Consider the following 57,671-nt stretch of genomic DNA (forward strand, 5'->3'; position numbering starts at 1 on the left):
CAATAATAAACCGGGCAGTGGTATTGGCTTATATATTGTTAAGGAAGCGCTAAGCAAAATAGGCGGAACAATTAATGTAGAGTCTAAATATGGCGAAGGCACCCAATTTGAAATTACCATCCCCAACAGAAATGAATTCGATACCTGACCTGCGTGTCATATTGATAGATGACAACGAGATTGATTTATTACTGCATGAGAAGTTGATCGGATTTCAACAAATCAGCAGAACGGTGCTTTCATTTGTAAATGCCAACAAGGCGCTTGAATTCTTATCTTCCAATATTACCTTACCTAAAATTCCGCCTACTGTCATCCTGCTGGATATACAAATGCCGGAGATGGATGGATTTGAATTCCTGCAGGCGTTTGACGCCTATCCGCATAAAATTAAGTCCCAATGCCATATCGTAATGGTGTCATCTTCCCTGGATTATAGCGATATTACCCGCACCAACGCCAATCCAATGGTAATTAAATTGCTCCGAAAACCCTTGCTGCTGAAAGATCTAAAGGATACAGTAGAAGGAATTTTCAAAGATTTCCTATAAAATGTTGGTGTTATCAGGAAAAAATATATTTTTGCACTCCCGAAAGGGGAAATTTGAAATACGGGGGATTAGCTCATCTGGTAGAGCGCAAGCATGGCATGTTTGAGGTGATCGGTTCGAGTCCGATATCCTCCACGGTATAAAGCCTGTAGATCGTAAGATTTACAGGCTTTTTTGTTTTTAGTTATTCTTCCCTTGTCTCAGCGGCAATACAATCACAAATGCTGCCCCCTCTCCTTCTTTACTGCTGGCCGTAATAATGCCGCCATGTTTATCAACTACTTTTTTGGCAATGGCTAAGCCTATACCGGTACCCTCATAGAGTTCTGAGGTATGTAAGCGCTGGAAAATGGTAAATATTTTGGAGAGATATTTCTCATTAAATCCTATTCCATTGTCACGGATCACAATACGACAATACTGCCCCCCTGTAAAGGCGGCACTTTCCGGGTTTAAATCAGTGACCACATCGGCGGTAATATGGATAACAGGGGAAATGTCTTTGCGGGAAAATTTCAGTGCATTACTGATAATATTCTGAAATACCTGCCTTACCTGCCCCGGGACCGCTTCAATCTGGGGCATTTTTTCCACAGATATCACCGCATCCCGTTCTGAAATCATCAATTCGAGGTCGCTGAGAATCTCTTTGACCATTTCATTAAAGTCGGTTATTTCGTATATGCTTGTTACTGATAAACGGGAATAGTTCAATAAGTCATTAATCAGCTTTGCCATGCGTTCTGAAGACCCTACAATACGTTCCATATACGACAGGGCGTTAGGATCCGTATGTAAAAACTTATCTCTTAAAATAGCTCCGAACAACTGTATTTTCCGTAAGGGTTCTTTCAGGTCATGGGAGGCCACAGAGGCAAACTGCTGCAGATCATGATTGCTGGCTTCCAGTGACTTATTGATTTCTCTCAGTTCTTCTGTTCTTTCCCTTACCTTTTGTTCCAGCATTTCATTTACCTGTTGCTGATGTGCAATCAGTGCTTCCTGCGCCAGTTTCCGCACTTCTACTTCTTCTTTGAGTGACTGATGCATCTGTTTCAGCTCCAGGGATTGCTGATAAAGCCGGGAGAAAGTTTTTACTTTCATCAGCAGGATATCCGGATCTACCGGCTTGGTGATATAGTCAATACCACCGGAATCATATCCTTTTACAATAAACCTTTTGTCTTTATTAACTGCTGATAAGAATATAATGGGAATATCTTTCGCTTTACTGTGGCCAGACAACGCTTCTGCTACTTCAAAACCATCCATGCTGGGCATTTGCACATCCAGGATGATAAGTGTATAACTATGTTTCAATATTTTCCTGAGCGCTTCTTCTCCGGATAAAGCAGCATCTACTTCAAACTGATACAGTTCCAGCGTCTTCCTGATAGACAGTATGTTCTCCGGCTTATCATCTACAATTAAAATCATACGTCAAGCTTGTTTATGGCGGTAGGTACAGGGGAAAATGCTGCCTGGGCTTTTCCTTAAAAAATCCTAATGGAACAATAATCATACCCCGGCTATTCCGTTAATAAATGCAGCCATCTCCGAAGGCTGCAGGATAACATCTACCGGGGCCATTTCAATGGCTTGCCGGGGCATATAATCCACATCTGCTGTAGCTGGGTCCTGCACGGCGGTGGTACCTCCCGCTTCATGTACGTCTATTAATCCTTCTGTGCCGTCTGTGTTGGCGCCTGAAAGCAGTAACGCAGTCATATTGCTCCCATAAGCCAATGCGGCGGAACTGAAAGTAACATCTATACTTGGCCGGCTGAAATTCACTTTCTCCGAATCATCGAGCGATAAGGTATGATCTGTTTCAATCAGCAGGTGATAGTCTGCCGGTACAATGTAGATGACCCCTTCCTGCAGTGGTTCTTTTTCTGCCGCTTCTTTCACCGGCAGCGGTGATTTGGCAGATAATAATTCTGTTAGCACAGATTCGTAATGGCTTTGCCGGTGTAAAACAATAATAATAGCGGCATGGAGAGAAGCTGCCAATCCGGGCAATAGTGTTAAAATGGGTTGTAGCCCACCGGCTGAACCACCTATTACAATTAAATACGGCGCTGTTGTCATAAGGGCTGTTGTTTCATCATTACAGTTGCACCTTCCGCCAGATTTTCTCTTTGCTTTCCAGTTGTCTGAACTTCCCGGTCACACTGGTAAAGTTAAGCGTCTCCTTGCTTCCCAATGCCAGAAACCCAAGCTGCTCAAGACTCTCACTAAATAGGGTCAGTACTCTGTCCTGTAATTTTTTATTAAAATAGATCAATACATTTCTGCAAATGATCAGTTGAAATTCATTGAAAGATCCATCTGTTACCAGGTTATGCGGTGAAAAAATGATCTTCTCTCCCAAGTCTTCACGGAATTTGGCATATTCATAATTGGCGGTATAATAAGAAGAAAAATCTTCCCTTCCGCCAGATTCCATGTAATTACGGGAATACTGCTGCATCTGCGATAAGCGGAACATTCCTTTCCTGCCCTTCTCCAATACACTGGCATTAATATCTGTGGCATATATCACGGCTTTATGCAGCAGCCTGGCTTCTTTCAGCAGAATGGCAAAAGAATATACTTCTTCCCCGGTGGAACACCCTGCATGCCAGATACGGATAAACGGATAGGTAGCCAGTATGGGCAACACCTGTGTACGTAAAGCCTGATAGAAAGAGGGGTCCCGGAACATTTCCGTTACATTAACGGTGATCTCTTCCACAAAACGCAACGCATAATCCGGATCAGAAATGATACGGTAACGGTATTCGGCAAAACTCGGGAAGCGGTCGGCATGATACAGATGATTCACCCGCCGGTGAATAGAAGCGGGGGCATATTCCGTAAAATCGTAGCCATACCTTTCCAGTACATCATTCAGCAACAAACTTACTTCGGGCTCACTTATCGGGTTCCTGCTCACTTTTACATGGATAAATATTGTTGTAGCTGTACGAGTAATTCATCTACATCAATTGGTTTGGAAATATAGTTATCGGCGCCTGCTTCCAGACACTTTTCACGATCACCAACCATGGCCTTTGCAGTAACTGCAATCACCGGCAGCTGACTGTTCCAGGGCATGGCCCGTAATGCGGAAATGGCTTCGTAACCATCCATATCCGGCATCATAATATCCATCAGTACCACCCCTACATGATGGTCTGCGGATAACAACTTCAGCGCTTCTGCACTCGTGGCAGCTGATAAACAGGGAATAGACCTGGATTTCAATACTGCTTTCAGCGCAAAAATGTTGCGCATATCATCATCAACTATTAATACCTGTTTCTGTTCCATAAAATTATTTCATGGCTTTATCGTATAACCATACCCGTAGGAGGGATAATAACTGGTCAACATCTACTGGTTTGGAAATATAATCAGAAGCACCTGCCTGCAAACACTTCTCCCGGTCTCCCATCATGGCTTTTGCTGTAACAGCAATGATCGGCAGGTTTCTCAGTTCCGGTTGTTTCCGTATAGCCGCAATGGCATCATAACCATCCATTTCCGGCATCATCATATCCATGAGCACTACATCTGCCCGATGTTCCTTCAGCTGCTGCAATGCTTCCTTTCCATCAACGGCAGACAATACCTTCATCTGGTGCATTTCCAGCGCTTTGGTTAAGGAAAAGATATTACGCACATCATCATCAGCTATCAACACCGTCTTATCTTTCAGCACTTCATTCAGCATGCCCATTTTGCCATTGCCTCCGGCTACTGCCGGTGCATTTTCAGATACCAGGTGCAGGAAAAGAGATACCTCATCCAGCATACGCTGATAAGAATGAGCTGTTTTCACGACAATAGAATCTGCATATTGCCGGATGCGCTGCTCTTCTGCCTTCGACAAACTTTTGCCCGTGAAGATGATAATAGGCAGATTTTCCAGCCCTTTTATTTCTTTCACCATCTCCAATGCTTCATAGGCCTTTTCATCCGGGATACCCATATCGAGGATTACACAGTCTACATCCTTTTGCTGTAGTAAGGAAACACCATCTGCCACGCTGTTACTTATTTCAGAACTCACCTGGTAGTTGCTGAGGAAGTAGGCCAGAGCTTTGGCATGTTTTGCATTTTCTTCCAGTATCAATACTTTTTTGGCGGAACGTTGCAATACAAACTCCATCTTCTCGAAAATGAGCTGCATACTTTCCATGTCTACCGGCTTGCTGATAAAATCTACGGCACCTTTCAGGAGGCTTTCTTTTTTAGCTTCCATGGAAGACATGATATGCACCGGTATAGGTCTTGTTTGCGGATCATTTTTCAATTCTTCCATCACCTGCCAGCCATCTTTTATGGGCAACTGAATGTCCAGCAAAATACCGATAGGCTTATAGATTCGCGCCATTTCCGCCGCTTGATCTCCACGTACAGTAACAATCCCCTTGTAGCCTCTGGCATGCGTGAAATCCAGCAACGCTTTGGCAAAATGCGTATCATCTTCCACTATCAATATGACGGGATCACCTTTGCTAATTAACCCACGATCATCATTTATGTCTTCCGGAATAGTAGCCGACAGGAAGCGGCGCTTATCTGAAATAATTGCTGGCTCTTCTTCTACTACCGGTGACGGCGGTACGAAAGAATCTTTGGCAAATGTGGTTGCTTTGCGTGTAACGGGAACAGTAATGAAAAATTCACTCCCTTGATTGGCGGCACTGTTCACACTTAGTTGTCCTCCCAGCAATTTGGCCAGCTCCCTGCTGATAGATAGTCCCAGACCGGTACCGCCATATTTTCTACGGGTAGATCCATCTGCCTGTTGGAAAGCTTCAAAGATCACCTGTTGTTTATCTTCCGGTATACCGATACCCGTATCTTTTACTGCAAAGCGGATCGCTTGCGGAGTCTCTGCTGTTTGCACCTCCAGCCTTACGCTGCCACGGGCGGTAAATTTCAGCGCATTGGACAACAGATTTTTCAGAATCTGTTCCAGTCTCACCTGATCTGTTTCAATCGTATCAGGCACACCATCGGCGGTATGCAATATCAGTTGTAATCCTTTTTCTTTTGCAATAGGCTCAAATAGTGCCTGCATATTGGAACAGATATCAGCTACTGATACGTTTCCAAATTCCAGTTCCATTTTCCCGGATTCTATCTTCGACAGATCCAGTATTTCATCTATCAGTGTTAGTAAGCCTTTACCGGAGCTATTAATTACCTGTGCATATTCTATCTGGTCGCCGTTTAGGTTCAGGTCATGATTTTCTGACAGGAGTCTTGATAACAACAGGATAGAGTTCAGTGGGGTACGCAGTTCATGCGACATATTAGCCAGGAACTCCGATTTATACCGGGTGCTGAGTGCCAGCTCTTCTGCCTTCTTATGTATATCCAGGTTACGTTCTACGATGATCTGGTTCTTTTCTTCCAGCAGGCGGCTTCGTTCTTCCAGCTCTGAGTTGGATTGCATCAGTTCTTCCTGTTRCACTTTCAGTTCTTCTTCCGATACCTGCAGCTTCTGTGTTTGTGCCTCCAGTTCTACGTTCATGCTTTCCAGTTCGCTGTGTTGCGTTTGCAGCTCTTCCGCCTGCGCCTGGGTTTCTTCCAGCAGTTCCTGCAGTTTTGTACGACTCCTCGTGCTTTGCAGGGCAATGGCAATGTTTACTGCGGCCTGTTTCGCAAAGTCAATCACATTTTCTTTAAACGGAAAAAGAGAAGCTATTTCTATCACCCCTTCTGTAATACCGGCATGAATCAACGGAATGATGAGTACATACCCGGGTTGTGCCGCCCCTGCAGCACCGGCTATGTGCAGAAAATCATTAGGCGCTTCCTGCAGGTATAATGGTGTTCTTTGCAGCACGCTTTGTCCCAGCAATGTTTTACCTACCTCGATCACAGCGGGTGCCGGATAGGCCGGCGACAAAGCATATTCTGCTGACAAATGGAGTTCAGCTGCATATTTGATATACAGCACGCCTGTTTGTGCGCCCGTATATTGTACGATATCCGTCAATGCATCCCTGCTGAGCGTGGTCAGATCCTTTTCGCCCAGTAAGGTTTCACTGATGTTATTAAGCCCCGTTTGAATCCATATTTTCTGGTCGTTCTGATAACGCAATGTTTTCAGATCTGCCGCCATCTGTACAACGGCATGTCCCAGCAAATCGCCGCTGCTGCGGGGCTTTACATCTATATTAAAATCTCCTTTACCAATACTGTCTGCTGCAACAGCCAATTCCTGACTGGTTTGATCGATGGCTACAAATGAGCGGGCCAGGCTGCCAATGGAATCCTGGCTATGCATTTCAGGTGCTGAGCCGGGAACGCCTTTGGCAATATTTACGGCAGCAATCCGTAATAACTCCAGGCTATCAGTAATACTTTTAATGGTGACAATTACAAAAACAATGACCAATACCACGATCAGCACCATGGCAATAAGGTAGCGGGTTTTGAGGTCATTCTCTTTTTTGGAGATGGCTCTGGCATCTCTCCCCACTTTATCAATAATAGTGCGTTGTAATTGTTTGATCTGGTCTACTGCGAGCGAAGAATTATCCCACCACGAATCTGCATTAAACAGTGTATCTATTTTACGGGCCGCGATGGTGCTGTTAGTAAAGTCTTTCGTGATGGTATATTCACTGGACGTTTCCAGCTTCTGAAAATCTTTTACGACGGTGAGAGTAGCCTTATCCAGCAGCTCTGCGCGCAGGGAATTATACATATCCGTATTGTTCTCAATGCGGGCAAAGTCTTCCGGCCATACTTCCTTTTTCAGCATGAAATAGTAAATATCCATACGAATCATGCCCTGGTAGGCCGTCATTTGTGCCAGCAGGTACTGCGCATTCATATCCTGCTGCAACCCTTTCAATACAGGAATATCCGGTGTATTGGTATTGGCCAGGTCATTCAGGCGGAAAATCAGATTAGAGTAATAATCAAGTACTTCCCGCTGGGGCATACTTTTATTGTCTATATCTTTTCGTTTTTTGGGGAGTGTATTTAACAGGGAATATTGAAAGAAACGGCTATCACTGGYCAGCAGCCGACCTTTGACCGCATCTATTGCAAGATCTGTTTTGGCCCGCTGGGTAAGCAGATCATTGAGTGTTCCTGTTTGTAATACATAGTTTACGCTGTTTCTGCGCTCCATATGTATTTCGTCTGCCACCTTCATGATAGTGGTAGCAGCGGTTACTTTCTGAACCAGGTTGTCGATGGTATCAATATCCGCACTCTGTTTATTGAATACTTCTATCCCAAAATAAATAAGACAGACGAGTGGTATTACCGCTATTAACATCAACTTCCGGGGCAAGGGAAGCTGCATAAAGAATTTCTTCATCTGCCTGAGCTTGTTTAATTTTAAAAGCCAATATCATTCATAAACAGCATCCTTGCCGGGTTCATGCACATTTCATTCCAAAACGGCTGGCTAAACTGAATTATAATGATAATAAAATAACAACAAAATCATAGATTTGTCCCTATTCAAAAATGATATGCCTGATAGCTGTAAATATACCTCAGTACTTTTAATTGATGATGATATAGACGATAGAATGATATTTGGTGAAGTATTAAAAGAATTGGCGCCAGATATTATTTACCATGAAGCTATAAACGGGGAAGATGCATTAATCAAGTTAAACAATCACCTGATACCTGATTTAATATTCCTGGACCTCAATATGCCAAGGGTAGACGGGAAGCAGTTTTTGGCTGAAATACAACAGCTGGGTCACTTAAAGCATATTCCTGTAATCATCTATACCACTTCTTCTCACGAGTTGGATAAAAAAGAGACCCGTGAATTGGGTGCATCTTATTTTCTGACCAAGCCAAACAGTTTACACGAACTTACTCATATACTGACAGATATACTGCAGCAGAAGATGTTTTAAAAGAAAAAAGCCTCACAAAGAATTGTGAGGCAGTTTTTCTACCATTGTTACTATTTTTAAACCCTCATATATGCGTGAGCATATGCTTTGTTGAGGTAAAGATGACTAATAATGTACTCTCAAGTGTTAACCCGTTCTTAACGACTATTGCATTATAATTTTTTCACGATTTCTTCCAGCCATCCGGGACTGCGAAAATCCAGTTTCACTTCCGGCTGAACACCTTTGTTATCAATGCCTTGCCCCATAGCCACCCTGCGGGACCGGGTTACGGGGTAGTCAATCGAGAAGTCCGGCATAGTATATTTCACCACATTTACGTTCGCATAATCCAATGCTCCGGCAGAAGAGGTACCAAACATCTTCACTTTTTTACTCTGCACTGCCTCCAGTAAAAATTGCTCTGCGGTATTACTGCACTTGCCGTTAATAATCACCGCTACTTTAGCGGGAACGGGCAATGGAGAAGGCAGGATCATGTTTTCATCCGGTCCCATACTTACCAGGCGGCCCTGCAAACCATCGCCCTGATGGATCATATTCCGCAACTGTTCCAGGTATTCATCGGGCAGCTTTCCTGCCTGTTCATCCAGCAGGTGGCTCCAGGATTTAATATTATCCGGGGTCGCATAAAAATCTGACCCGATAATTCTTACCGGCTGTGTGTACAGCAAAGGGCGGAGCCGTTCTGTCAGTTTATCTGTACCTGCCCCGTTATCACGGACATCAATTACCAGGTTAGTATTTTTCCGCAGGTACTCATCATTGGCGTTGAGTACGGAATCCACCTGGTAATAATCAGTCGCGTCAAAACTACCGATGCGCAGATAGCCCGTGCTATCATTCATCTGCCTGAAAAAGAAAGCGGCAGTGGGCATATCACCAAATGCAGGTGTTTCCCGGACAACAGGCGGGCGGGTGCTGCCAGGTCGTTGCCAGCCAAGCGCAGACAACCCATCGCGTTGTTTATTGATAGTCACCGTATCAAAGTCAACCCGATGTTGCTGATAGCTGATAACATCAAACTTATCTGTTCCACTGGCAGCCAATTCGAAGATCACTTCTCCGGGTTTCCAGTCAGGTACAGAGGATTCGAGGATCACTGCTGCATAACTGCGTAATCCACGGGGATTTTTTACCAGGGCTATCTTATAAAGATGGTCGGCCTCGTAAATGCCGGCAACGGTTGTAATGGGTTGCTTTTGCAGCTGGTCCAGCTGTAGCTGACTGAGTGTTATTTTTTCGACTATCGGCGTATAGCCGATATGCAGTGTAAGATGCTGATCTTTAAAAAAACGCAGGTACCTGTTGACCAGCAGCAGGCAATGTGTGGCCCCCCTGATCGTAGCCGCCTGTAACTGTAGTTTTGCCACCATTGCGGCATAAGTTTGCTGGGTAACAGGGGTTACCTTGTCAATAAATCCTACATAATTTTTCCTGAGATAGACCTGTACGCTGTCAAATTTCTTCCTGCAATCACATTCCTGTGCATATACGACTGTATTACACAGGAGTAATAACAATACTGCTATTGCTTTCATGGCAAAGGATTTGGATGTTTCTGGCTGATAATAAATGGTCTTTAAATATAAATCTTCGGACGGAACTATTCAGAATTTATTTATCATCGTGGCCCATAATTAATAAATTACACGTCCTAATTAACAGCATATGCATTTAGACGAACTGGAAAGGCTGTACAATGAGCAGGCATATACCGAAGCAATAACGAAGCTGGAAATATACTTACAAGACAACCCCGGAGAGGTCCGGGGCTGGCAGCTGCTGGGCTTATCCCAGCTGGAAAATGCCAAGGCCACCGACAACCGTGACCTTGCCACCGCTATGTACGAAGCCGCTTACGAGGCGTTCAGCCAGGTGCTGGACCTGGAACCTGCCCATACACAGGCAAGGGTACACCGGGCTTATATGGGCGCCAACGTAATGGCCGATAAGGGAGACGAAGCCATCAACGATTGTGATATCCTGATTGCCGGTGGCGATGAGGAACTGACCACCAAAGCATTACTCTACCGGTTCCAGGTATGGGTGTTGAAAAATGAAACAGAAAAGGCACTGGCCGATATGCACCGGAATCTGCAGGTATATGAGTCGCTCTATGCCGACGATTTGCCACAGCTCAATGTAGCCAGGTTCCAGTGCTATACCCGCATTGGAGACGTATACTATCATACGGAAAACAGGCCCGCAGCACTCGAGTACTATAAGCTGGCATTTGACTGCACCGTATATAACAACCGGTTGCTGTCTACCACCTGGTTTGCACTCGATATGGCTGATTACGACTTTGCAGCGGCCATGCTGCAAATAATGATCAGCTCGGGAGAAAACACCAAAGAAGAAATGCTGCGCCTGCTCAAACATGTACAGCAACTGCTGACAGACGGCGTGCGTCATGCCGCACTGGCCAGGGAGTTTTGTAAGGGCACCACTGAGTTCTGGCAGCAGTTTTTTGGAGAGGATGATGATGAAGGTACACTGGAACAGATTTCTACCGGCAAACGATATATCGCTCAGTATCCGGAAGAAGCTTACTTCTACCATTACACTGCAACGGCCTTTTTTAATATTGGCAGCTACCAGGAAGCGCTTCCCTGGTATGAAAAATCACTGGCCATCCACCCTTATCCATTCAGCATTGTAAGATGGTATTACACCAGCTATAAAGTAACAGGACAATTCCCGGAGCAATGGCCGGATATTGAGCATAACGTACCCTACGACTGGTATGCAGCCGGTGTTATTTTCAGTGAAATTATACAACTGGAAAAAGATAGCAGCGCCAAACAGTTTGCGATTCCATTGAAAAGATTTATTTATAAGAAAGCCTTTGATATTTATCATGCCTACTGGTATGAAAATACCGGTAGCTCCTACGCCGGCCACCCACATCATTTTGCGATGTGCTGTAACAACTACGGCATTGCATTATATGAAGGAGGCATTTTTGTAGAAGCCGTACATGTACATACCATCGGTTACAATATGTCGCCCTTTTGGGAACAGCTCGAATCCAGGGCCGACGCGTATCACAGCATGGGTAAACTGGCAGAAGCAATTGACGACCGCAGTACCATACTCGAAAATTTCACAACCGTATTGCCCCTGATGTACTATGTATCTATTCACGAACGCATAATAGATGACCTTTGTACACTGGAGCGGCATACAGAAGCACTGGACCTGTACGAAAAAATACTGTCGGAATACAATAGCTGGATTGCCCGCGACATGGAAGAGTTGGAAACGTACGATCGCAATACCATTACGTATAATATTGACCGTATTAAAACCGGTCGCGCCTTTATCAGAACCAATAGCGAAGACGATCTGTCAGAGCGTATACTGGCGTTGGAAAGCCACCTGGTAGAGAAACCGGATGACAGTGACGCTTACTTCAACCTGATGTACCTCTACTTTGATAATGCGCAATATGAACATTGTATTGGCGCTATCAACAATCGTATTTCCATTGGCGGAGTACCTCAACTGCCGGTCATCTCACAAATGAAAATTTACTACTTCAGGGGAAAGGCTGCATTAAAGCTGGGCCGGTATAAAGCGGCTATTGCCGATATGCAGCAAACACTGGAAATCATGGCTGCCGGCGATGCGGCAGACAACTCACCAAACTACCGGTTTGGGGTATACGCTTTTATGGCAGAAGCCTGGCTGGGTGAAAAGGAGTATGACGAATGTATCACCTATGGTACGCAATGTGTGAACATATACGCCGGTAATAACTGGGCCTGGGACACAGAAGCATCCTCGATCAGGTACATTATGGCATTGGCTTACGAAGCAAAAGGAGATATTGGCGCCTGTAAAAAACTGATTGATCTGATTGTGGCTAGTGATCCCGGATTTCAGCCGGCAGCAGCCAAAAAAAATCAACTGAGAGGAGGAGGATTATTCTCCTTTTTCAGAAAGAAGAAATAGAGAAATCGCTTTTAGCCTTTAGCTTTTAGCTTTTAGCAAAATGCAGCGGAGATAAACATATATACTATGTTCTCCGCTGCATTTTGCTAAAAGCTAACAGCTACATCGGCATCGGCTTGTTGTAACTCACCATCCAGTGAATCCCAAACTTATCTGCCAGCTGACCATAGCGGTGTGCCCAGAATGTTTCCTGGATAGGCATTTGAATTGTTCCACCTTCAGACAGTTTACTAAACAGACGATCTGCGTCTTCAACAGAAGTTACGCCCAGCGCTAATTGCACAGAATCACCATTTACAGGAGGTACTCCCACCATTCCATCAGAAGCCATCAGATCAAAACCGGGAGTTTGTAAATAAGCGTGCATGACAAGATCTTTCGCATCAGGGGGCATTTGATCTTTCATGGGAGAGTCGCCCATGGTCATGATCTTAAGATCTCCACCCAATATTTCATGATAATAATTCATTGCTTCCCGACAGTTGTTGTTAAAAACGAGGTAGGCCGTTAATGTAGTAGACATAACAAATCTTTTTAGGGTAAGAAATTGGAATTCAGGTGAAGAATAAAGTTAACCAAAACCCGGCCTTATTCAAATTAACTTATTAATACTTTGTTTCTTACCAGCAGGCAGGCCCCGATGATACCGGCGCGTTCTCCCAGACTTGACATCTTCAGCTTGGAGTCGTTGCTAACCAGGCTGAGGGAGTATTTCTTCATTGCGCTTTTGATGGGCAGGCGGATATGATCCTGCGTAGCCGCCAGGGCTCCGCCGAGAATCACCAGTTCGGGGTTGAAAATATTCATCAGCAAAGCCACGCCTCTGCCCAGGTTCTCTCCCACTTTAGCAATCAGCTCTATCGCCAGCATATCGTCATGGTTGGCCGCTTCAATAATATCGTGCAGGTGAATATCCTCTGCCGACTGATGGGTACGGGAAAGCATGGAAGAGGATCCTGTTGCCAGCTTCTGACGGAACATGTTTACCAGTGCCCAGCCGGAGGCTTCTGTTTCCAGGCAGCCTTTTTTACCACAGTGACAAATAATTTCATTGTCAAACATAGGAATATGCCCAACTTCCCCGCTATAGCCGGATTTACCGTAATAGAGTTCTCCGTTTATCAGCACGCCCATACCGATACCGTAGTCCAGGTTCAGGAACAGTACGTTACGTTCACCATTGACGAGGTCGGAGCAAAACTCGCCATAGGCCATGGCGCGGGAGTCATTCTCCAGAAAAACCCGGATACCTACTTTTGCGGCAATGACTTCGCTGAGCGGCTTTTCATCAAAATAAAACAAGCTATAGTTGTAGCCGGTAGCGTAGTTGATACGCCCGGCGATATTGATACCGATGCCGAGAATTTTTTCCCTGGGTACAGTGAGGCCTTCAATAAAGTTATTGATGAGCAGACATAGCTGTTCCAGCGAAGCGGCTGTATTATCCAGTTCATAGGGCAGGCCCTCTACCGTGGTGACCAGGTTTTTATGCAGATCCGACAAGCCCAGGTTGAGGTGGTCCTGTTTTACGTCTACCCCGATAAAGAAGGCCGAATCCGGCACCAGGCCATACAGATTGGGTTTGCGGCCGCCGGTAGACTCTATTTTGCCGTAATCCATTACCAACCCGTCTACAATCAGGTCATTAACCAGGTTGGTGACCTTAGGGGTGCTCAGGTTCAGTTCTTTACACAGATCCGCAATAGTGGCGTTGCCGGTATTAGCGAAATAGGCCAGAGCAGCCTTTTTCAGGTTGATATTTTTATAGGCTACACCGGTAGCACTTGCACTGTTTAGTTCTTCGAAAAAGGTTTTAGCCATAGCATCAGATAGACTTTTACAATAATTGCTCTCCAATTTAAGCAGCTTAATTCTAATTTTTTTTAAAATCAGCACAGAAAGATTGGTAAAGTTCTCTTATAAATGATTTTGTTAATTCGCAAAAAACAATACCTTTGCAATCCTTTTTGAGCTAAATAACCAGGTATTTTCGCAGCCTCCGGGCACGGATCCTGTTTAAAAAAGGAAGTTCTTAAATTTTTTGCGGATGTGATGAAATTGGTAGACATGCCAGACTTAGGATCTGGTGCCGCGAGGCATGGGGGTTCGAGTCCCTTCATCCGCACATTTTGATTTTCACCTGCTCCCGAAAATCATGATTAGTACCCTTCCTCCTTCAAAAGGCATGTGCATGCCTGTTTTACTCTGACATTCTTTTATTCGTCAACGCTCAGACGCCAAAAATATAGTAATAACGATGCGATCAATTTATCATGTTAAATGATTGGGGACCGGGTTGAAAACGGTTATACATCCAGACATCAAGTCCGCATCAAGTCCACCTCAAGTCCACATCAAGTCCACATCAAGTCCACATCAAGTCCACATCAAGTCCACCTCTGATGCACTGCTTCTATAGGTACTAAGCCGGTGTTAAGCATAGCATCGATATCCGTGATGCAGCCTTCCGGCAGCTTCCAGGCTTAAATCTGTAGCATTCTTCCTTATAGATTGATTAAACTTTATACTTAAAACTTACACTATCCCCAGGTTTTCAACCTGATCCATGATTGGTTGAAGCGTGGCAAAGGTAGCGTAAACACGAGGTAAACGGTCATCGTTCTCTCGTGCTCATTTACAGCAGAATTAGCCTGAAAACAGAATAAAATTAGCTATCTTCGCGCGATCATAAAGTTGAACGATATCTACAACTAACTGATAACTAGTTGTTTATATTTGAAAAAGGTTAGATTAGGATACGGTACGAAAACGCGCGGATGTGGAGAAAGCGGTCAACAGGCCAGCGATAGGATCTACTGCTTCACGGCATGCGTTCCATCCACCCGCACATATAATATTATGTGGCAATGCGTCAATATGGCAACGTGATAATGCTATGCTCTCCCTCACTTTCATTGTCACTTCTGTCTTGTTCAGACACAGTTTCACCTGATTTTATTCAAATAAAGTTTCCTGCCATTCCTACTTGCCGTTGTGACTTCATGGCAGAAAAATAAACAAGGAATCATTATTGCTTCTTAAAGAACACTTTTATACAATTCAATTATGGCAACCGTTACGAGAGAAAACATTGGTTTATTGAACGATAAGATCACTGTGAAAGTGAGCCAGGAAGATTACCTTCCTAATTTTGACAAAGCAGTAAAGCAATTCAGCAAAAATGCGAACATACCAGGCTTCCGTAAAGGAATGGTACCTGCAGGCATGGTTAAGAAGATGCACGGTCAGGCTATCTTTGGTGATGAAATCCTGAAAACTGTTGAGAAAGAGTTGATGGGTTATGTACAGACTGAGAAGCTGGAAATCTTCGGCCAGCCACTGTCTCTGGACAAAACAGCAAAAGATCTGGATTTCAGCAAACCTGCTGATTACGCCTTCGAATTTGAAGTTGGTCTGAAACCTTCCTTCGCTATTACTCCGCTTGAAACCAACAAAACCACCCTTACCAAATATAAAGTAGCCGTTACCGAAGAAATGGTAAACGACGAAATTCAGCGCTTACAGCTGAAAGGTGGTAAAACAACAGAACCTGAAACAATTACTTCAGAAGATAACGTGATTAACGTTAAATTCGAAGAAGCAGATGCACAAGGCAATGTAGTAGAAGGCGGTATTGTAAAAGAAAATGCTTTACTGGTAAAATACTTTTCACCTGCTATCCAGGCAGAACTGCAGGGTAAAAAGAACGATGACAGCATCGTATTCCAATTAGCTACCTCTTTTGATGAGCAGCGTCTGGGCTGGATCCTGAAAGATCTGGGCTTTGAAGCTACTGATAAAGAAGCAGCCAATAAATATTTCAAACTGACCATTACCAAAGTTGGTTTGATTGAGAAAAGAGAACTGAATGAAGAGTTCTTCAAAGAAGTTTATCCGGGAGATGAAATCACTACTGAAGAAGCTTTCCGCGCTAAACTGAAAGAAGAAATCGGAAAATACTGGGATTCTGAAAGCCGTAATCACCTTCACAACGACTTGTTTGAGGTACTGGTGCATGAAACGCCAATAGATTTACCAAAGGATTTCCTCAAACGCTGGCTGCAGGTAGGCGGTGAAAAACCAAAAACTGCGGAAGAAGCTGAAAAAGAATTCCCGAGTTTCGACCACCAATTACGTTGGACACTGATCAGCGATAAACTGGTTAAAGAAAATAAACTGGAAGTTTCTTTCGAAGAACTGAAAGAAAATGCCAAACAGAAAGTATTAGGCTACTATGGCGGCGCCGCTGCTGATGGAGCAGAATGGTTAGACAGCTACCTGGATCGCCTGTTACAGGATGAAAAATTTGTAGACCAGACTTACCGTGAAATGATCACTGCCAAGTTATTTGACTGGGCTGAAGCAAAGGTGAACGTGAAAGAAGAGGAAATCAAAGCAGAAGATTTTGTTAATTTACCTCATAAACATCACCATCATGAACATTAATAATGAATTTAGAAAATATGCCATCCAGCATCGGGGAATCAGCAGCCTGGTAGTAGATAGTTACGCTAAAAGCCACCAGTTAAACAGCCTGACTCCTTACATTCTTGAAGAGCGTCAGTTGAATATGCAACAGATGGACGTTTTCTCCAGGTTGATGGCTGATCGTATTATTTTCCTCGGAGATCCCGTGAACGACTACGTAGCAAATGTTATTACTGCGCAGTTGCTGTTCCTGGAATCTTCTGACCGTACCCGCGATATCCAGATGTACATCAACAGCCCCGGTGGTAGTGTGTATGCTGGTTTAGGTATCTACGATACCATGCAGGTAGTTTCTCCTGAAATCGCTACTATCTGTACCGGTATGGCGGCCTCTTTCGGCGCTGTATTGCTGGTAGCTGGTGCTAAAGGAAAACGTACCGCACTGAAACATGCCCGTGTAATGATTCACCAGCCTCATGGCGGTGCAGAAGGCCAGACTTCAGATATCGAAATCACTGCACGTGAGTTCGTTAAACTGAAAAAGGAACTGAACGAAATCATTGCTGGTCACTGCGGACAGCCGGTGAAAAAAGTAGAAAAAGACTCTGACCGTGACTACTGGATGACTGCGGATGAAGCGAAAGAATACGGCATCATCGATGACGTACTCCAGAAAAATCCAAAGAAAAATCTGGATACACCACAGTAAAAGCTTAAAGCTCAAGGCATAAAGCTCAAAGCTATCGTAGCGAATGATATAGCGGATTTTTAATACATATCGCTACGATCATTCGCTACGATAGCTTTGAGCTTTATGCTTTAAGCTTTACGCTAATAAGACTTATGCTTTCGGCTATTTAGTGTAAATTTGTAACCCTGCATTACCATTGCAGGCAATGACAGTTTCGTAGAAAAATAATCTATTCCGAAATGAAAGAATCAAAAATTCGTTGCTCCTTTTGCAGCCGCTCTAAAGAAGAAGTGCAGATATTGATAGCTGGCGCAGAAGGACACATTTGTGAAAACTGTGTAGCCAATGCGCAGGAAATAATTGACCAGGAGCTATTTCCTCCGGGCAAGAAAGCTGCTGCTGCCGTAGCGCCGAACTTCGCACCTAAAGTGTCCAAACCTATTGACATGAAAAAATTCCTGGACGAATACGTAATCGGACAGGATGATGCAAAGAAAATACTGGCTGTAGCGGTATATAACCACTACAAAAGACTCAATCAGCAAATAGGTGATGATGAAGTGGAAATTGAAAAATCCAACATCATCATGGTAGGTGAAACCGGTACCGGTAAAACCCTCCTGGCTAAATCTATCGCCAAACAATTAAACGTTCCTTTCGCGATTGTAGATGCCACCGTATTTACTGAAGCAGGTTATGTGGGCGAAGACGTGGAAAGTATCCTCAGCCGTTTGTTACAGGTATGTAACTACGATGTGGAAGCTGCTGAACGCGGTATCGTTTACATCGATGAAATTGATAAAATTGCCCGTAAAAGCGACAACCCTTCCATCACCCGTGATGTAAGCGGAGAAGGCGTACAACAGGGCCTCCTCAAATTACTGGAAGGAACAGAAGTACTGGTACCTCCTCAGGGCGGTCGTAAACACCCGGAGCAGAAACTGATCAAACTGAACACACAAAACATTCTCTTCATCTGCGGCGGCGCATTTGATGGTGTGGAAAGAATTATCAGCAGAAGAATACAGACGCATTCAATCGGCTTCACCGTTAACAAGGAAAAAGAAGAAGAAAACAGAAAACAGATCCTGCGTTACATTAACTCAACTGATCTGAAATCCTTCGGTCTGATTCCTGAATTACTGGGACGTTTGCCAGTGGTAACGTATCTGAATTCACTGGACAGAGATACCTTGAAACTGATTTTAACAGAGCCTAAAAACGCACTGGTAAAACAATACAAGAAACTGTTCAAGGTAGAAAATATTGACTTGCAGGTAGAAGAAGAAGCGATCGACTACATTGTAGATAAAGCAATGGAATACAAACTGGGTGCACGCGGATTACGCTCCATCTGTGAAGTAGTGCTGAGTGAAGCCATGTATGAATTGCCCTCTGCCAATGAAACCACGTTTCATCTTACCAGGGAATATGCACAGTCAAGGCTGGAACAGTCTACCCTTGTGAAATTGAAAGTAGCATAACCATTACCGGCATTCCGGTATGGCTACACTATCTCTAATCATAAAACCTCTATTTATGCAGGAACTCATTCAGCAATTACAGGAAAAAGCCGGACTCACACCCGAACAGGCAGTACAGTCCATTGATGTGATCAAAGAATATGTGAAAGGCAAATTACCTCCGTTTATTGCAGGTACAGTTGATAACTGGTTTGCAGGAATGTCAGATAAAGCCGAAGGTAAAAAGGCTGGTCTGATGGATCAGGCAGGTGATTTTCTGGATAATGTAAAAGATAAGGCAGAAGATTGGGCGGAAGAAGCAAAGGATAAAGTGTCCGACTTCTTTAACAAAGATAAAAAGTAGTCATTCCAACGCTACAAGATAAAGGGATTTTCAGTTGAGTTGATTTACAAAATCAATCCTTCCGAAAATCCCTTTTTTTTCAGAGGGTTCGCAAATAAAGATACAAGGCTATCAACTCGTCATCCGTGTACTGAGCAGTCATTGTCCACGGCATATCTTTCACCAGCAATTGCTTTCCTTCCGGTGTTTTACCACTCCGCAATGCTGTAATAAATTCTTCTTGAGACCATTTCCCCACGTGCCCTGTAGCGGTGATATTGGCCACCGGTGGTCCACCTGGAACAGGATTATTGCCACCTGTTAATGCGGCCTTATGACAACCCGTGCAGGAAGCAGATAAATACTTCCCGTAGGCAACTGTAGGCGCCTTTGCCACCTGGGCAGGCTGCTGATAATGATGATTAATATTTTCCGCAGGAAATAAGGGGATTTTGCCTAATACAGATAATACTTTTCCCATAGGTCCCATTTTTACGGGCAAGGTAGGGGCATCTATTTTAGGCTGTGCTTTACAAAAGGCAATTATAGCCGCTATATCGTGATCATCCATGAGGGTGAAGTCTTCGGAGGGCATGAGCAATAAAGTCCTGTTTTCGGCATTTAAACCATGCCGCATCGCCCTTAACCAGGCTTTGTTATCAAAACTCTCCGGCAAGCCTCCTTTTCCGTAGGTAATATTCCTACCCGCAATCCTGCCAATGGCCGGATCATCTACAAAAATTTTCCCCCGCAGATCAACGCCGTGGCATACTCCACAGCCTTTAATTTCATACAGATGTTTTCCTGCAGCAATAGTAGCAGTATCCCCAGGTATTGGGATTTCCCTTACCTCTACGGTATACTGCTGATTTACATGTTGGCGAAAAAGAAAGGAGAAAACAGCAAAAGCAATCAAAGCGATAACAACTACACCAAGCAGTATCCTGCCGGTCCATTTCAATATTCTGGAGAACATAACAATTGAGATAATTTCCAGGCAAAAGTAATAGGGATAAATATTACAGGAGTCAGTAGTTCTACTGAATTATGGAAGAATCATAACGTGGATTACAGGCTTTACATTTTACTAAGCGTCTTTATACGGGATAAACCAGTCAGACCCGGTATAGAAAAGCACCCGTATTACAGGGTGCTTCTCATTGCGTAAAAGTGTTTCAAATCTTTCTTGATTTTGTGTGTTAAGGTTGATAAACGGTAAAGAGTGATGAATTAACCCAAATTTAACGTTCCTTTTGCAATATTCAATAACACTAAAGGGGTAATATTATTTTATTTTGAAAAAATGATGAACGGCTTATAAAGCGTCTTTTCTTAAATTATAAAAATACATCTACTTCAATCTTGTCAGAATCAATTGCAAAATCGTTATTCTATCTTAGTGCTTCCCGGGCAATAACGATCTTTTGAATCTCTGAAGTTCCTTCCCCGATGGTGCATAATTTTGCATCTCGATAAAATTTTTCCACCGGAAAGTCCTTGGTATAGCCATAACCCCCAAAAATCTGTACGGCGTCATTAGCGACCCTAACAGCTACTTCAGAAGCATAGTATTTGGCCATGGCAGCTTGTTGCGTCATCTTTACCTTACGGTTTTTCATGTCAGCAGCCTGCATTGTCAATAGCTCCGCAGCCTCAATTTCAGTGGCCATATCCGCCAGCTTAAAAGAAATACCCTGGAAGTTAGCAATGGGCTGGTCAAACTGATGGCGTTCTTTGGCGTATTTCAGCGCCGCATCCATCGCTCCTTTGGCTATACCCAACGACAGGGCTGCAATAGAAATACGGCCACCATCGAGTACTTTCATGGATTGTATAAAGCCGTCTCCTTCTGCTCCCAGCATATTTTCTGCAGGTACCCGGCAGTTGTCAAATATCATTTCCGCTGTTTCGGATGCACGCATCCCCAGCTTATTCTCTTTTTTGCCACCGCTGAAACCCGGTGTTCCCTTTTCTACGACGAAGGCACTCATCCCATGGCTATCACGCACATCGCCTGTACGGGCAATAACAACGGCTACATCGCAGCTTTTACCATGCGTGATCCAGCATTTGGTGCCGTTAATCACCCAGTCATTGCCATCCTTTTTAGCCACACACTTCATATTCATCGCATCTGAACCGGTATTGGGTTCTGTTAAGCCCCAGGCACCTATCCATTCGCCGGTAGCCAGTTTGGGCAGATACCGCTGCTTCTGTGCTTCATTACCAAATTGCAGAGTATGACCGGTACACAACGAGTTATGTGCGGCCACACTTAATCCGATAGCGCCACATATACGGGATATTTCACTGATCACGGTTACATATTCCAGGTAGCCCAGTCCGCTGCCACCGTACTCTTGCGGCACCAGCACCCCCATGAGTCCCAGCTCACCCAGTTTTTTAAACACCTGCACGGGAAATTCCTGTTGCTCATCCCATTCCAACACGTAAGGCAAAATATTTGTCTTTCCGAAATCCCGGATCATTTGTGCAATCTGTTGTTGCATTTCCGTTGGCTCAAAATTCATAAACGTGGGCTTTAATGTTTGATCTCAATGTAATGTTCAATTTTACGATAAATAATCTCATCCACCAACGGCAGGGCGCGAAGCGCTGCAATGGCCTTAAAACCCGCGTGGGTACTGCGATACTGCACAATTAAGTGGGCTAGTTTATAGCGTATGTATGGGTGAGCTGCCAAAGATTTTTCATCTGTGAGGTTGAGGTCTAGTTTTATTAGAGAACTATTACCGATCCGTAAGAAAGGTTGAATTTTTTGAAATACGGAATCCGCCAACCCATAGCATTCCCCTACCTGCTCCACCGCATAAAAGCCGCCTAACCGGTCTCGGAAGCCCACAATGCGCCTTGCAAAGCCCGGTCCGATACCCGGTAATGTTTGCCACGCGAGTGTGTCTGCAGTGTTAATATCAATAACAGCCGGCGCAGCTTTCTTACGATAACGGGTAAACGAAGAATCGCTATTGCGCGGTGCGAAATTGTGGTAGCCGGAGTCTTTATGGTATGGTCCGTAATGTCGGTCACCACCGGCTTTTTCATATCTCCCGGAATACCGCTCCTCCCTCCTCCCTGTTATCCGCACATATGGCATTAGCCGGGCGCATAAGGCAGGAGGCAGGCTATATATCTTCGCCAGATCAGTGGCGGCGCGGAAATGCCCACCATTAGCCAGGTACTTCGTAATGGTAACGGCGGTGCGTTCACTGACACCTAGTTGCTGCCAGCCCCCCACCGATAAGGCGTTGGGATCAAAATAAAATAGCGCTGCTGCCGGCTCTGCAGAAGCGACATTATTTGCTTTCGGAATACCCGCTTCATAAGCCAGTACCGCTGCTTTTAAGTCACTACTATCGGCAACGGGCATACGCCGCTGAAAGAAAAAAAACAGGTCTGGACTATAACAGGTCCCGATCATGAGTACCACCAATATTAATATGCCGTAGCGCTCTTTTCTTGAAAAACGCAGGTATTCGCGGACAAAAGACTTCCACATGGGTCAACAAAAATTTGCCGCTAAACTAAGCAGCGGGCGATCGTCTTTTGTTAATAGAAATAAAACGGGCTTTAAATTTCCAGGCGCAGGCCGTCATAAGCCAGGGCGGTTCCGGGAGGCAGTTCTTTAGATACTTCTTCATGCAATCCCAGCTGATGACTGATATGTGTGAAATATACTTCCGGCACTTCCAGTTCTTTACCCAGTGCGATGGCCTCTTCCAGGGTAAAATGTGAGATATGTGTTTCTTTACGCAGGGCGTTTAACACCAGTATTTTGGAGCCGCGGATCTTTTCTTTTTCTTCCGGCGCTACGTAGTTGGCATCTGTGATGTAAGTAAAATCATGGATCCGGAAACCTAATACCGGCATTTTATGATGCATCACATGTATTGGCGTGATGGTAAGTCCATTTACATCGAAAGGTTCATCTGCAATGGTTTTCAGGTTTATTTCCGGAATGCCGGGGTATTTAAATTCTGAGAAAGCATAAGGAAATTCACGTTTGATCACGCCCTGTGAAAATTCTGTGGCATATATATTAATAGCGGTTTTCTGAAAATAGTTGAATGCACGGATATCGTCCATGCCAGCAATATGATCTTTATGGGAATGGGTGATGAGCACAGCTTCCAGGTGGCCCACTTTTTCGCGAAGCATCTGGTAACGGAAATCAGGGGTAGTATCTATCACAATATTACCTGCTGGTCCGGTAATCATGATACTACTTCTTAAACGTTTGTCTTTTTTATCTGATGAGGAGCAAACTTCGCAACCACAAGCTATTACGGGGACTCCCTGTGATGTACCTGTTCCTAAGAATGTAACTTTCATCCAAAATCATTTGTCTGTTTAACCTATTCTGCTGTTTGTTCGGCTTCTGGCTCATCATTATCTGTCCCTGCTTCGGGGATAGGTTTGCTGGCCTGTATTTGTTTGTACAATTTATGCGATTCCGCTGTCAGCGCTTCTTCATCGAGCGGCAGGGTTGTTAAAATATCGATGAGGGTATTAATACGCCCTTCCAGGTTCAGAAATTTATTGATCACTACCACCTTCTTATGTTCCAGGATGCAGTAACCGGAGAGGAAACTACCTTTTTCGAAGCGCAGCACATATTTAGCCTCTTCAAAGATTTTTTCCAGCTTCGTCAGGTTATTAGGTGTGATTTTGATATTCATGAAGCAAAAATAATGATTTAGCTTTTAGCTTTTAGCCATTAGCTTTTAGTAAATGCCGCGAAATACATGTACTGTCGATCTCCGCTGCATTTACTAAAAGCTAAAAGCTAATGGCTAATAGCTATTTCGTCACCATTCTCGCAAATGGCACAATCATTTCTTCCAGGGAAATGCCTCCGTGCTGAAAGGTATTGCGGTAGTAGTTAACGAAATAGTTGTAGTTGTTGGGATAACAGAGATAGCCATCTCCTTTGGCAAAGATGTAAGAAGAATTCACGTTGGGCTTGGGTAAGCCGGCATCGCGGGGATCTCTGAAGGCCAGTACCTCTTTTGGATCATAGTTCAGATTACGGCCATGTTTGTAGCGCAGGTTGGTGGTGGTTTGTTTATCACCAATCACTTTTACGGGTGTTTTTACCCGTACGCTGCCATGATCTGTAGCGATGATCAGGTTTATTTTTTTATCGCTGATACGTTTCAGTGCCTGGTGAAGCGGACTGTGTTCGAACCAGCTGGCGGTAATAGAGCGGTAAGAAGCTTCATCTCCGGCCAGTTCCTTCAGTACTTCCATTTCTGTGCGGGCATGGCTGAGCATATCCACAAAGTTGTATACAATAACGCTCAGTGGATAATCCAGCATATTGTGAATGTTATTGAGCATGATTTGCGCATCTGCATGGTTGGTGACCTTGGTGTAGGAAAACCGGGGGTCCATTTTCAGCTGTTTCAGCTGAGCAGCAAAGAAATGTTCCTCAAACATGTTTTTCCCGCCTTCTTCGTCATCATTCTTCCATTCCTGGGGAAACCGGTGTTCAATATCTATGGGCAGCATGCCGGCAAAGATGGCATTTCGGCTATATTGGGTGCTGGTAGGTAAAATACTGTAGAAAGATTCTTCCTCCACCAGCCGGAATGATTCCTGGAAAATGGGCTGAATCGCTTTCCACTGGTCATAACGGAGGTTATCTATCAGCAGGAACACATTGGGAACGTTGGGGTCCAGGTTGGGCACTACTTTATCCCGGAACAGGGTATGCGACATCACCGGGGCTTCTTTCGTCTTGGGATGCAGCCAGTCGCTGTAGTTGCGGGCAATGAATTTGGAGAATTCGTTGTTGGCCTCTGTTTTCTGGGCATTGAACACTTCCAGCATTTCCGGGCTGTTGGCTTTAGCCATTTCCATTTCCCAATACACCAGTTTCTTGTAGATCTCCATCCATTCCGTGTAGTCCGGGTTGGAGCTGAGGGCCATAAAGAGACTGCGGAACTCCTGCTGGTAGGCGGTGGTGGTTTTTTCGGCTACCAGTCTTTTGTTATCAATTATTTTTTTGAGAGATAATAATACCTGGTTGGGGTTCACCGGTTTAATGAGGTAGTCGGTGATCTGGGAGCCAATGGCGTCGTCCATCACGTCTTCCGCTTCATTTTTAGTGATCATGACCACAGGGATCTGCTGATCTATTTCTTTAATCTTACCGAGCGTTTCCAGGCCGGTGATGCCGGGCATGGATTCATCCAGCAATACCACGTCTACCACCTGTTCTTTCAGAAATTCGAGGGCATCATACCCGTTTGTGAGGGCAGAAACTTTATAGCCTTTGCTTTCCAAAAAAATAATTTGTGATTTCAGCGACTCAATTTCATCATCTACCCATAGTATATTTATCTGGCTCATAGTAAGATTTAAGGTTCCGGTAAAAAAAGAAAATTACCCTTATTTTTTGGCAAATATCATTCCCCGTCTATCATTTGCCGGTAATTATATGTTAAAAAGAACACATCACGGTAAAATGATGGCAGTAAAAAGTGGGAGGGCTGATAAAGTTATTTACCTTCGCATCCATAACATTTAATTACCTGTAACCTACCAATTGTTTTTTACTGTCATAGGGGTTTCGTGGACGGAGAACGTCATTATAAGTAAAAAAATTACATATAATTAATTCATGGTGTAGTTTTGCATACCCGCACCAGGGATTTCAGACGAGGACGCCCCCGTCTGAAAGGTATAATTAAATGCAATGACCGAACGCAAGCGAAAAATTGTTAATGATCCGGTGTATGGCTTTATTACCATAGATCACCCGTTGATTTTTAACCTCATTTCACATCCATATTACCAGCGGCTCCGCCGCATACATCAGATGGCGCTGGCGCAGCTGGTGTATCCCGGTGCTATGCATACGCGGTTTCATCATAGCATGGGGGCATATCACCTCATGAGTATGGCTTTACAGGAACTCCGGAGCAAAGGAGCAGCCATTACCCCGGAAGAGGAAGTAGCAGCTAAAATGGCCATTTTGCTGCATGATATAGGGCATGGACCATATTCCCATGCACTGGAGAACGGTATTATAGAGGGCGTGTCTCATGAAGAGATATCCCAGTGGCTGATGGAAGACCTGAACAGGGAGATGAATGGCGCCCTGTCACTTACACTGGATATTTTTAACGGACGATATCATAAAAAATTCCTGCACCAGCTGGTGTCAAGCCAATTGGACGTAGACAGGATGGATTACCTGAACAGGGACAGCTTCTTTACCGGTGTGGCCGAAGGCACCATCGGGTACGACCGCATTATAAAAATGCTGACGGTTCATCATGGAGAGCTGATGGTGGAGGAAAAGGGGATTTATTCTATAGAGAAGTTTATCATAGCCCGACGGCTGATGTACTGGCAGGTATACCTGCATAAAACGGTACTGAGTGCGGAAAACATGCTGGTAAAGATCCTTTGCAGGGCCAAAGCCCTGGCACAGGAAGGGCAACAGTTGTTTTGCTCACCCGCGTTGTCATATTTCCTGTATAACACGGTTACCAAAAACAATTTTGAGCGGGAGCCGGATTGTCTGCGGTTATTTTGCCTGCTGGACGACTATGATATTATGAGCGCTATAAAAGTTTGGACAACACATGAGGACAAAGTTTTGTCCCTTTTGTGTAAATGGTTGATAGACAGGAATTTATTCAAAGTAGTATTAAGTAACCAGGCATTTGACGGCAGTGCGGAGCAATTATTGAAGGAACAGGTAAGACAAAAATGGGGCATTGATGGCGCCGACCTGGATTACTTCGTTTTCTCCGGTGCGGCCACGCTGAGGGCTTATAACGTTAATGATGAGAAGATCAATATCCTATTTAAAGACGGAACTGTAAAAGACATTTCCTCCATCGACAATGCACTGATTAGCCATACTCTGGCGATACCGGTAAAAAAATTCTACATTTGTCATCCAAAAATTCAGGCTAACAACGTTTTATAAGGAATAAAATGTTAAAGAATAAGTTCATACTATCCGGTGTAGCCTGGAAAACATTACAATTTTAAATTATGCAGTTTAGCGCATTACAATTAGCTACCATGTTAGATGGTAAGCTGGAGGGAAATCCGGACGTAAAGGTGAGCAACATCGCCAAGATTGAGGAAGCTGGCGAGGGCATGCTCAGTTTCATTGCCAATCCTAAATATGAAGAATTCATATATACCACCAATGCCTCCATTCTGATCGTGAATGAGAGCCTGGTGATAGAGCGTCCGATTAAATCGACCCTGATCCGGGTAAAAGATGCTTACAGCAGCTTTGCCCTGTTACTGGAGCAGTACAGGTACCTGACGGGTAATAAATCGGGTATTCAGCAGCCCTCCTATATTCCCACTTCGGTGAAAATGGGAGAAAACGTGTTTGTGGGTGCTTTTGCGTACCTGGGAGAAAACGTGGTGCTGGGTAACAACGTAAAAATATATCCTGGTGTATATCTGGGTGATAATGTGATCGTTAACAACGATTCTATCTTATACCCCGGTGTAAAAGTATATGATAACTGTATTGTAGGCAGCCGCGTAATGCTGCATGCCGGTTGCGTAATTGGTGGCGATGGCTTCGGTTTCGCACCACAACCGGACAGTTCCTATAAAAAGGTACCACAGATTGGTAACGTAGTGATCCATGATGATGTGGAAATAGGCGCCAACACCACCATCGACAGAGCCACCATGGGCAGTACCGTGATCCGTAAGGGTGTAAAACTGGATAACCTGATCCAGGTGGCCCATAACGTAGACATTGGTACCAACACGGTGATTGCTGCACAAACAGGCGTTTCCGGCAGTACCAAAATAGGACAGAACTGCGTAATAGGAGGACAGGTAGGCATGGTGGGACATATCCACATTGCTGACAGTACCAAAATCAATGCACAGAGCGGATTGTCCAAGTCTATTACCATTCCTAACACCTCCCTCACAGGCTCTCCGGCGTACGATTATAAAAGTTCGCTGAAAAGTCAGGCAATTTTTAGAAATTTGCCGGACCTTGAAAAGCGCGTAAAGGAGCTGGAAGAGATGGTAAAACAGCTGCTGCAGGAAAGAGCAGGTGTATAATTGATTACTGGTCAAATAGTTACATATTAGTTAGCTTATTATGGAAAATCAACAGTTGCAATACCAACATACCCTGAAAGGCGAAATCACCTTATCGGGTATTGGCTTGCATACAGGCGCCTATGTTAATATGACACTCAAGCCTGCCACGCCAGGACATGGGATTAAATTTCAACGTATAGATCTGCCGGGACAACCTATCGTCAAAGCCGATGTGGATTATGTAGTGGAAACAACCCGCAGCACTACGCTGGAGCACAACGGCGCCAGAGTGAGTACCGTAGAACACATCATGGCTGCTCTGGCAGGAACAGGTGTGGATAACGTACTGGTCGAGTTGGACGGTGGAGAAATTCCTATCATGGACGGTAGTTCCTATGCATTTATCGAAGCCATTGAAAACATTGGCCTGCAAAACCAGGATGCCAAAAAAGTATACTATACTATTGATACCAACATCAGTTATTATGATGAGAAGAAAAAGGTAGAAATGGTAGCCATGCCAGCGGTAGACTATCGTATTACCTGTCTGATCGACTTCAATTCCCCGGTACTGGGCACCCAGCACGCAAAAATGAAAGGTATTGAAGAGTTCAAAACAGAGATTGCGCCTTGCCGTACCTTCTGCTTTTTACATGAACTGGAATACCAGCTGTCTCTCAACCTGATTAAAGGTGGTGACATCAACAACGCCATCGTTGTGGTGGACAAACCGGTAACAGATGAAGAACTGTCCCGTTTAGCCAAAGTATTTAACAGGGAAACCATTTCTGTACAGAAAGAAGGTATCCTGAACAATATCGAATTACGCTTCCCGAACGAACCGGCACGTCACAAGCTGCTGGATGTGGTAGGCGACCTGGCACTGATCGGCTACCCTATCAATGCCCATATCATTGCCAACCGTCCCGGCCATGCATCCAACGTGGAATTTGCCCGTGCAATCAAAGCGTATATCAAAAAGAACAAGCATAATAAAGACGTACCTGTTTACGATCCTAATCAGCCACCTGTATTCGATACCCCGCGTATTGAAAGAACATTGCCGCACCGTTACCCGATGCTGCTGGTAGATAAGATCATTGAACTGGGTGAAGAGAAAGTAGTAGGTATCAAGAACGTTACCTTCAACGAAGGCTTCTTCCAGGGTCACTTTCCTGGCAACCCGGTAATGCCGGGCGTGCTGCAACTGGAAGCACTGGCACAGGTAGGTGGTATCCTGGCACTGAACCGCGTACCGGATCCTGAAAATTACGATACTTATTTCCTGAAAATAGACAACTGTAAATTTAAGTCGAAGGTAGTTCCGGGTGACACTATGATCCTTAAAATGGAGTTGCTGAGCCCAATCAGAAGAGGACTTGTAGAAATGCGGGGGACAGTATTTATCGGCAATAAAGTAGCTACTGAGGCCGACATGATAGCACAAATTATAAAAACAAGAGAAGGCAAATAATAGCAATGATCCACCCGCTAACATACATACATCCGGACGCCAAAGTTGCGCCTAATGTAAAAATTGATCCATTTACCGTTATACATAAAAACGTGGAAATCGGTGATGGTACCTGGATAGGTTCCAACGTAACTATTATGGAAGGAGCCCGCATCGGCAGAAATTGCCGTATTTTTCCAGGTGCTGTTATTTCTGCCATCCCTCAGGATTTAAAATATGCGGGTGAAGAAACAACCGTAGAAATAGGTGACAATACCACTATCCGTGAATACGTAACCATTAACCGCGGTACCAAAGACAAATGGAAGACCGTTATCGGGAGTAACTGCCTGATCATGGCCTACAGTCATATTGCACACGATTGCGAAGTAGGTAACTACTGCGTATTTTCCAATAACACCACCCTGGCCGGACACATTACTGTGGGCGACCACGTAGTACTGGCAGGGATGGTAGCTATCCAGCAGTTTTGTAAAGTAGGTGATCACGCCTTTGTAACCGGTGGTTCCATGGTGCGTAAAGATGTACCTCCTTTCGTAAAAGCTGCCCGCGAACCATTATCCTACGTAGGTGTAAATTCCGTTGGATTAAAGAGAAGAGGATTTTCCCTGGAAAAAATCAACTCTATCCTGGATATATACCGGGTGATATTTGTGAAAGGCTTTAAATTATCCAAAGCTATTAACATCATTGAAGCTGAATTCCCAGCCACCGATGAAAGAGATGAGATCCTGTCATTCATTCGTGAATCAGGTCGTGGTATTATGAGAGGCTATACTTCCCGCACCAATGACGATATCTCTTAACCAGGCAGGTAAGCGTTTTAACTACGACTGGATCTTCCGGCGTGTAACCCTCACCTTTAGTGAAGGACAACGTTATGCTATCCTGGGACCCAATGGTTCTGGAAAATCAACATTATTACAGGTTATCAGCGGTGCCATTCAACACAATGAAGGCACCGTTACCTATAGCACACCGGAAAAACCCATCGCTCCTGATGCGTTTTTCCGGTATTGTGCCATTGCAGCTCCTTACCTGGAGCTCATCGAAGAATTTACGCTCACAGAAATTATTCAATTTCATCAGCAATTCAAAGATTTTCTGCCAGGCATTACCCCCGCCAGGGCCATGGAAATGGTAGGACTGGAAAAAGCAGCCAACAAGCAACTGCGTAACTTTTCTTCCGGTATGAAGCAACGTATTAAGCTGGCGTTGGCCATCTTATCAGATGTGCCCGTACTGTTACTGGATGAACCCTGCACCAACCTCGATGCTGCCGGCACCGCCGTGTATCAGCAACTCATCACTGAATATGGCGGCAACCGCCTTATCATCGTCAGCTCCAATGATGAACAGGAATACTTCATGTGCAAAGAGCATATTCATATTCAGGATTACAAATAACACTTGTTTTTAAAAGGGAATATTATCTTCGTAAAAAGCTAAATGCTATATGAAGACTGCCAGTAAGAAAGTGATCAATGGCTGGGCAATGTACGATTGGGCTAACTCGGTGTACAACCTCGTTATCACCACTACTTTTTTCCCTATCTATTTTTTAGCGGTTACCAAAGAACATGTTTCTTTCCTCGGAATGAATTTTGTCAACTCCGCTTTATACAATTACACCATGGCAGCAGCTTACCTGCTGGTAGCCATCGCCTCTCCTATCCTCTCTTCCATTGCGGATACCAGGGGAAATAAAAAGAATTTCCTGCGCTTCTTTACTATCCTGGGGTCGCTCTCCTGTAGTGCGCTTTTTTTATTCAACGGCGACCGGCTCATGCTGGGGGTCGTTTGTTTTATGCTTTCTACCGTAGGCTATTGCGGAGGATTGGTATTTTATAATTCCTATCTCCCGGAAATTGCCGCTCCTGAAGACAGGGACCGGATCAGCGCCCGGGGCTTCAGTATGGGATACATTGGCAGCGTGCTTTTACAACTGCTGGGCTTTGCCCTGGTAGTACTGGGTCCTAAGCTGGGTATGGATGAAAGCTTACCAGTACGAATTACCTTCTTACTGGTAGGTGTGTGGTGGTTTGGTTTCGCACTGATTACTTTTGCCCGCCTCCCCGATAGCATCGGTACAATGACCAAACACACTGGTGGCGCATTGACAGAAGGATTTACCGAATTACGCAAAGTTTATGCACAGGTAAAACAATTACCAGTGCTAAAAAGATTCCTGCGTGGCTTCTTCTTCTACAGCATGGGTGTACAAACTGTGATGATGGCAGCTACAATATTCGGGAGTAAAGTATTGCACCTGGAAGCCTCCATGCTGATCGTTACGGTAGTGATCATCCAGGTAGTGGCCATTGCTGGTGCATGGAGTATGGCCAGACTTTCTACCAGATTTGGGAATCTGCGTGTATTGATTGGCGTTATATTGCTCTGGGTAGGCATCTGCATCGCTGGCTATAAAATGCAAACCGCTATGCACTTCTATTTACTGGCTACCGCGGTTGGCCTGGTGATGGGAGGTATACAATCCCTCAGCCGTTCTACTTACGCCAAGCTGATGCCGGAAACCCAGGATACTACTTCCTTCTTCAGTTATTATGATGTAACAGAAAAACTATCCATCGTTATCGGTATGTTTTCCTTTGCCTATATTGATGACCTGACTGAAGATATGCGCAACTCGGTACTGGCGCTGGTCGTGTTTTTCGCGATTGGATTGGTATTTATTATTTCTGCGTTGCGCAAACAAAGACAAACGGTTTAGTTACTAAATAATGGGGTTATTTGGATATTTGGTGCGCAGAATTGGGTAACTTTCTGCTACTAAATATCCAAATAACAAGTGTTATGAAATTATACACCATTGAAACGGGGTTCTTCAAACTGGACGGTGGCGCTATGTTTGGCGTAGTTCCCAAAACGATGTGGAATAAACTGAACCCGGCAGATGAAAACAACCTTTGTTCCTGGGCCATGCGCTGCCTGCTGATTGAAGATGGTAACCGCCTCATATTGGTAGACAACGGTATTGGCGATAAACAGGATGCAAAATTCTTTAGTCACTATTACCTGCATGGTGATGCCACACTGGACAAATCCCTCGCGGCACATGGCTTTCACCGGGATGATATTACCGATGTATTCCTGACGCATCTCCACTTCGATCATTGCGGCGGTAGCATTATCAAACAAGGCGACAAACTGGTACCTGCTTTTAAAAATGCCATATACTGGAGTAATGAAGATCACTGGAGGTGGGCGACTCAACCTAACGACCGGGAAAAAGCGTCTTTCCTCAAAGAAAATATTCTGCCGATACAGGAAAGTGGTCAGTTGAAATTTGTGGATCACCTGGAAGGCGTTTCTTTTACTGATAACATTTCTATCCGGTTTGCCAATGGTCATACCGATGCCATGATGCTGCCACAAATCAACTATAAAGGAAAAACCATTATATACATGGCAGATCTGCTGCCTTCTATCGGACATATTCCACTTCCATATGTGATGGCATATGACATGTTTCCGTTAAAAACATTGCAGGAAAAAAAGAGCTTTTTACAGGAAGCCACTGATAAACAATACATACTGTATTTTGAACATGACCCTGTAAATGAATGCTGTGTGTTGCAACAAACCGATAAGGGCATCCGGGCAGGTGAAACTTTTGCATTAGGTGACCTGTAGCCCCCCTGTCAGTCTGTCACAATTTATGCTGCTGCATTATATTTGATAGAAGAGAGTATGGCTATACACATAACAACAGATAATAAATTGAAAAAACTGATCGTTGTGGGCGACCGCGTGCTCATTAAGCCTACTACTCCCCACGATCGCACCAGCAGCGGATTATATCTGCCTCCCGGCGTGCAGGAAAGAGAGAAAGTACAGCGTGGCTATGTTATTAAAACAGGTCCTGGTTATGCTATTCCTGTACCGGCTGATACCGATGAAGCCTGGAAACCGGAAGAAGAGAAGGTAAAATATATCCCTTTACAGGTAAAAGAAGGCGATTTGGCCATTTTCCTGCTCAGTGGCTCTACAGAGGTAGTATACGGAGAAGAAAGCTATTATATAGTGCCCCAAGGGGCTATTTTAATGCTGGAACGGGAAGAAGACCTTTGAAACGATCTTACCTCTTCATAAAATAAAAAATCTGCTACCAACATAGCAGATTTTTTATTTTATGAAGAGGTAAGATCCACTAAGCTTTATATTCCATGACATCTGCCGGCTGGCATGCCAGTACCCGGCAAATTTCGTCCAACGTTGAAAAGCGGTCCGCTTTTTATTATCTTCATAAAAAAATACGTCATGGCCAATCAGGATGCATTTCTGGATTATATCAAAAGCGGCTATACATTTCAAGGCGAGCATTTCAAACTCGGCTGTGCCATGTTGAACGGAGAAGTAGTAACCGGCGCAGATGTATTCCTTCCTCTTAAAACCCTCAATCGTCACGGACTGATTGCAGGTGCTACCGGTACAGGTAAAACCAAAACCTTACAGGTAATTGCAGAAGGCCTCAGCGATGCCAGCGTACCGGTATTGCTGATGGATATTAAAGGAGACCTGAGTGGCATTGCCGCAGCAGGCACTGCTAACCCTAAGATAACAGAGCGTTACCAGAAAATTGGTGGCACCTGGAGTCCGGCAGCCTATCCTTCCGAACTGCTGTCACTCAGCCAGGAAAAAGGCGTGCGTTTACGTGCTACAGTCAGCGAGTTTGGGCCTATTCTCCTATCCAAGATCCTGGAACTGAATGACACACAAGCCGGCCTGGTAGCCATGTTGTTCAAATACTGCGATGATAATAAACTGCCTTTACTGGATCTGAAAGATTTCAAAAAGGTATTACAATATGCCAGTGATGAAGGCAAAGCTGACCTGGAAAAAGATTACGGTAAAATATCTACTACCTCTACCGGCACGGTGCTGCGTAAGGTAATAGAACTGGAACAACAAGGTGCTGCCTCGTTTTTCGGAGAGAAGTCATTTGAAGTGGATGACCTCATGCGCGTCAGTGATGATGGTCGTGGTATCATCTCTATCCTGCGCGTAAATGATATACAAGACCGTCCCAAACTCTTCTCCACCTTCATGCTTAGCCTGCTGGCAGAATTATATGCCACCCTGCCGGAAGAAGGTGACCTGGACAAACCCAAGCTGGTAATGTTTATTGACGAGGCACACCTGATCTTCAATGAAGCCAGTGATGCCCTGCTCAAACAAATAGATACGATCATAAAACTGATTCGTTCCAAGGGCGTTGGCATTTTCTTCTGTACCCAAAATCCCATGGATGTTCCGGCATCTGTATTAGGACAACTGGGGCTCAAAGTACAGCATGCACTGCGTGCCTTTACCGCCAACGACCGCAAAACAATCAAGCAAACAGCTGAAAACTATCCGTTATCAGATTTCTATAAAACAGATGAACTGATTACGCAGATAGGTATAGGCGAAGCCCTCATTACCTGCCTGAATGAAAAAGGAGTACCTACTCCCCTTGCCGCCACCATGCTGGTATCTCCGAGGTCCCGCATGGATGTATTAACGACCGCAGAAATTGACGGCCTCGTTACCAATTCCAAACTGGTGAAAAAATACAGCCAGGAAATTGACAGCGAAAGCGCCTACGAAATATTGACGGCCAAGCTGCAGGAAGCGGCAGATAAAACAGCGGCGCAGGAAGCACCCAAAGCTGCCGGGAAACAAAAAGAAGAAAAAGGTTTCCTGGAACAGGTGATGGACAGCTCAGCAGCACGACAGGTAGGTCGTACAGCCGCCAACGTTATCACCCGCAGTTTACTCGGCGCCCTCGGACTCGGCGGCCGCAGCAGTAAAAGCAAAAGCTGGTTTTAATTATGCAACAGGCAGCTATACGCTGCCAGCTTACATCAATATATAAAGAGTATGAGTAGAATTATTAAAACGGGCGTATGCTCGTACGGCATGTCCGGGCAAATCTTTCATGCCCCGTTCCTGTACGTGAACCCGGGATTTGAATTTACAGCAGTAGTAGAAAGAAGTAAAAATCTGGCACAACAACGCTATCCTAACGTTAAAGTATATACGAGCGTTGAAGATATGCTTGCCGACAAAGACCTGGAACTGATTGTGGTAAACACACCCAATTATACCCACTTCGACTACGTGAAAGCAGCCCTGGAAGCAGGAAAGAATGTAATCGTGGAAAAACCTTTTACCGTACACGCCAAAGAAGGAGAAACCCTCGCGGCATTGGCGGCAGAGAAAGGATTGTTGCTGAGTGTATACCACAACCGCCGCTACGACAGCGACTACAAAGTAGTGAAACAGGTACTTCAATCCGGCCAGCTGGGCGATGTGCTCGAAGCAGAAATACATTACGACCGCTTCAAAGAAGAACTGAGCTACAAGAAACATAAGGAGCTAGGCGGTCCTGGTACCGGTGCCCTGTATGATCTCGGCTCTCACCTGATCGATCAGGCCATTACCCTATTTGGTATGCCTAAATCCGTATTCGCTGATATCCGCATCATCCGCAAAGACTCTGTAGTAGACGATTACTTTGAACTGGTACTCTACTATGATCATCTGCGCGCGCGTGTTAAATGCAACTACCTTGTACGCGAAGCCCTGCCTGCTTATCAGCTGCATGGCCGCATCGGTTCCTTTATCAAAACGAAATCAGATATCCAGGAAGCACAACTGCAAAGAGGCCTGTTCCCGAATAGTCCGGACTGGGGCGCAGAGGCGCCACATGAGTGGGGACTGTTACATACTGAAATAGATGGCAAAATAGTGAAACAGTTTATTCCAGGTGGCAGTGGTAATTACATGGATTATTACCAGGGTATCTACGAAGCATTGGTGAATAAAGCCGCCAACCCGGTACCACCGCAGGATGCTATTAAAGTAATCAGGGTAATTGAAGCTGCCTTTGAAAGCAGTAAAGAAGGGAAAGTTGTGGCTTTATAATAAAGCCTTTTCATAAACTGGCAGCGCGTGTATCAACGATTGATACACGCGCTTTTTTTAACTGACGGTAGATAACCTGCCGGCGTCATCACGTATAACGAGGCCTTCTTCATTGAGAAACTGCAATACTTCCATCAGGTCGCTGCGCTTCACTTCCGGCATTTTGCTTTGCAGCAAACTAAAAAGCAATGGTTGTTCCTGCAGAAAGGTGATAACGGTATCGGATATACGCTTAAAGGTGGCAGCATCCATGGGCTGGACTTTCTTCTTTAAACAGATATCGCAAACACCACAATTGGCAATTTCTTTTTCTCCGAAATAGGTGACTATTTGTTGTGTGCGACAGGTATTACGGTTACGGGCATACGCAAACATCGCTTCCAGCCTGTCTGCATATACTTTTTTCCGTACCTCTACCCTCGCCATATTAATACGTAATTGTTGTGACGACACGCGCTCCTGTAAAAAGCACAACTGTGGCTCATCCCGACGAGGTTGATATTTCAGAATTCCATACTGATGCAACTGTTGCAGCTGTGCCGCAATATCATCATCTTCCATCAGCATAATACGGCCTATCTGTCTTTCGTATATAGGTACTGCGTTATCAAAAATACCTTCATAGGTACGTAGCAGCGTTTTGATAATTTCTTCCAATGCCGGATATGCACTTTCAAATTCATACAGGGATTCCTTGTTGGTAACGAATTCCGCACGGGAAGGCAGGAATACGCTTTCGCTCAGTTGCAGCACACCTTCCTGTTCCAGCAGCTTCACGGCGCTATAGGTGATCGTAAGGTTTAGTTGAAAAGTGCGGGCGAAATCGTTGATATCAAAATCGAAATACATGCCCTCTGCACTACCTACAGGTACCTGCAGGTAGTTAACGATGCCCTGGTATACTTCGCGGATCTGCTCCAGAGTAGGGAATTGCAGCGCAATTCGTTCCTGCATATCCGTTAGTTCTTCTTCATTATACAGCAGTACGGCGTATGCTTTCTGTTCATCACGACCGGCACGTCCTGCCTCCTGGTAGTAGGCTTCCAGACTATCGGGCATATCATAATGCACCACTATGCGCACATCCGGTTTGTCGATCCCCATACCAAAGGCATTGGTACATACCATGATGCGCGTTTCGTTATTGATCCATGCTTCCTGCCTTGCTGCGCGTTCTGCCTGTGGCAGTCCTGCATGGTAAAAGCTGGCCGGAATACCTTGTAATTCCAGCAGGGAGGCAATTTCTTTGGTGCGTTTACGGTTGCGGCAATACACGATGCCACAGCCTGGTACCCGATCCAGGATATGTTTTACTTTATCAATTTTAGTGGCTTCTTCCAGTACGCTGTAGGAGAGGTTCGCACGCGCAAAGCTTTTGGTAAACACTTTGGCGTCCTTCATCAGCAGTTTATCACAGATATCTGTCTGCACCTTAGGGGTAGCAGATGCGGTGAGTGCCAGCACGGCGGCTTCCGGGAAAAAACTGCGTATATCCGCAATCTGCAGGTAGGCCGGACGGAAGTCGTAGCCCCACTGAGAAATACAATGTGCTTCATCTACCGCTATCAGGCTTACAGGCAAACCATCACAATAGGTTTGAAAAAGTTTGCTCAGGAGTCTTTCGGGAGATACATACAAAAACTTGCATCCTCCGCGGCGGGCCGCCTCCAGAACTCTTTCCACCTCTTTATACTGCATCCCTGAATAGATAGAATATGCCGTAATACCTCTCTTTTTGAGGTTGGCTACCTGGTCTTTCATGAGCGCAATGAGCGGTGTAATCACCAGGCACAAACCTGGTTTCATCATTGCCGGTACCTGGAAACAAATAGATTTCCCACCACCCGTAGGCAACAGTGCCAGTGTATCCTGTCCTGCCAGTATGGAGTTTACAATATCTTCCTGTAGTGGTCGGAACTGGTCGTATCCCCAGTATTGCTGTAATATGGCGACGGGCGTATTCAAATAAAAATTTAATGGTTATTGCGAAGATAGCTATTAGCCATTAGCTTTTAGCTTTTAGCAGAATGCAGCGGAGAACATAATATAATATGTTTATCTCCGCTGCATTCTGCTAAAAGCTAATGGCTAATAGCTACTTTTTAATGGCTAATAGCTACTTTCTTATACCGCAGGCGAACAGAGTTTACTGCAAGTACTACATCTGATAGTCCCATGATACCGGCACCCACAATGGGGTTCAGGAATCCAAGGGCTGCTACCGGGATCGCTACTACGTTATAAATAAATGCCCAGAAAAGATTCTGTTTAATAGTCAGGTAAGTATGTTTTCCCAGGCCCAGTGCCAGTGGCAGGGTGCCCAGGTTATTATTCAGCAGTACTACATTGGCACTTTGCATGGCTACCTGGGTAGCATCGCTGAGCGAAATACCGATGGTGGCTTTAGCCAATGCGGGGGCATCGTTAATACCATCTCCCACCATTGCGGTAGGTGCGGTTTTCATGAGTGCATCAATTTTCTGCAGTTTCTGTTCAGGCGACTGCTCAGTATATACTTCTGTGATGCCCAGCTTTTCCGCCAGCTCCTGGCATTTGCGGGTGGTATCACCACTCAGCAGAATGGATTTGATGCCGGACTGCTGCAGCTGTGCCACTACCGTGGCGGCTTCGGGCCTTATTTCATCGGTAAAATTGATCCAGCCGGCCAACTGACCATTTTTAATGAGGTACAGGTTATGACTATCATCAGCCGTTAAACCAGCTGCCATGCGGAAGGAACCTAACTGCCATTCGTTACCGGCTTTATCACCGGCACGCATTCCCAATCCTTTGTGCTCCCGCACCTGCTGTAAAGGCAGCTCCCCGGCCGATTTCCAGATAGCGGCAATAGAGCGGGCAATAGGGTGGGATGAATATTTTTCAAGACTGTATACCACCTGTTTAAAGGCTTCTTCCGGCATATCAAAAAAGCGGTATTCGCCCAGCTGCAACTTTCCGGTGGTGAGGGTACCTGTTTTATCAAATACTACCTGCCGGATGTCTTTGAACATTTCCAGCGTATGACCTCCTTTAATCAGGATGCCATTACGGGCTGCCCGCCCCAGGCCTACCATCACGGCGGCCGGCGTAGCCAGTCCCATGGCGCATGGACAGGCTATTACCAGCACGGCTACACTCCGCATCATAGCGGTAGCCAGGGTAGTATGTCCAATAAAATACCAGCCCAGGAAAGTGATCACAGCAATGCTCAGTACCAGTGGTACAAAGATCGCGCTGATACGGTCTGCCAGTTTCTGCATAGGTGGTTTATCGGCCTGTGCCTGTTTCACCAGCTCTATGATATAGGAAAGTACCGTATCCTTGCCTGTGGCGGTGATAAATACCTTGATGCTGCCATCTTCCAACAGTGTACCGCCTATAACTTTATCTTTTTCTTTTTTGCTGACAGGGGTGCTTTCGCCCGTGATCATGGATTCGTTGGCATGACCGCTTCCCCAGTAGATGGTGCCATCCATAGGGATTTTATCGCCTGTATTTACCAGCACGCAGTCGCCGGTACGGAGGGTCCGGTTATCTACTTCATGAATATGTTCATGACCATGATCGGTGTTGATAAGCCTCGCGGTAGTAATCTGCATACGGGCCAGGTTCGAAATGGCGCTGGTAGTTTGTTTTACGGATTTCTCCTCCAACATATTTCCCAGGAATACCAGGGTAATGATGGCGGCAGTAGTTTCGTAAAACATATAATCCGGGTTGCCATATATCACGGTGCCCACAAAACTATAGGCAAATGCCGCGGTAGCGCCCAGTGTTACCAGCACGTCCATATTGGCCATGCGGTTTATCAGGGAGCGGACGGCACTGCGGCCGAAGTGCCACATCCCCGTCAAATACACTGGCAATGTAAGCCAGAATTGCACCCATGGCTGATGTAGCCAGGGCCAGCTTACCCACATATGTAACAGCAGGGGCAATGTAAATATGAGACAAAAAACAAATTTGAATGTAAGAGTGGTATAAATCTTCCGCTCCGTGGGTTTATCTTCCGGCAGTATTACCCGATATCCCATCTGGGTAATACCATTGAGCACTTCCTTGGAATCCGCTCCGGCCGGCGCGGTAAAATGTACCTCCTCTGTGGCAAAGCTGACGCTTACGTCCTGCATACCTTTTTTTTCCAGGTATTTGGAAACGCCGAGTGCACAACTGGTGCAATGCATTCCTTCTACCTTGCAACTTACTGGTGTCATCTGACATCTTTCCTCCTGGTTACAAAGTTATCAGTTGATAAGATAGGCAGGGTAAATATTATTGCAACGGAGAGGCATTTGAAAGGGGGATATTTATGTAAATTCGCGGATGCAATGGACATTTACGCTGGATCAATTACCCGAAACAGCCCGGCAATTCTGGGAATATTTTGCTGACAAACAGGTATTTACGCTGGACGGCCCCATGGGAGCCGGAAAAACCACGCTGGTAAAGGCTTTATGTGCGGCTAAAGGAGTGGAAGACGCTACTGCCAGTCCCACTTTTTCCATCATTAACGAGTATGCTTATCATGATGCGCAGGGGCAGGCCCGCCGCATTTTCCACCTGGACCTGTACCGGCTGAAAGATGAAGACGACGCCATTAGTGCCGGTGTAGAGGACACCCTCTACCAGGATGCTATCAGCTTTGTGGAATGGCCGCAAGTGGTGGCACATATGTTACCCCCGGATACCATACATCTGCAACTGGAAGTACAACCGGATCAAAAAAGGGTACTGCGCGAAATCGCTTCCTCTCTCAAATGATGTATCTTTGAATACTTCGATTTAAAAAAACTGAACACGCATATGGAGCAAAGGCAAAAACCTGTAGTAAGTGCTGGCTTTACCTATTCACCACTGGAAGAAACGTTGGATATTCCCCAGAAAAATTCCCGTTTGTTTATAGGTATTCCTAAGGAAACATCTTTCCAGGAAAACCGGATAGCCCTTACGCCCGATGCAGTCAGCATTTTAGCGGCACACGGACATCACATAGTAGTAGAACATAAGGCTGGTGACGGATCTCACTATTACGATACCGACTATTCAGAAGCCGGGGCAGAAATAGTGTATGATAAAAAGGAAGTCTTCAAAGCGGAGATCATCGTAAAATCCGCTCCCCTGAATGATGAAGAAATAGAATTACTGCATCCCCACCAGATCGTCATCTCTCCTATTCACCTCGCCGCGCTGAAAGCGCCACAGGTAGAGAAAATGATGGAAAAGCGCATTACGCTGTTATCTTTTGAAAACCTGAAAGATGATGCCGGCACTTATCCGATTGTAAGGGCGATGAGTGAAATTGCCGGAGGCGCTTCTATGCTTATTGCAGGACAATATCTCAGCAACGACAACAAAGGAAAAGGTATCCTGCTGGGAGGTATTACCGGCATCCCACCTACCAAAGTGGTGATCATAGGCGCTGGTATTGTGGGCGAATTTGCTGCCCGCACCGCATTGGCACTGGGATCTTCCGTAAAAGTATTCGATAATAATATCTACAAACTGAAAAGGCTGCAGAACAATATCGGGGTACGTGTATTCACTTCCGTTATCCAGCCAAAAGTACTGGCAGAGCAGCTGCGTAATGCAGATGTGGCCGTAGGTGCTTTATCTTCGCAGAGCGGACGTACGCCCATCGTGGTGAGCGAATCCATGGTCAGCAATATGAAGGCCGGCTCCGTGATTGTAGATGTAAGCATTGATCGTGGCGGTTGTTTCGAAACCTCTGAAATCACTACTCACGAAAACCCGGTCTTTAAAAAGTACGATGTAGTACATTACTGCGTACCCAATATTCCCTCCGGATTTGCCCGTACCGCCTCCGAAGCTATCAGCAATGTGCTGATGCCTTTACTCGTGGAAGCTGCTGACGATGGCGGGTTCGAGAACCTGGTATGGATTAAGCGGGGCGTACGTAATGGTATTTACCTGTATAAAGGCGCACTGACCAACTACCACCTGAGCGAGAAATTTAAATTGAAATATACCGACCTGGAATTGCTGCTGGCAGTGAAAGGATAACGATATCACTATACATAAAAATGCCGTGGGGATAAATTCTCCACGGCATTTGTATGTATAACCAAACACCTATACTTCCAGGGTATACCCCATCAGGATAGCTGCGATAATAATAATACCTACTACAATTCTGTAGTAACCCCACATTTTAAATCCGTACTTTTTCACGGCACCGATAAAGAATTTAATGGCGCCCAGGGCTACCACAAAAGCCACGATGTTACCAATCACCAGGAGTTTCAGGTTATCAGGATGTGCCATCAGCAGCTCTTTTCCTTTCAGCAGTTTATAGCCGGTAGCAGCTGCCATGGTAGGTACTGCCAGGAAAAAGGAGAATTCTGCCGCTACGCTGCGGGAAAGCTTTTGCTGCATACCGCCAATAATAGAGGCCGCACTGCGGCTGGTACCCGGAATCAGGGCCAGACACTGGTAAAAGCCTATACGCAAAGCCGTAAAGATGCCTATTTTTTCTTCTGTCAGAATAGTAGGTTCTTTAAACCAGTTATCTACAAACAGCAGCACAATACCACCTAACAGCAGCATTACACCCACCGTAAGCGGACTTTCCAGCAGGGCATCTATCTTTTTGCTGAACAGGAAACCCAGGATCAGCGCGGGGATAACTGCCACCACCAGCTTGAAGTAAAAGCTTAAACGGTTTTTATCGAATACCAGGAATTTTTTCCAATAGAATACCACTACTGCCAGGATAGCACCCAGCTGAATTACCACTTCAAATAGCTTGGTAAATTCATCTTTACCAATGCCCAGCAGTGCGCTTACAATAATCATATGACCGGTGGAAGAAATAGGCAAAAATTCTGTTAGCCCCTCCACAATGGCAATGATAATAGCTTGAAAAACGTTCATCGAATTTAATATGGTTAAAAGTGAAAAAAAAAGCGATGATTGCTCATCGCTGTAAGAATACTTTTATAGGAACAAATTATGCATTCGTTTTTGGACGGCGCATAATAGCATATACTTCCACCAGCAGACCCAGCACAATTACGATTGGGGCCAGGGTAATTCTGCGGAAACTATATACCTGCTCTGGTTTAAAGCTGTTGGGATCATTAGAGTCGCCTCCCATCATCAGGAAAAAACCCAGTATAATCACCACAATACCGGCCAGCATAAATTTGTAATTCTCTTTTGGGAAAATAGGGCGGCTGTTGGCCAGTGCTTCTTCTGTAACAGGTGCATGTTTCGAAGCCGGGTTTGCGCTTGTTTTAGCCATAGTGTTTGGTATTATATATCTTCAGTTAAAGATGTTAAATTAATAAAGATCGTCCAGTTTCAGGCGCAGGTACTTCATCACGGAGCGGTGTGTGCTCACCAGGGAAATACAGATCCCGATCAGGATCATGCCTATAAACATGAATGCAATCATCAGATTATCACGTAAACCGGCCAGTTCAGGCAGCAACTTATCTGCCAGCGACATAATGCCGATCAGTCCTGCTATGGCAATCAGTGCTGCAATAGCCCCGTTGGCAATGCTGCGCAGATCGAATGGTTTGGCAATAAACCAGCGGGTAGCTCCCACCATTTGCATGGTTTTAATGAGGAACCGGTTGCTGAACATAGCCAAACGGATGGTATTATCTATCAGGAAAATTACCACCAGACATAACAGGCCGCTTATGATCAATATGATCAGGCCTATCCTGTTAACGTTTTCATTCAGTTTGCTCACCAGCATACGCTGGTAGGAAATTTCCCTTACAATGCTTTGCTGCGACAGGTTATTTTCAATAATCTTCAAACTGTCGTTGTTAACATAATTGGCGTTGGCCTTTATGTTAATGCTGCTGTAGAGCGGATTGTATTGCAAAAGGGTGATAAAATCCTCCCCGAAATCCTTTTTAAAACGTTGGGCGGCCATGTCCTTGGACACATACTCAATGGACTTGATGTATGGTTTGTGGGCCATGGAATCGCGTAGTGCCAGTGCCTGGCTTTCTTTAACATTATCTCTCAGAATGACCTGTACCTCAATGCTTTCCTTAAAATACACGCTTAACTTATTTGCATGTATTACCACCAGACCCAGTGTGCCCAGTAAAAACAATACCAGTGCTACACCAATGATGGAGTACAGGTAGGATGGTTTCGACTTCTTTGCTGATGATTTCCCGGATTGCGCCATTAATCTGCAGTTTATCGGCGAAAATAATAAAAATTAGTAGTTATGTGTTTAATTTTGCCAACCCGATCAGGTAATACCCCCAATCCGGGCAATAGAATGGCAATATATAGAGATGTTGGGGAATGACATTGGTGTATTAATGAATTTAACATTATTTTGCTGAACAGGCATTATTACAATTTTATAAATTATAACTGATAACGCCTTAATGACCGGATGTATTGTTATATCCGGCCTAATTAAGGTCCATCTACAACCGATATGGAATACAATTTCAGGGCAATCGAAAAAAAATGGCAGGAACAGTGGGAGCAATCGCATGCTTACCGCGTTAGCAATGACAGTCCAAAGCCCAAATGTTACGTACTGGACATGTTCCCCTACCCTTCCGGTGCGGGTCTTCACGTAGGACACCCCCTGGGATACATTGCAACAGACATTTATGCACGCTATAAAAGGCTAAAAGGCTTTAATGTACTACATACCATGGGGTATGATGCCTTTGGCTTACCTACGGAACAATATGCCCTCGAAACAGGTCAGCACCCTGCGGTAACTACCGAACAAAATATTAAAGCTTTCCGGGAACAACTGGATAATATCGGCTTCTGCTACGATTGGGACCGGCAGGTAACCACCAGCGACCCTTCCTATTATAAATGGACACAGTGGATATTCCTGCAGATCTTCGAAAGCTGGTATAACCGTACCAGCCAGAAAGCAGAGCCTATCAGCACCCTGGTGAATATTTTTGAGCAAGATGGCAATGCCGGCCATAGCTGCCCCGGTGACCGGACCATACAGTTCACAGCTACCCAATGGAAAAGCTATGCTGAAAAAGAACAGCGGGACATCTTAATGCAGTATCGCCTGGCTTACCTGGCGCATGCCGAAGTTAACTGGTGCGCTGCACTAGGTACCGTACTCGCCAATGACGAAGTAGTAAACGGCGTGAGTGAACGTGGTGGTTTCCCGGTAGTGAAAAAGAAAATGAGCCAATGGTTCCTCCGTATCACCGATTACGCCAACCGCCTGCTGGAAGGACTGGAAACAGTATCCTTCAGCGATGCCATGAAAGAAATGCAGCGTAACTGGATCGGTAAGAGCCAGGGAGCAGAAATAAAATTTGCCGTAAAAAACTCCACCGAACACGTGGAAGTATATACTACCCGCCCCGATACCATTTTTGGTGTAGACTTCATGGTAGTGGCACCCGAGCATGATCTTGTAAAGTTAATTACCACCCCGGAACAACAGGGCGAAATAGATAAATACCTCGATTACGTTCAAAGCCGCTCTGAGCGCGAGCGTATGGCCGATGTAAAACAAATCACCGGTTGCTTTACCGGTGCCTACGCCATCAATCCATTTGATGGCCGCGAAATCCCGGTATGGATTGCAGAATACGTGCTGGCCGGTTACGGTACCGGCGCGATTATGGCAGTGCCATGTGGCGACCAGCGCGACTTTGGCTTTGCCAAACATTTCAATATCCCCATCACCAACATCATCGGCGATGCGTTTAACGGACAGGAAGCCAATCCCACCAAAGACGCCAAACTGCAAAACAGCGGTTTCCTCGATGGTATGGACATGAAACCAGCCACCGACATAGTGATCAACAAGCTGGAAAAAATGGGTATCGGCAAACGCAAGATCAACTATAAAATGCGCGATGCCGGCTTTAGCCGTCAACGTTACTGGGGCGAACCTTTCCCCATCCTATACAAGGATGGTATTCCTTACGCCATGGACGAAAAAGACCTGCCGCTGGAATTACCACATGTGGAAAACTATAAACCAGGCGCTGAAGGAGAAGGCCCGCTGGCCAACATCACCGACTGGGTGAATGTAGCCCCCGGCGTAAAACGCGAAACCAACACCATGCCCGGATATGCAGGTAGCAGCTGGTATTTCCTCCGCTACATGGATCCGCATAATACACACACCTTTGCAGACCGTAAAGCCACCGACTACTGGAACCAGGTAGATGTATATGTAGGCGGTACGGAACATGCCGTAGGTCACCTGCTGTACTCCCGCATGTGGACCAAAGTGCTGTACGACCTGGGACATATTGGTTTCCAGGAACCGTTTAAATCGCTGATCAACCAGGGCATGATTGGTGGTAGCTCAAGATTGGTGTACCGCGTTCGTGGTACCCACCAATATGTTTCCGTTGGATTAAAAGATCAGTACGAAACAGATGAGCTGCATGTGGACGTGAATATTGTAGATGGTGTGGAACTGGATACCGAAGCATTTAAGAAGTGGAAACCGGACTTTGCAGATGCTACCTTCATTCTCGAAGACGGCAAATACCTCTGTGGCGTACAGCTGGAAAAAATGAGTAAGCGTTTATTCAATACCGTAAATCCAAATGACCTCGTAGAGAAATACGGTGCTGATACTTTCCGCATGTACGAAATGTTCCTTGGCCCGGTAGAGCAGTCCAAACCATGGGATACCAAAGGTATTGAAGGCGTACACCGCTTCCTCAAAAAACTGTGGCGCCTGTTTGCAGACGAGCAAAAAGGTATCCTGGTAAATGAGCAGGCTCCTACTCCGGAGGAACTGAAAATATTGCATAAATCTATCCAGAAGATAGATCACGATACTTCCAGCTTCTCCTATAACACCGCTGTAAGCCAGTTTATGATCTGCGTAAATGAACTCGCTACCATGCGCTGTCATAAACGCAGCATCCTGGAACCATTGCTGATATTACTGACACCATATGCACCGCACTTGTGCGAAGAACTGTGGCAGTATGTAGGCAACAATGAAAGCATCCTGAATGCGCCTTACCCGGTATTTGATGAGCAATACACTAAAGAAAGTGCATTCAATTATCCAATTGCTATTAACGGTAAAACCCGCTCTGAAATAGGCTTTTCACTGGACGCTGCTATTCCTGATATGGAGAAAGAAGTACTGGCCAACGAAGTAGTACAGAAATGGCTGGAAGGAAAAGCACCAAAGAAGGTAATTATTGTAAAAGGTAAAATGATTAACGTAGTAATTTAATCACTGCGCAGATCTTTAAAATATAAAGGCTGTCCCATGGGACAGCCTTTATATTTTAAAGAAGAACACGTAAAACGTTTTCACAATTTGTAAATGAAGTCAGGGTTACGCATGCCACCAAGCTTTTACTGGACACGGATAACAGTGTAGCAGAAATTTGCTATACCTGTGGGTATAATAACGTTTCWTATTTTAACCGGCAGTTTAAGATCCATCAGCGTAAAACACCCAAAGAGTTCAGGCATGCTTATAACTAGCCCTTATAAGTGGTCATGATCACAATAAAAAAAGTGATGGCCACACAGATAAAAATTCCTCCGGAAATAAGCAATGCTTTACCTGTTTGCCGGTACTCCGTGAACAACAATGCCAAACCACCAATGAAGTAGCCGGCAAGTATAAGTTTAAGTAATCCAGGCAGTACATCCGTCGCCAAAAAATCGCCGAAGATTAATATACCCAGGCTAACTATGGGTATCAATGTAAACAGCAATACCTGCTTTAAATACTTACTCATAGGTTGCATATTATATATAAAATCAGCCCCCAYAGGGAATACGGACAATCTTCAGAAAAAGATAAATACATACTACTATCCCTAAAATAATGCCGGCAGCTATAAAGAAAACATTACTCCATAACGCATATTTAAAATGGGACAGCACCATACCGGCTATTGCGTAAGCAGCTACCAGTATCAATGCGCAAACACCTGCGGCTTTCATGCCATAACCATCCAGCATACATAAAAACAGCAGGAAGATCAGGGGTATTAATGTAATCACCAATACCCAGACAACAATTTTACTCATTACTATTTTTTAATGAAAACTCATCCCACTCAGTATCAGCCCACAGGTAGAAAACCCTACCAGTAAAATGATACCAGCCGATAATAACAGTACTTTCCCGATATGTTTACTCTCTGTTAACAACAGTATCAGGCCAATAAGAACATAGGCTCCCGATACTATCAGCATCAGCACCCCTGCTCCAAGTATACCATCCTCACCATTAAAGCACAAAATTAAAAACAGCAATAATGGTATGCCGGTAAATAACAATACTTCTTTGAAAGTTTTAGTCATATTTATACAATTGGAGTGAATTCACGTTCCTTCTGTAATTCCTTTAAATATGCTTCTTTATCGTCTCTGTAAAACAGGTTCATGGTTTCAAAAGGAATGATGCGTCCATCTTTATGTACAATATGTACACATGATTTTTTGATGGCGCGCACATCAAAATCATAGGCATCTAAAAAGCGCATGATAACGATGCGGAATAAATTCGTATAGTCGAGACCGGGAGCCTGCACCTGCGGCAGGCAGCAAAGCAATGACTGCATGTCATTCACAGCAGCATCGGTAGAGATGCCGGTACTGAATATCTTGAGCACGTGTTGGTGCAGTCTTTCATCCTGTTCGTATACGATGGTATTTTTGGAGTTATTCAGCAATACGGTAGGATCTACGTAGCGTGTCAACGGAAATACTTCGCCGTCAATTTTTAATGCATAAGCCATGGCCAATGCATCAGGATTACACGGTACCGGGATGATGTCGTTGGCTTTCCAGATGGGCGACTGTTCGAGGATACGTTGCCGTACTTCTGTTAGCGTGATACGATCTGTAGCCGGGTCAAAATCATCGGTACGCCCTGCCACCTGTACCGGTTGAAAGGTAACACCGCGCACGCAGGGTTGTTTGATAGCATAGTCGATGATAGCGCCCATTTCATCATCGTTCTGTCCTTTCTGCAGGGTAACTACCAGCGTAGTACTAAGACCAGCCTCGTTCAGGTTTTCGATTGCCTGTTTCCGTAGGTCCGTCAAATCCTTTCCACGCATACGTTCCAGCACCTCCGGCCTAAAAGAGTCGAACTGAAGATATACTTCAAAGTCTGGCTGATAGGTAGCTAGTCTGGCGGTAAATTCTTTATCCTTTGCAATGCGCACCCCATTGGTGTTAATCATCAGGTGGCGGATGGGCTTACGTTTGGCAATATCCAGTATTTCAAAAAACTGCGGATGAATTGTTGGTTCACCACCGCTGAGTTGAATCACATCTGGTTGTCCTTCGTTAGCCACAATGATGTCCAGCATCTGTTCAATTTCTTCCAGGGTGCGGTGCCGCCCATAATGTGGTGACGACATGGCGTAACAGGTGGGGCAGGTCAGGTTGCAACGGTCTGTTACTTCAATCACCGTTAAACAGGAATGCTGTTCATGATCCGCGCACAAACCGCAATCATAAGGACAACCATAATGTGTGCTGGTATTGGTTTTAAGCGGGGCTTCCGATGGCTTGTTATAGTTACGTGTATTTTTGTAATAGTCGATATCTGTAGCGATCAGGACTTTCTCTTTTCCATGATGCGGACAATGCTTGATCATGAAAACTTTTTCGTCTTCAAATATCACCTTGGCATCTACACGGCGTAAACAGGTGCTGCAGATACTCAGTGTAAAATCATAGTAGGTGTAATTTTTTTCAGGCATACTGCTTTTGAATTAGTCGTGATGGAAAAAGGATGGTTGGTAAATAATAGCATAATCCGGCCAAACAGGCCAGTTGTATAGATCCGAGGCCAAATGAAAAACGGTAGCCGGGTTTAATAAAGTCCAGCAGGAAGCGAAACACAAGGTAGGCGATCATGAAAAGTTTGAACCGACCTCCATTTACCAGGGGCCAGCGCCGGCTGATAAAAGCCAGTAGCTGCCATAATGCTATCAGGAAAATAATTTCATAGAGAGATACCGGATGCCGGAGTAAGCCATCGCCCAGGTTCATGCCCCAGGGCAATGAAGTGGGTAAGCCGTAGGTTTCTTCATAAACACCCATGGAAAAACAGCCAATCCTGCCAATAATCATCGCCAGTATCAGCGGATAAACGAACAGGTCACCGGTAGAATGTCGTTCACCTATAGCTTTCTTGATGAGCTCTACCCCTGCCAGTCCGCCAAGTAGTCCACCTACGATGGTTTTATTCTGGTAGATGTATAACAACACATTATTAGCCTCCAGCAAACCGGACGGGTTCTCCAGAGACCCTAACAGGCGGCTGCCGAACAAAGCGCCGAAAATAGCCCCTATAATAGCCCATACGCGGTTGTTATTGTCTATCCGGTCGCCTTGTTTCTTCCGCAGGTACACAAAATAGCGGAAGCCTATAAACATGCCCAGCGTTTCCGTAACCGCGTGCAGCGGCAGGTGTAAGGAAAACAAATTGATATATACGGGGAACTGCAAAGGACGATCATTATTTAATCCACAAATTAATATTTATATTTAGACGAACGTCAAGCACAAAAAATATGTTACAGGAGGTTTTAAAGAAGTATCAGTCAACCTTCAAGCCGGTGATCCCGCTTTTAGGAGAACATGAGTCCCTGCTGGTAATGGATTTCACGGCCAACAATACTACCCTCACTAAAAACATACTGCAGGATATCAACAAGTTCAGCAGGTATATTGATAATACCCTTGCTCAAAGTGGTTGCCGGTTAGGCATTGGCGGTTATGCAGAGCACCGTACCATTTATGCGGTAAGTCCTCATTTTGATGCCGGAGAAGAGCCCAGAAGGCTGCACCTGGGCATAGACATATGGGGAGAAACAGGCACGCGGTTATATGCACCTATGAACGCCCATGTACACAGTTTCCGTTTCAATGACCATTTCGGCGACTATGGCGCCACTATCATTTTGCAGCATCAGCTGGATGGCTATACTTTTTACACGCTGTACGGACATCTCAGCATCTCCAACCTGCAGGGGTTGTACGAAAATATGCCTGTCACCGCCGGACAGCCGCTGGCTCATTTTGGTACGCCATCAGAAAATGGTGGCTGGCCACCGCATCTGCACTTTCAGCTGATCGAAGACATGCAGGGCTTCCGGGGCGACTATCCCGGTGTATGCCGCTATACTGAGAAAGAAAAATACCTGCTAAACTGCCCCGATCCCGATGTTATTCTGCAATTGAACCAGTACACGCATTAACCGGGCATAAAAAAACCTGCTGCTTTATTCGCAAACAAAGGATCCTCCGCATTTTCAGGTAATGCTGGTAACGCCTGATTAATATCATTCAAAATAAAATCGTACATCTCCTTTACTGACAGCTGTTCTAATTAAAACTTATCGAAGTATTGATTTCATTGGTTTTATATGCGGAGAAATTTTTCATATTTAATAATAAATATACGTGGAGATAGTTGCCCCTTGCAGCTATACTATTTTTTGTACATTTAGCCTATCAACTGGGAAATGGATTCTTCTGCGACTACCGACATCACACTTTGGGAAGCATTACAACAAGGCAGTCAACAAGCCTTTGCTACTATATATGACCGTTACTTTCAACGGTTATATGAGTATGGCATCCGCTTGCATTCGGATGAGGACCTCGTAAAAGACGCTATACAAGAGCTTTTCATTAAGTTATGGACCAATAAGGATACCCTCAGTACACCTGTGAATCCGCGCCCATACTTATTGGTATCGCTGCGAAGCATCATCTACAACCGGCTGCGTCCACAAAAAAATGCCGTCCTTATTTCTTTCGATCAGGAGCAACATGATTTCCTGGCACACTTCTCCACAGAATCTGCCTACATCAAAAAAGAACAACTACAGACACAACACCAGCGGTTGTTGAATGCTTTGAATCAGCTGAATGCCCGGCAAAAGGAAATATTATATCTCCGATATTTCGAAGAGCTGGACTATGAAAGCATTGCGGCTATTATGAACCTCTCTGTAAAAGGCGCCTATAAGCTCTCTGCCCGCGCCTTACAAAACATGCGTGATATCCTGCAGATATCCCCTGCAGTACTCATTACACTCCTCGCCAATTTCCGTATGGAAATGATGAAATAGTAAATTGTCAGCTATTCATTAGGTTTTATAGCAACAGATACTATTTTTACGCAGTAAAATTTATTTGGTATGAGAAAACTATTGCTGTCAGGTCTTTGCTGCCTGATGATGGGCACAATGGCGGCGCAGGTTCCGTTGAAGGTGATGACGTTTAATATACGCTATAATAATCCGGACGATAGCTTAAATGGCTGGCCTCACCGCAAAGATAAAGTAGCTTCGGAAGTATTGTTCTATGGCGCTAATACAGTAGGTGTACAGGAAGCATTATATGATCAGATGCAGGACCTGCAACAACGGCTACCCGCCTATAAAAGCATTGGCGTAGGCAGAGATGATGGTAAAACGAAGGGAGAATATGCGGCTATCTTTTACGACACCACACGTTTGCAATTGCTGAACAGCCAAACATTCTGGTTGTCGGAAACGCCCACTGTTGCAGGAAAAATAGGCTGGGATGGCGCCTGTACCCGTATTGTTACCTGGGGTAAATTCAGAGATAAAAAAACAAAGAAAGTTTTTTTCCACTTCAATACACACTTCGACCACATGGGCAAAATTGCGCGCCGGGAAAGTGCTAAATTCCTGATACAACAGGTGCATGCCTTAGCAGGCAATACGCCCGCAATCGTTACCGGCGACTTCAATGCCATCCCTTCAGATGAGCCCATTCAGATCATTATGAATTCAAATGATCCATTGCACCTGACAGATAGCAAAGCTATCAGTCAAACGCCACATTTTGGCCCTGTAGGCACTTTCAACGGATGGAATATTGCTGAAAGGGAAAACCAGCCTATCGATTATATTTTTCTGAAAGGAAAATTCAATATACTAAAGCATGCCAGCATTTCTGAAACCTGGGAGGGAAGATATGCTTCGGATCATTTTGCCGTATATACAGAGGTGATCATTAATTAATAGCAACGGGTGTATCAGCCTGTTTGATACACCCGTTGACAATAAAGCTTAGTCGTGAGTGTGTTCTACAGACATACTGTTTTCCAGTGCATCCACCACCTTGTTATGGAGGTTGCCGTTTACATCAATGCTGATCTGTAATTTACCACTGCTAAAGGAGCCGGTAAAGTCACCGATCTGCAGTTTGGTCAGAATCAGGTCCATGGAGATTTTCAGGGAACCTTTCCAGTCAATCTTTGTGTCAGTAACTACTACGTCCTTTCCTTTGGCCATCAGTTCAATGCGGCCGGAGAGCAGAATTTCTACCGGGATCTTTTTGCTTTCCCAGGTAATAAAACCTTTCAGTCTTACTGCCGGGTCTTTCTTATCCCCTTCTACTCTGGCATACACTTTTACCTGTTGGTAAGTACCTTTGGGAATCTTGATGGCGCCCAGTACAGCAGGTACCTTTTTCAGGTCTATCTGCCGGTCTGTTTTCAATTTAAATTCCAGTTCGTCTTTGCCGCGCTTTGCATCAAAGCGGATTTCTCTCAAACGTGCCGTAGCAGTGTCCCAGGTAATGTCGAAACCACCAGGAGCTGCTTTGGCCATCGCTGCATCTCCTGTGAGAGCTGATAAGCGTCCTGAAGCGTCCGGTGATAACGTGGAAGTTTGATTGACTGTTGAAATTTCGTAGTTCACACTGGCTACGTCCGAGTTGTCAATTGGTTGTTGTGGATCTGGTCCGGCCATATCCTTGTTGGAACAAGAAGATAGCAGGATAGTAGCAATGCCGACAGCACCGCAGAATTGTAGGATTCCGGTTTTCATTATCGATATGGTTTTTAATGACTAATGGGGATATTCTTATGGTAAATTTAATAAAGAAATTGGGAAAACAAATGCATTCACTGTTAATTTAAAAAGAATGATCCGGTTATGCGATGCACAACCGGATCAATATATGATGTTTTAATACGGAATCCTATTTAAGCGATGCCTTTTCAATTCGTGTAGGCGTATCCGTTCCATTCACGATGGTACCCGCGCTAATAGCGATGGCATTAATGATATCTGTAATGTTACTCACGTCCAGGGTAGACAGCTCATCATCTACGGTATGATAAAACTGGTCTTTATCTATCTGGGTGGTAGAGATGGTATGTGCCGGCACCCCTTGTCTGGCCAGTGTGGCGTTATCTGAGCGGTAAAACAGGTTTTGCTCAGGATAAGGATCCGGATAGAAACTAAACGTAGATCCTTTCAGGTTACGTTGCAGGATGGTGCCAAAATCAGAACGTTCAAACCCGGTAATAAAGGCGCTGTTCCTTCCAAATTTGGATTCCTTTCCGATCATTTCAATATTGAACATCGCCACTACTTTATCCGGGTTCTGCTTTTCAGAAAAGTAACGGGAGCCATGTCCACCCGTTTCTTCTGCTGTAAAGGCAACAAAGATAACGGAGCGAACCGGAGGATGCTTTTTGAAATACTTTGCCAACATAATCACAGCGGTGGTACCCGATGCGTCATCATCTGCGCCATTCGCGATGCTATCCCCGGCTACTGCAGGCAATGTACCCAGGTGATCATAGTGACCTGAAAACACTACATATTCATCCGGTTTGGAGCTACCTTTAATCATGCCCGCTACGTTGGCAAAATGTTGACTGCTGATATCCCTCCGGAGATGAATACTCCAGGAAGCCGTATCTGCTACAGGTTCTTTTTCGTATACCAGTATAATATGTTTTCCTTCGGATGATTTAGCACCGGCCGCTTCCAGTTCTGCTTTGGTATCATAGCTCCGTTCTGAAAAAGAGGCACTCAGATCACCCAGGAAACCCGCCATGGAAGGCGCTAGCCATACCAGCACATTTCTTTCCATTAATTCCGGATGACGCAATATTTTCATCAGCTCACCGGGATCTTTCACATGTACGGCTGCATAGCTACTGTCTTTTTCCCAGTCAAAACTGCGCCCTGCGCCAATAGGGATAACCGGCCAGTCTTTTTCCTGTCCACTAACGGTAAGGGTTACACTGGTTTGTTGGAGCCGGAACTTACCAAACTCCTGCAGGAAGTTTTTTTCTCCGGTTAAAGGCTGAAGGTCCGCTTTGGTGAACTCACCGCTGATAAACGCCGCGGCTTTTTCAATACCGGGTGTACCTGGTAAACGGCCACCCATATCGTCTGCTGCCAGCGTGCTTATAATGCGGGCAACTTCTTTTTCTTTAATTTCCTGGGCATAACCGGTAACAGCCATACTGCCGGCAGCTAAAAATAATAACAGTGATTTCTTCATATAAGCAGTTAGTCCTTTTTCTTGTTGTCTATTTTGATCGTTGATGGTCTTTCTTTGTCTTGTTGTGCGTAAATACTGCTATACATGTTGAGAATGGCCGCATAGTCAGTTCCGAACTGCAAGTCTAACATTTTCCCTTCAGGTGAAACTAACACTTTGGTAGGATAACCGCGCACATTGTACAATTTTTCTACTTTACTGTCTGAGTGGGCAGCGGGGAAAACATACTTATTGGCTATCACAAACTCCCGGGTCGTTTCCAGGGGTTCCCGGCAGGAGATGGCGAGTATCGCATTCCCGGGATGCTTACCTGCTTTTATTTCTGCCGCCAGCTGGTTAAGATGGGGTAAATCCTGCCGGCAGGGACTACACCAGGTACCCCAGAAGTCCAGCAGCAGCCATTGGCCTTTATAGTCTGCCAGCCGGAAGCTTTCATTATTCAGGCCGGTGAGTGTAAAGTCCGGCGCCTGTTCCCATTCTTTCAGGAGTACATTCCGGAAATAGTCCTGGAAGGATTTATCCGGAAAATTTTTCTCAAACATATTTTTTGCCGTCTCCAGCATATCCGGGTTAGATATCAGTTGTTTCGAAAGCACCCTCATCGCCTCTTCCGGTTTACCCAGCGCAGTAAGTGCCTCTGCAAACTCCGGACTATAATCTTCTTTCGAGTTCAGGAAAGAGCGATCATAAAAACTATCATATGCTTTCTCCTCATTATTTTTCGGCGCATTGGCGGCGGCCAGGGCCAGATAATTCAGGGCTGCTTTTTTATCTTTTGGGAGGGTTTGCTCATATTTGAGATGATAGGCATGGGCAAGAATATTCCGGTTGGCATATTTCTTTTCTTTCAATTCTGGATGAGCGATCCAGAATGCAGTATCCGCCTGGTTGCTCTTCAGGTCTTCCAGCGTTCTATCCAGCAGTGCATCCGCTTCCTTATGCAGCTTAGCTTTGCGGAGGATATCATACACCAGCAGTTCATAACGGCCGGCTTTACCCAGTGTCATCTCTGCCGCACTAATATTATTAAACTGCCCTGAAATATTTTTTAATATAGCCGTGTCCGTTGTATGCATGGCTTTGTTCCACAGCGCCATTGGTTTAACGGAAGCCTGTATGGTGCTGTCAGGGTCCATAGCCAGCCTGTTGACGATCTGCTGTGCATTAGCGGGACTCCTGCGTGCCTCTTCAAATATTCGCTGAATGGCTTTTTCACTTAGCCCTGCTGCCATAAATTCTTTCCTGGCATCTGTGGTATCAAACGACTGCGGGAGCAAATGTTGAGAAAAAGACTGGTCCAGCCATCCGTTCAGGTCTTTCTTATATACCGCCAACAGCCTTATCAGCACCATCGCAGAATCGGCATCCACGGAGGAGGTATGCTGCAATTTATTAAATAGTGCCGACATATCACCTGCCAGCGCATAGGAAGGTATGCTGTTCAGGGCGTCGTTATACACCTCCCGGATATATGGAGAAAGCCCCCGGTTTAAACTCAACAGCGCCTTTTTAAATAGTAGACTATTACCATACCGGGGAAGATTCAACGCCAGAAAATCAGCTACCCGGACGGAATCGGGGTCGTT

Annotated in this window: 51 protein-coding genes, 2 tRNA genes and 2 pseudogenes (1 of these 55 running past the window's edge); 27 read left to right on the forward strand and 28 right to left on the reverse strand. The window is 45.0% G+C overall.

Going from position 1 to position 57,671, the window contains the following annotated elements:
* From AC1DP6_RS30320 to AC1DP6_RS30330, 3 genes are all read left to right on the forward strand, one after another.
* Window positions 1–148 (forward strand): sensor histidine kinase (locus tag AC1DP6_RS30320; protein WP_477058287.1); only part of this gene is annotated, 148 nt, incomplete at its 5' end.
* On the forward strand, window positions 132–551 hold the full coding sequence (locus AC1DP6_RS30325; protein WP_477058244.1) for a response regulator: 420 nt from the start codon (window positions 132–134) through the stop codon (window positions 549–551). The genes AC1DP6_RS30320 and AC1DP6_RS30325, both read left to right, overlap by 17 nt.
* A 62-nt stretch (window positions 552–613) precedes the next feature.
* A tRNA-Ala gene (locus tag AC1DP6_RS30330) sits at window positions 614–686 on the forward strand.
* 45 nt (window positions 687–731) lie between these two features.
* On the opposite strand, the gene AC1DP6_RS30335 is transcribed toward AC1DP6_RS30330, so the two are convergent.
* From AC1DP6_RS30335 to AC1DP6_RS30355, 5 genes are all read right to left on the reverse strand, one after another.
* Complete coding sequence (locus AC1DP6_RS30335) at window positions 732–1,988, reverse strand: hybrid sensor histidine kinase/response regulator (protein WP_477058245.1); 1,257 nt, start codon at window positions 1,986–1,988, stop codon at window positions 732–734.
* 81 nt (window positions 1,989–2,069) lie between these two features.
* On the reverse strand, window positions 2,070–2,642 hold the full coding sequence (locus AC1DP6_RS30340; RefSeq protein ID WP_477058246.1) for a chemotaxis protein CheB: 573 nt from the start codon (window positions 2,640–2,642) through the stop codon (window positions 2,070–2,072).
* Between the two features lie 19 nt (window positions 2,643–2,661).
* On the reverse strand, window positions 2,662–3,489 hold the full coding sequence (locus tag AC1DP6_RS30345; protein WP_477058247.1) for a CheR family methyltransferase: 828 nt from the start codon (window positions 3,487–3,489) through the stop codon (window positions 2,662–2,664).
* A gap of 2 nt (window positions 3,490–3,491) precedes the next feature.
* On the reverse strand, window positions 3,492–3,866 hold the full coding sequence (locus AC1DP6_RS30350) for a response regulator (protein ID WP_477058248.1): 375 nt from the start codon (window positions 3,864–3,866) through the stop codon (window positions 3,492–3,494).
* A gap of 4 nt (window positions 3,867–3,870) precedes the next feature.
* On the reverse strand, window positions 3,871–7,887 hold the full coding sequence (locus AC1DP6_RS30355) for a response regulator (RefSeq protein WP_477058249.1): 4,017 nt from the start codon (window positions 7,885–7,887) through the stop codon (window positions 3,871–3,873).
* A 136-nt stretch (window positions 7,888–8,023) separates the two neighbouring features.
* Here AC1DP6_RS30355 and AC1DP6_RS30360 point away from each other — a divergent pair, with 136 nt between their 5' ends.
* Window positions 8,024–8,446, forward strand: a complete 423-nt coding sequence (locus AC1DP6_RS30360) for a response regulator (protein ID WP_477058250.1) — start codon at window positions 8,024–8,026, stop codon at window positions 8,444–8,446.
* Between the two features lie 152 nt (window positions 8,447–8,598).
* Here AC1DP6_RS30360 and AC1DP6_RS30365 read toward each other — a convergent pair whose 3' ends face one another.
* Window positions 8,599–9,987, reverse strand: coding sequence for a S41 family peptidase (locus AC1DP6_RS30365; RefSeq protein WP_477058251.1), 1,389 nt, complete (start codon window positions 9,985–9,987; stop codon window positions 8,599–8,601).
* Window positions 9,988–10,117: 130 nt separating this feature from the next.
* On the opposite strand from AC1DP6_RS30365, the gene AC1DP6_RS30370 reads away from it, so the two are divergent.
* Window positions 10,118–12,406: a tetratricopeptide repeat protein gene (locus AC1DP6_RS30370; protein ID WP_477058252.1), complete on the forward strand. Its 2,289-nt coding sequence runs from the start codon at window positions 10,118–10,120 to the stop codon at window positions 12,404–12,406.
* A gap of 100 nt (window positions 12,407–12,506) precedes the next feature.
* Here the strand turns inward: AC1DP6_RS30370 and AC1DP6_RS30375 are convergent, their stop codons facing one another.
* Both AC1DP6_RS30375 and AC1DP6_RS30380 read right to left on the reverse strand, forming a co-directional pair.
* Window positions 12,507–12,929 (reverse strand): VOC family protein, encoded by a 423-nt coding sequence (locus AC1DP6_RS30375; protein WP_477058253.1) that lies wholly within the window; start codon window positions 12,927–12,929, stop codon window positions 12,507–12,509.
* A 74-nt stretch (window positions 12,930–13,003) separates the two neighbouring features.
* Window positions 13,004–14,227, reverse strand: a complete 1,224-nt coding sequence (locus AC1DP6_RS30380; RefSeq protein ID WP_477058254.1) for an ROK family transcriptional regulator — start codon at window positions 14,225–14,227, stop codon at window positions 13,004–13,006.
* A 222-nt stretch (window positions 14,228–14,449) separates the two neighbouring features.
* Here AC1DP6_RS30380 and AC1DP6_RS30385 point away from each other — a divergent pair.
* From AC1DP6_RS30385 to AC1DP6_RS30405, 5 genes are all read left to right on the forward strand, one after another.
* Window positions 14,450–14,531, forward strand: a tRNA-Leu gene (locus AC1DP6_RS30385).
* Between the two features lie 941 nt (window positions 14,532–15,472).
* Window positions 15,473–16,852 carry a trigger factor gene (gene tig, locus AC1DP6_RS30390; protein ID WP_477058255.1) on the forward strand — a complete coding sequence of 460 codons (1,380 nt, stop codon included), beginning with the start codon at window positions 15,473–15,475 and terminating at the stop codon, window positions 16,850–16,852.
* Window positions 16,842–17,543 (forward strand): ATP-dependent Clp endopeptidase proteolytic subunit ClpP, encoded by a 702-nt coding sequence (gene clpP, locus AC1DP6_RS30395; RefSeq protein WP_211973853.1) that lies wholly within the window; start codon window positions 16,842–16,844, stop codon window positions 17,541–17,543. The genes tig and clpP overlap by 11 nt, the downstream gene beginning before the upstream one ends.
* A gap of 221 nt (window positions 17,544–17,764) precedes the next feature.
* Complete coding sequence (gene clpX, locus AC1DP6_RS30400; protein ID WP_441576528.1) at window positions 17,765–19,009, forward strand: ATP-dependent Clp protease ATP-binding subunit ClpX; 1,245 nt, start codon at window positions 17,765–17,767, stop codon at window positions 19,007–19,009.
* Between the two features lie 55 nt (window positions 19,010–19,064).
* Window positions 19,065–19,352, forward strand: coding sequence for a hypothetical protein (locus AC1DP6_RS30405; protein WP_133807306.1), 288 nt, complete (start codon window positions 19,065–19,067; stop codon window positions 19,350–19,352).
* Window positions 19,353–19,431: 79 nt separating this feature from the next.
* On the opposite strand, the gene AC1DP6_RS30410 is transcribed toward AC1DP6_RS30405, so the two are convergent.
* From AC1DP6_RS30410 to porX, 6 genes are all read right to left on the reverse strand, one after another.
* Window positions 19,432–20,307, reverse strand: a complete 876-nt coding sequence (locus AC1DP6_RS30410; protein WP_477058256.1) for a c-type cytochrome — start codon at window positions 20,305–20,307, stop codon at window positions 19,432–19,434.
* Between the two features lie 415 nt (window positions 20,308–20,722).
* Complete coding sequence (locus AC1DP6_RS30415) at window positions 20,723–21,862, reverse strand: acyl-CoA dehydrogenase (protein ID WP_477058257.1); 1,140 nt, start codon at window positions 21,860–21,862, stop codon at window positions 20,723–20,725.
* A gap of 11 nt (window positions 21,863–21,873) precedes the next feature.
* The gene (locus AC1DP6_RS30420) at window positions 21,874–22,848 is read right to left on the reverse strand and encodes a ComEA family DNA-binding protein (protein ID WP_477058258.1); all 975 of its coding nucleotides are present in this window, start codon (window positions 22,846–22,848) and stop codon (window positions 21,874–21,876) included.
* A gap of 71 nt (window positions 22,849–22,919) precedes the next feature.
* On the reverse strand, window positions 22,920–23,681 hold the full coding sequence (locus AC1DP6_RS30425; RefSeq protein WP_477058259.1) for an MBL fold metallo-hydrolase: 762 nt from the start codon (window positions 23,679–23,681) through the stop codon (window positions 22,920–22,922).
* A gap of 23 nt (window positions 23,682–23,704) precedes the next feature.
* Window positions 23,705–24,028, reverse strand: a complete 324-nt coding sequence (locus tag AC1DP6_RS30430) for a hypothetical protein (protein ID WP_477058260.1) — start codon at window positions 24,026–24,028, stop codon at window positions 23,705–23,707.
* Window positions 24,029–24,149: 121 nt separating this feature from the next.
* A complete protein-coding gene (porX, locus tag AC1DP6_RS30435) occupies window positions 24,150–25,703 on the reverse strand; it encodes a T9SS response regulator signal transducer PorX (RefSeq protein WP_477058261.1) in 1,554 nt (517 codons plus the stop codon).
* A 346-nt stretch (window positions 25,704–26,049) separates the two neighbouring features.
* On the opposite strand from porX, the gene AC1DP6_RS30440 reads away from it, so the two are divergent.
* The 8 genes from AC1DP6_RS30440 to AC1DP6_RS30475 all read left to right on the forward strand — a co-directional run bounded on the left by AC1DP6_RS30440 (window position 26,050) and on the right by AC1DP6_RS30475 (window position 33,960).
* Window positions 26,050–27,294 carry an HD domain-containing protein gene (locus AC1DP6_RS30440; protein WP_477058262.1) on the forward strand — a complete coding sequence of 415 codons (1,245 nt, stop codon included), beginning with the start codon at window positions 26,050–26,052 and terminating at the stop codon, window positions 27,292–27,294.
* A 68-nt stretch (window positions 27,295–27,362) separates the two neighbouring features.
* Window positions 27,363–28,412 carry a UDP-3-O-(3-hydroxymyristoyl)glucosamine N-acyltransferase gene (lpxD, locus tag AC1DP6_RS30445; RefSeq protein WP_477058263.1) on the forward strand — a complete coding sequence of 350 codons (1,050 nt, stop codon included), beginning with the start codon at window positions 27,363–27,365 and terminating at the stop codon, window positions 28,410–28,412.
* Window positions 28,413–28,452: 40 nt separating this feature from the next.
* On the forward strand, window positions 28,453–29,868 hold the full coding sequence (locus AC1DP6_RS30450) for a bifunctional UDP-3-O-[3-hydroxymyristoyl] N-acetylglucosamine deacetylase/3-hydroxyacyl-ACP dehydratase (RefSeq protein WP_477058264.1): 1,416 nt from the start codon (window positions 28,453–28,455) through the stop codon (window positions 29,866–29,868).
* 5 nt (window positions 29,869–29,873) lie between these two features.
* Window positions 29,874–30,674, forward strand: coding sequence for an acyl-ACP--UDP-N-acetylglucosamine O-acyltransferase (lpxA, locus tag AC1DP6_RS30455; protein ID WP_133807316.1), 801 nt, complete (start codon window positions 29,874–29,876; stop codon window positions 30,672–30,674).
* Window positions 30,658–31,275: an ABC transporter ATP-binding protein gene (locus tag AC1DP6_RS30460; protein WP_441576516.1), complete on the forward strand. Its 618-nt coding sequence runs from the start codon at window positions 30,658–30,660 to the stop codon at window positions 31,273–31,275. The genes lpxA and AC1DP6_RS30460 overlap by 17 nt, the downstream gene beginning before the upstream one ends.
* 49 nt (window positions 31,276–31,324) lie before the next feature.
* Entirely contained in the window at window positions 31,325–32,599 is a 1,275-nt protein-coding gene (locus AC1DP6_RS30465; protein WP_477058265.1) for an MFS transporter, read from the forward strand.
* 83 nt (window positions 32,600–32,682) lie between these two features.
* A complete protein-coding gene (locus AC1DP6_RS30470; protein ID WP_477058266.1) occupies window positions 32,683–33,522 on the forward strand; it encodes an MBL fold metallo-hydrolase in 840 nt (279 codons plus the stop codon).
* 57 nt (window positions 33,523–33,579) lie between these two features.
* Entirely contained in the window at window positions 33,580–33,960 is a 381-nt protein-coding gene (locus tag AC1DP6_RS30475) for a co-chaperone GroES (protein ID WP_441576513.1), read from the forward strand.
* A gap of 79 nt (window positions 33,961–34,039) precedes the next feature.
* Here the strand turns inward: AC1DP6_RS30475 and AC1DP6_RS30480 are convergent.
* Window positions 34,040–34,108 (reverse strand): annotated as a pseudogene (locus tag AC1DP6_RS30480) (helix-turn-helix domain-containing protein); the annotation flags it as partial.
* A gap of 41 nt (window positions 34,109–34,149) precedes the next feature.
* Between AC1DP6_RS30480 and AC1DP6_RS30485 the strand changes: the two are divergent.
* Together AC1DP6_RS30485 and AC1DP6_RS30490 are read left to right on the forward strand one after the other, a co-directional pair.
* Window positions 34,150–35,700 carry a helicase HerA-like domain-containing protein gene (locus tag AC1DP6_RS30485; protein WP_477058267.1) on the forward strand — a complete coding sequence of 517 codons (1,551 nt, stop codon included), beginning with the start codon at window positions 34,150–34,152 and terminating at the stop codon, window positions 35,698–35,700.
* Between the two features lie 51 nt (window positions 35,701–35,751).
* Window positions 35,752–36,798 carry a Gfo/Idh/MocA family oxidoreductase gene (locus AC1DP6_RS30490; protein ID WP_477058268.1) on the forward strand — a complete coding sequence of 349 codons (1,047 nt, stop codon included), beginning with the start codon at window positions 35,752–35,754 and terminating at the stop codon, window positions 36,796–36,798.
* Window positions 36,799–36,855: 57 nt separating this feature from the next.
* On the opposite strand, the gene AC1DP6_RS30495 is transcribed toward AC1DP6_RS30490, so the two are convergent.
* Together AC1DP6_RS30495 and AC1DP6_RS30500 are read right to left on the reverse strand one after the other, a co-directional pair.
* Window positions 36,856–38,763: a RecQ family ATP-dependent DNA helicase gene (locus tag AC1DP6_RS30495; protein ID WP_477058269.1), complete on the reverse strand. Its 1,908-nt coding sequence runs from the start codon at window positions 38,761–38,763 to the stop codon at window positions 36,856–36,858.
* A 137-nt stretch (window positions 38,764–38,900) separates the two neighbouring features.
* Window positions 38,901–41,012 carry a heavy metal translocating P-type ATPase gene (locus tag AC1DP6_RS30500; protein ID WP_477058270.1) on the reverse strand — a complete coding sequence of 704 codons (2,112 nt, stop codon included), beginning with the start codon at window positions 41,010–41,012 and terminating at the stop codon, window positions 38,901–38,903.
* A 109-nt stretch (window positions 41,013–41,121) separates the two neighbouring features.
* Between AC1DP6_RS30500 and tsaE the strand changes: the two genes are divergently transcribed.
* Window positions 41,122–41,559, forward strand: a complete 438-nt coding sequence (gene tsaE, locus AC1DP6_RS30505) for a tRNA (adenosine(37)-N6)-threonylcarbamoyltransferase complex ATPase subunit type 1 TsaE (RefSeq protein WP_477058271.1) — start codon at window positions 41,122–41,124, stop codon at window positions 41,557–41,559.
* 42 nt (window positions 41,560–41,601) lie between these two features.
* Window positions 41,602–42,819, forward strand: coding sequence for an alanine dehydrogenase (locus AC1DP6_RS30510; RefSeq protein WP_331960054.1), 1,218 nt, complete (start codon window positions 41,602–41,604; stop codon window positions 42,817–42,819).
* Between the two features lie 69 nt (window positions 42,820–42,888).
* Here the strand turns inward: AC1DP6_RS30510 and AC1DP6_RS30515 are convergent, their stop codons facing one another.
* From AC1DP6_RS30515 to AC1DP6_RS30525, 3 genes are all read right to left on the reverse strand, one after another.
* The gene (locus AC1DP6_RS30515) at window positions 42,889–43,689 is read right to left on the reverse strand and encodes an undecaprenyl-diphosphate phosphatase (protein ID WP_477058272.1); all 801 of its coding nucleotides are present in this window, start codon (window positions 43,687–43,689) and stop codon (window positions 42,889–42,891) included.
* Window positions 43,690–43,765: 76 nt separating this feature from the next.
* Entirely contained in the window at window positions 43,766–44,059 is a 294-nt protein-coding gene (locus AC1DP6_RS30520) for a DUF3098 domain-containing protein (protein WP_477027061.1), read from the reverse strand.
* Window positions 44,060–44,098: 39 nt separating this feature from the next.
* The gene (locus AC1DP6_RS30525) at window positions 44,099–44,971 is read right to left on the reverse strand and encodes a cell division protein FtsX (protein WP_441576502.1); all 873 of its coding nucleotides are present in this window, start codon (window positions 44,969–44,971) and stop codon (window positions 44,099–44,101) included.
* Window positions 44,972–45,232: 261 nt separating this feature from the next.
* Here AC1DP6_RS30525 and leuS point away from each other — a divergent pair, with 261 nt between their 5' ends.
* Together leuS and AC1DP6_RS30535 are read left to right on the forward strand one after the other, a co-directional pair.
* Window positions 45,233–47,998, forward strand: a complete 2,766-nt coding sequence (gene leuS, locus AC1DP6_RS30530) for a leucine--tRNA ligase (protein WP_477058273.1) — start codon at window positions 45,233–45,235, stop codon at window positions 47,996–47,998.
* Between the two features lie 74 nt (window positions 47,999–48,072).
* A pseudogene (locus AC1DP6_RS30535) lies at window positions 48,073–48,255 on the forward strand (helix-turn-helix domain-containing protein); the annotation flags it as partial.
* On the opposite strand, the gene AC1DP6_RS30540 reads toward AC1DP6_RS30535, so the two are convergent.
* From AC1DP6_RS30540 to AC1DP6_RS30560, 5 genes are read right to left on the reverse strand one after another with little or no spacing between them, the layout of a single operon-like run.
* Window positions 48,252–48,515, reverse strand: a complete 264-nt coding sequence (locus AC1DP6_RS30540; RefSeq protein ID WP_477058274.1) for a hypothetical protein — start codon at window positions 48,513–48,515, stop codon at window positions 48,252–48,254. The pseudogene AC1DP6_RS30535 and the gene AC1DP6_RS30540 overlap by 4 nt on opposite strands.
* Before the next feature lie 22 nt (window positions 48,516–48,537).
* Window positions 48,538–48,810 (reverse strand): hypothetical protein, encoded by a 273-nt coding sequence (locus AC1DP6_RS30545; RefSeq protein ID WP_477058275.1) that lies wholly within the window; start codon window positions 48,808–48,810, stop codon window positions 48,538–48,540.
* 9 nt (window positions 48,811–48,819) lie between these two features.
* Window positions 48,820–49,086 (reverse strand): hypothetical protein, encoded by a 267-nt coding sequence (locus AC1DP6_RS30550; RefSeq protein ID WP_477058276.1) that lies wholly within the window; start codon window positions 49,084–49,086, stop codon window positions 48,820–48,822.
* Between the two features lie 2 nt (window positions 49,087–49,088).
* On the reverse strand, window positions 49,089–50,498 hold the full coding sequence (locus AC1DP6_RS30555) for a radical SAM protein (RefSeq protein WP_477058277.1): 1,410 nt from the start codon (window positions 50,496–50,498) through the stop codon (window positions 49,089–49,091).
* Window positions 50,491–51,249 (reverse strand): prolipoprotein diacylglyceryl transferase, encoded by a 759-nt coding sequence (locus tag AC1DP6_RS30560; protein ID WP_477058278.1) that lies wholly within the window; start codon window positions 51,247–51,249, stop codon window positions 50,491–50,493. Before AC1DP6_RS30560 ends, AC1DP6_RS30555 begins: the two co-directional genes overlap by 8 nt.
* A gap of 65 nt (window positions 51,250–51,314) precedes the next feature.
* On the opposite strand from AC1DP6_RS30560, the gene AC1DP6_RS30565 reads away from it, so the two are divergent.
* The 3 genes from AC1DP6_RS30565 (at window position 51,315) to AC1DP6_RS30575 (ending at window position 53,801) form a co-directional block, all read left to right on the forward strand.
* The gene (locus AC1DP6_RS30565) at window positions 51,315–52,001 is read left to right on the forward strand and encodes a peptidoglycan DD-metalloendopeptidase family protein (protein ID WP_477058279.1); all 687 of its coding nucleotides are present in this window, start codon (window positions 51,315–51,317) and stop codon (window positions 51,999–52,001) included.
* A gap of 267 nt (window positions 52,002–52,268) precedes the next feature.
* Window positions 52,269–52,880 (forward strand): RNA polymerase sigma factor, encoded by a 612-nt coding sequence (locus AC1DP6_RS30570; RefSeq protein WP_477058280.1) that lies wholly within the window; start codon window positions 52,269–52,271, stop codon window positions 52,878–52,880.
* 69 nt (window positions 52,881–52,949) lie between these two features.
* Window positions 52,950–53,801, forward strand: a complete 852-nt coding sequence (locus tag AC1DP6_RS30575; RefSeq protein WP_477058281.1) for an endonuclease/exonuclease/phosphatase family protein — start codon at window positions 52,950–52,952, stop codon at window positions 53,799–53,801.
* A gap of 48 nt (window positions 53,802–53,849) precedes the next feature.
* Here the strand turns inward: AC1DP6_RS30575 and AC1DP6_RS30580 are convergent, their stop codons facing one another.
* From AC1DP6_RS30580 to AC1DP6_RS30590, 3 genes are all read right to left on the reverse strand, one after another.
* Window positions 53,850–54,611: a hypothetical protein gene (locus tag AC1DP6_RS30580; protein WP_441576492.1), complete on the reverse strand. Its 762-nt coding sequence runs from the start codon at window positions 54,609–54,611 to the stop codon at window positions 53,850–53,852.
* A 154-nt stretch (window positions 54,612–54,765) separates the two neighbouring features.
* Window positions 54,766–56,085 (reverse strand): M20/M25/M40 family metallo-hydrolase, encoded by a 1,320-nt coding sequence (locus AC1DP6_RS30585; protein WP_477058282.1) that lies wholly within the window; start codon window positions 56,083–56,085, stop codon window positions 54,766–54,768.
* 8 nt (window positions 56,086–56,093) lie between these two features.
* Window positions 56,094–57,671, reverse strand: partial view of a TlpA family protein disulfide reductase gene (locus AC1DP6_RS30590; protein WP_477058283.1) — the 3' portion only. 831 nt of this gene lie beyond the right edge of the window; 1,578 of the gene's 2,409 nt are visible here — the last part of the coding sequence; its start codon lies beyond the right edge, outside the window — the gene reads right to left on this strand; its stop codon occupies window positions 56,094–56,096.

The sequence above is a fragment of the Chitinophaga sp. 01L420 genome, from assembly GCF_056399985.1.

Excerpts from the sequence above, each read along its gene's own strand:
- AC1DP6_RS30325 (WP_477058244.1), top strand. The coding sequence starts at position 132 with ATGAATTCGATACCTGACCTGCGTGTCATATTGATAGATGACAACGAG.
- AC1DP6_RS30335 (WP_477058245.1), bottom strand. The coding sequence starts at position 1,988 with ATGATTTTAATTGTAGATGATAAGCCGGAGAACATACTGTCTATCAGG.
- AC1DP6_RS30340 (WP_477058246.1), bottom strand. The coding sequence starts at position 2,642 with ATGACAACAGCGCCGTATTTAATTGTAATAGGTGGTTCAGCCGGTGGG.
- AC1DP6_RS30350 (WP_477058248.1), bottom strand. The coding sequence starts at position 3,866 with ATGGAACAGAAACAGGTATTAATAGTTGATGATGATATGCGCAACATT.
- AC1DP6_RS30365 (WP_477058251.1), bottom strand. The coding sequence starts at position 9,987 with ATGAAAGCAATAGCAGTATTGTTATTACTCCTGTGTAATACAGTCGTA.
- AC1DP6_RS30370 (WP_477058252.1), top strand. The coding sequence starts at position 10,118 with ATGCATTTAGACGAACTGGAAAGGCTGTACAATGAGCAGGCATATACC.
- AC1DP6_RS30375 (WP_477058253.1), bottom strand. The coding sequence starts at position 12,929 with ATGTCTACTACATTAACGGCCTACCTCGTTTTTAACAACAACTGTCGG.
- AC1DP6_RS30380 (WP_477058254.1), bottom strand. The coding sequence starts at position 14,227 with ATGGCTAAAACCTTTTTCGAAGAACTAAACAGTGCAAGTGCTACCGGT.
- tig (WP_477058255.1), top strand. The coding sequence starts at position 15,473 with ATGGCAACCGTTACGAGAGAAAACATTGGTTTATTGAACGATAAGATC.
- clpP (WP_211973853.1), top strand. The coding sequence starts at position 16,842 with ATGAACATTAATAATGAATTTAGAAAATATGCCATCCAGCATCGGGGA.
- clpX (WP_441576528.1), top strand. The coding sequence starts at position 17,765 with ATGAAAGAATCAAAAATTCGTTGCTCCTTTTGCAGCCGCTCTAAAGAA.
- AC1DP6_RS30405 (WP_133807306.1), top strand. The coding sequence starts at position 19,065 with ATGCAGGAACTCATTCAGCAATTACAGGAAAAAGCCGGACTCACACCC.
- AC1DP6_RS30410 (WP_477058256.1), bottom strand. The coding sequence starts at position 20,307 with ATGTTCTCCAGAATATTGAAATGGACCGGCAGGATACTGCTTGGTGTA.
- AC1DP6_RS30415 (WP_477058257.1), bottom strand. The coding sequence starts at position 21,862 with ATGAATTTTGAGCCAACGGAAATGCAACAACAGATTGCACAAATGATC.
- AC1DP6_RS30420 (WP_477058258.1), bottom strand. The coding sequence starts at position 22,848 with ATGTGGAAGTCTTTTGTCCGCGAATACCTGCGTTTTTCAAGAAAAGAG.
- AC1DP6_RS30425 (WP_477058259.1), bottom strand. The coding sequence starts at position 23,681 with ATGAAAGTTACATTCTTAGGAACAGGTACATCACAGGGAGTCCCCGTA.
- AC1DP6_RS30430 (WP_477058260.1), bottom strand. The coding sequence starts at position 24,028 with ATGAATATCAAAATCACACCTAATAACCTGACGAAGCTGGAAAAAATC.
- porX (WP_477058261.1), bottom strand. The coding sequence starts at position 25,703 with ATGAGCCAGATAAATATACTATGGGTAGATGATGAAATTGAGTCGCTG.
- AC1DP6_RS30440 (WP_477058262.1), top strand. The coding sequence starts at position 26,050 with ATGACCGAACGCAAGCGAAAAATTGTTAATGATCCGGTGTATGGCTTT.
- lpxD (WP_477058263.1), top strand. The coding sequence starts at position 27,363 with ATGCAGTTTAGCGCATTACAATTAGCTACCATGTTAGATGGTAAGCTG.
- AC1DP6_RS30450 (WP_477058264.1), top strand. The coding sequence starts at position 28,453 with ATGGAAAATCAACAGTTGCAATACCAACATACCCTGAAAGGCGAAATC.
- lpxA (WP_133807316.1), top strand. The coding sequence starts at position 29,874 with ATGATCCACCCGCTAACATACATACATCCGGACGCCAAAGTTGCGCCT.
- AC1DP6_RS30460 (WP_441576516.1), top strand. The coding sequence starts at position 30,658 with ATGACGATATCTCTTAACCAGGCAGGTAAGCGTTTTAACTACGACTGG.
- AC1DP6_RS30465 (WP_477058265.1), top strand. The coding sequence starts at position 31,325 with ATGAAGACTGCCAGTAAGAAAGTGATCAATGGCTGGGCAATGTACGAT.
- AC1DP6_RS30470 (WP_477058266.1), top strand. The coding sequence starts at position 32,683 with ATGAAATTATACACCATTGAAACGGGGTTCTTCAAACTGGACGGTGGC.
- AC1DP6_RS30475 (WP_441576513.1), top strand. The coding sequence starts at position 33,580 with ATGGCTATACACATAACAACAGATAATAAATTGAAAAAACTGATCGTT.
- AC1DP6_RS30485 (WP_477058267.1), top strand. The coding sequence starts at position 34,150 with ATGGCCAATCAGGATGCATTTCTGGATTATATCAAAAGCGGCTATACA.
- AC1DP6_RS30490 (WP_477058268.1), top strand. The coding sequence starts at position 35,752 with ATGAGTAGAATTATTAAAACGGGCGTATGCTCGTACGGCATGTCCGGG.
- AC1DP6_RS30500 (WP_477058270.1), bottom strand. The coding sequence starts at position 41,012 with ATGACACCAGTAAGTTGCAAGGTAGAAGGAATGCATTGCACCAGTTGT.
- tsaE (WP_477058271.1), top strand. The coding sequence starts at position 41,122 with ATGCAATGGACATTTACGCTGGATCAATTACCCGAAACAGCCCGGCAA.
- AC1DP6_RS30510 (WP_331960054.1), top strand. The coding sequence starts at position 41,602 with ATGGAGCAAAGGCAAAAACCTGTAGTAAGTGCTGGCTTTACCTATTCA.
- AC1DP6_RS30515 (WP_477058272.1), bottom strand. The coding sequence starts at position 43,689 with ATGAACGTTTTTCAAGCTATTATCATTGCCATTGTGGAGGGGCTAACA.
- AC1DP6_RS30520 (WP_477027061.1), bottom strand. The coding sequence starts at position 44,059 with ATGGCTAAAACAAGCGCAAACCCGGCTTCGAAACATGCACCTGTTACA.
- AC1DP6_RS30525 (WP_441576502.1), bottom strand. The coding sequence starts at position 44,971 with ATGGCGCAATCCGGGAAATCATCAGCAAAGAAGTCGAAACCATCCTAC.
- leuS (WP_477058273.1), top strand. The coding sequence starts at position 45,233 with ATGGAATACAATTTCAGGGCAATCGAAAAAAAATGGCAGGAACAGTGG.
- AC1DP6_RS30540 (WP_477058274.1), bottom strand. The coding sequence starts at position 48,515 with ATGAGTAAGTATTTAAAGCAGGTATTGCTGTTTACATTGATACCCATA.
- AC1DP6_RS30550 (WP_477058276.1), bottom strand. The coding sequence starts at position 49,086 with ATGACTAAAACTTTCAAAGAAGTATTGTTATTTACCGGCATACCATTA.
- AC1DP6_RS30555 (WP_477058277.1), bottom strand. The coding sequence starts at position 50,498 with ATGCCTGAAAAAAATTACACCTACTATGATTTTACACTGAGTATCTGC.
- AC1DP6_RS30565 (WP_477058279.1), top strand. The coding sequence starts at position 51,315 with ATGTTACAGGAGGTTTTAAAGAAGTATCAGTCAACCTTCAAGCCGGTG.
- AC1DP6_RS30570 (WP_477058280.1), top strand. The coding sequence starts at position 52,269 with ATGGATTCTTCTGCGACTACCGACATCACACTTTGGGAAGCATTACAA.
- AC1DP6_RS30575 (WP_477058281.1), top strand. The coding sequence starts at position 52,950 with ATGAGAAAACTATTGCTGTCAGGTCTTTGCTGCCTGATGATGGGCACA.
- AC1DP6_RS30580 (WP_441576492.1), bottom strand. The coding sequence starts at position 54,611 with ATGAAAACCGGAATCCTACAATTCTGCGGTGCTGTCGGCATTGCTACT.
- AC1DP6_RS30585 (WP_477058282.1), bottom strand. The coding sequence starts at position 56,085 with ATGAAGAAATCACTGTTATTATTTTTAGCTGCCGGCAGTATGGCTGTT.